Annotated in this window: 57 protein-coding genes, 1 pseudogene and 1 riboswitch (2 of these 59 only partly in view); of the genes and pseudogenes, 29 read left to right on the forward strand and 29 right to left on the reverse strand. The window is 74.0% G+C overall.

Annotated elements, in window-relative coordinates; translation table 11 throughout:
• Both D5H75_RS14275 and D5H75_RS14280 read left to right on the forward strand, forming a co-directional pair.
• A protein-coding gene (locus tag D5H75_RS14275) for a TrmH family RNA methyltransferase (RefSeq protein WP_242454231.1) crosses the window boundary here: on the forward strand, positions 1–34 show its final stretch. It extends 779 nt beyond the left edge of the window; 34 of the gene's 813 nt are visible here — the last part of the coding sequence; its start codon lies off the left edge, out of view; its stop codon occupies positions 32–34.
• A 78-nt stretch (positions 35–112) separates the two neighbouring features.
• Positions 113–1630: a class I adenylate-forming enzyme family protein gene (locus tag D5H75_RS14280; RefSeq protein WP_119926910.1), complete on the forward strand. Its 1518-nt coding sequence runs from the start codon at positions 113–115 to the stop codon at positions 1628–1630.
• 26 nt (positions 1631–1656) lie between these two features.
• Here D5H75_RS14280 and D5H75_RS14285 read toward each other — a convergent pair whose 3' ends face one another.
• From D5H75_RS14285 to D5H75_RS14300, 4 genes are all read right to left on the reverse strand, one after another.
• Positions 1657–2652, reverse strand: a complete 996-nt coding sequence (locus D5H75_RS14285) for a C40 family peptidase (RefSeq protein ID WP_119926911.1) — start codon at positions 2650–2652, stop codon at positions 1657–1659.
• A 287-nt stretch (positions 2653–2939) separates the two neighbouring features.
• Positions 2940–3908, reverse strand: a complete 969-nt coding sequence (locus D5H75_RS14290) for a radical SAM protein (RefSeq protein WP_119926912.1) — start codon at positions 3906–3908, stop codon at positions 2940–2942.
• Positions 3909–4150: 242 nt separating this feature from the next.
• Complete coding sequence (locus D5H75_RS14295; protein ID WP_119926913.1) at positions 4151–5635, reverse strand: Nramp family divalent metal transporter; 1485 nt, start codon at positions 5633–5635, stop codon at positions 4151–4153.
• Between the two features lie 110 nt (positions 5636–5745).
• A complete protein-coding gene (locus D5H75_RS14300; RefSeq protein WP_119926914.1) occupies positions 5746–6435 on the reverse strand; it encodes a DedA family protein in 690 nt (229 codons plus the stop codon).
• 236 nt (positions 6436–6671) lie between these two features.
• Between D5H75_RS14300 and D5H75_RS14305 the strand changes: the two genes are divergently transcribed.
• Positions 6672–7121, forward strand: coding sequence for a tetratricopeptide repeat protein (locus D5H75_RS14305; RefSeq protein WP_119926915.1), 450 nt, complete (start codon positions 6672–6674; stop codon positions 7119–7121).
• 113 nt (positions 7122–7234) lie between these two features.
• Here D5H75_RS14305 and D5H75_RS14310 read toward each other — a convergent pair whose 3' ends face one another.
• From D5H75_RS14310 to D5H75_RS14325, 4 genes are read right to left on the reverse strand one after another with little or no spacing between them, the layout of a single operon-like run.
• Positions 7235–8062: an energy-coupling factor ABC transporter ATP-binding protein gene (locus tag D5H75_RS14310; protein WP_202638137.1), complete on the reverse strand. Its 828-nt coding sequence runs from the start codon at positions 8060–8062 to the stop codon at positions 7235–7237.
• Positions 8059–8799, reverse strand: coding sequence for a cobalt ECF transporter T component CbiQ (gene cbiQ, locus D5H75_RS14315; protein WP_119926916.1), 741 nt, complete (start codon positions 8797–8799; stop codon positions 8059–8061). Before cbiQ ends, D5H75_RS14310 begins: the two co-directional genes overlap by 4 nt.
• Positions 8800–8802: 3 nt before the next feature.
• Complete coding sequence (locus tag D5H75_RS43010; protein ID WP_119926917.1) at positions 8803–9366, reverse strand: energy-coupling factor ABC transporter substrate-binding protein; 564 nt, start codon at positions 9364–9366, stop codon at positions 8803–8805.
• On the reverse strand, positions 9363–10046 hold the full coding sequence (locus D5H75_RS14325) for an energy-coupling factor ABC transporter permease (RefSeq protein ID WP_119926918.1): 684 nt from the start codon (positions 10044–10046) through the stop codon (positions 9363–9365). Before D5H75_RS14325 ends, D5H75_RS43010 begins: the two co-directional genes overlap by 4 nt.
• Before the next feature lie 31 nt (positions 10047–10077).
• Positions 10078–10242: riboswitch (cobalamin riboswitch) on the reverse strand.
• 66 nt (positions 10243–10308) lie between these two features.
• Between D5H75_RS14325 and D5H75_RS14330 the strand changes: the two genes are divergently transcribed.
• Complete coding sequence (locus tag D5H75_RS14330; protein WP_119926919.1) at positions 10309–10668, forward strand: ArsR/SmtB family transcription factor; 360 nt, start codon at positions 10309–10311, stop codon at positions 10666–10668.
• Positions 10669–10790: 122 nt separating this feature from the next.
• On the opposite strand, the gene D5H75_RS14335 is transcribed toward D5H75_RS14330, so the two are convergent.
• The 3 genes from D5H75_RS14335 to D5H75_RS14345 form a co-directional block, all read right to left on the reverse strand.
• Positions 10791–11003: a DUF397 domain-containing protein gene (locus D5H75_RS14335; RefSeq protein ID WP_202638138.1), complete on the reverse strand. Its 213-nt coding sequence runs from the start codon at positions 11001–11003 to the stop codon at positions 10791–10793.
• A 135-nt stretch (positions 11004–11138) separates the two neighbouring features.
• Entirely contained in the window at positions 11139–11348 is a 210-nt protein-coding gene (locus D5H75_RS14340; RefSeq protein ID WP_119927128.1) for a DUF397 domain-containing protein, read from the reverse strand.
• 59 nt (positions 11349–11407) lie between these two features.
• Positions 11408–12127: a DUF5753 domain-containing protein gene (locus D5H75_RS14345; RefSeq protein WP_147425146.1), complete on the reverse strand. Its 720-nt coding sequence runs from the start codon at positions 12125–12127 to the stop codon at positions 11408–11410.
• Here D5H75_RS14345 and D5H75_RS44605 point away from each other — a divergent pair.
• From D5H75_RS44605 to D5H75_RS14370, 6 genes and pseudogenes are all read left to right on the forward strand, one after another.
• Positions 12126–12206, forward strand: a pseudogene (locus D5H75_RS44605) (hypothetical protein); the annotation flags it as partial. The gene D5H75_RS14345 and the pseudogene D5H75_RS44605 sit on opposite strands and share 2 nt — an antisense overlap.
• A gap of 79 nt (positions 12207–12285) precedes the next feature.
• Positions 12286–12396 carry an ATP-binding protein gene (locus D5H75_RS44740; RefSeq protein WP_479688592.1) on the forward strand — a complete coding sequence of 37 codons (111 nt, stop codon included), beginning with the start codon at positions 12286–12288 and terminating at the stop codon, positions 12394–12396.
• A gap of 130 nt (positions 12397–12526) precedes the next feature.
• Positions 12527–12925 carry a phage holin family protein gene (locus tag D5H75_RS14355; RefSeq protein WP_119926922.1) on the forward strand — a complete coding sequence of 133 codons (399 nt, stop codon included), beginning with the start codon at positions 12527–12529 and terminating at the stop codon, positions 12923–12925.
• Positions 12922–13824 (forward strand): DUF3618 domain-containing protein, encoded by a 903-nt coding sequence (locus tag D5H75_RS41535; RefSeq protein WP_202638140.1) that lies wholly within the window; start codon positions 12922–12924, stop codon positions 13822–13824. The genes D5H75_RS14355 and D5H75_RS41535 overlap by 4 nt, the downstream gene beginning before the upstream one ends.
• Complete coding sequence (locus D5H75_RS14365) at positions 13821–14093, forward strand: DUF4235 domain-containing protein (protein WP_242454232.1); 273 nt, start codon at positions 13821–13823, stop codon at positions 14091–14093. Before D5H75_RS41535 ends, D5H75_RS14365 begins: the two co-directional genes overlap by 4 nt.
• A gap of 37 nt (positions 14094–14130) precedes the next feature.
• Positions 14131–15033, forward strand: a complete 903-nt coding sequence (locus tag D5H75_RS14370; protein WP_242454233.1) for a YihY/virulence factor BrkB family protein — start codon at positions 14131–14133, stop codon at positions 15031–15033.
• Between the two features lie 67 nt (positions 15034–15100).
• Here the strand turns inward: D5H75_RS14370 and D5H75_RS14375 are convergent, their stop codons facing one another.
• Positions 15101–15640: a methylated-DNA--[protein]-cysteine S-methyltransferase gene (locus tag D5H75_RS14375; protein ID WP_202638141.1), complete on the reverse strand. Its 540-nt coding sequence runs from the start codon at positions 15638–15640 to the stop codon at positions 15101–15103.
• 113 nt (positions 15641–15753) lie between these two features.
• Here D5H75_RS14375 and D5H75_RS14380 point away from each other — a divergent pair, with 113 nt between their 5' ends.
• Positions 15754–16431 carry a hypothetical protein gene (locus tag D5H75_RS14380; protein WP_119926924.1) on the forward strand — a complete coding sequence of 226 codons (678 nt, stop codon included), beginning with the start codon at positions 15754–15756 and terminating at the stop codon, positions 16429–16431.
• Positions 16432–16448: 17 nt separating this feature from the next.
• Here the strand turns inward: D5H75_RS14380 and D5H75_RS14385 are convergent, their stop codons facing one another.
• The 3 genes from D5H75_RS14385 to D5H75_RS14395 all read right to left on the reverse strand — a co-directional run bounded on the left by D5H75_RS14385 (position 16449) and on the right by D5H75_RS14395 (position 21948).
• Positions 16449–19949, reverse strand: coding sequence for an ATP-binding protein (locus D5H75_RS14385; RefSeq protein ID WP_119926925.1), 3501 nt, complete (start codon positions 19947–19949; stop codon positions 16449–16451).
• Positions 19950–20018: 69 nt separating this feature from the next.
• The gene (locus D5H75_RS14390; RefSeq protein ID WP_119926926.1) at positions 20019–21080 is read right to left on the reverse strand and encodes a lysylphosphatidylglycerol synthase transmembrane domain-containing protein; all 1062 of its coding nucleotides are present in this window, start codon (positions 21078–21080) and stop codon (positions 20019–20021) included.
• Positions 21081–21096: 16 nt separating this feature from the next.
• Entirely contained in the window at positions 21097–21948 is an 852-nt protein-coding gene (locus D5H75_RS14395) for a PIG-L family deacetylase (protein ID WP_119926927.1), read from the reverse strand.
• 139 nt (positions 21949–22087) lie between these two features.
• Between D5H75_RS14395 and D5H75_RS14400 the strand changes: the two genes are divergently transcribed.
• Positions 22088–23224, forward strand: coding sequence for a glycosyltransferase family 4 protein (locus tag D5H75_RS14400; RefSeq protein WP_119926928.1), 1137 nt, complete (start codon positions 22088–22090; stop codon positions 23222–23224).
• 87 nt (positions 23225–23311) lie between these two features.
• Positions 23312–23860 (forward strand): HdeD family acid-resistance protein, encoded by a 549-nt coding sequence (locus tag D5H75_RS14405; protein WP_119926929.1) that lies wholly within the window; start codon positions 23312–23314, stop codon positions 23858–23860.
• A gap of 8 nt (positions 23861–23868) precedes the next feature.
• Here the strand turns inward: D5H75_RS14405 and D5H75_RS14410 are convergent, their stop codons facing one another.
• The 3 genes from D5H75_RS14410 to D5H75_RS14420 form a co-directional block, all read right to left on the reverse strand.
• Complete coding sequence (locus tag D5H75_RS14410) at positions 23869–24195, reverse strand: DUF202 domain-containing protein (RefSeq protein WP_242454234.1); 327 nt, start codon at positions 24193–24195, stop codon at positions 23869–23871.
• Positions 24192–24551, reverse strand: a complete 360-nt coding sequence (locus tag D5H75_RS14415) for a YidH family protein (protein WP_119926930.1) — start codon at positions 24549–24551, stop codon at positions 24192–24194. Before D5H75_RS14415 ends, D5H75_RS14410 begins: the two co-directional genes overlap by 4 nt.
• A 227-nt stretch (positions 24552–24778) precedes the next feature.
• Positions 24779–25357: a TetR/AcrR family transcriptional regulator gene (locus D5H75_RS14420; RefSeq protein WP_119926931.1), complete on the reverse strand. Its 579-nt coding sequence runs from the start codon at positions 25355–25357 to the stop codon at positions 24779–24781.
• A gap of 90 nt (positions 25358–25447) precedes the next feature.
• Between D5H75_RS14420 and D5H75_RS14425 the strand changes: the two genes are divergently transcribed.
• Entirely contained in the window at positions 25448–26083 is a 636-nt protein-coding gene (locus D5H75_RS14425; RefSeq protein WP_119926932.1) for an NAD(P)-dependent oxidoreductase, read from the forward strand.
• Positions 26084–26186: 103 nt separating this feature from the next.
• Here the strand turns inward: D5H75_RS14425 and D5H75_RS14430 are convergent, their stop codons facing one another.
• The 5 genes from D5H75_RS14430 to D5H75_RS14450 all read right to left on the reverse strand — a co-directional run bounded on the left by D5H75_RS14430 (position 26187) and on the right by D5H75_RS14450 (position 31321).
• Positions 26187–26756, reverse strand: a complete 570-nt coding sequence (locus tag D5H75_RS14430; RefSeq protein WP_119926933.1) for a GTP-binding protein — start codon at positions 26754–26756, stop codon at positions 26187–26189.
• Complete coding sequence (locus D5H75_RS14435) at positions 26737–27105, reverse strand: DUF742 domain-containing protein (RefSeq protein WP_119926934.1); 369 nt, start codon at positions 27103–27105, stop codon at positions 26737–26739. The genes D5H75_RS14430 and D5H75_RS14435 overlap by 20 nt, the downstream gene beginning before the upstream one ends.
• Positions 27106–27108: 3 nt before the next feature.
• Positions 27109–27501 carry a roadblock/LC7 domain-containing protein gene (locus D5H75_RS14440; protein WP_119926935.1) on the reverse strand — a complete coding sequence of 131 codons (393 nt, stop codon included), beginning with the start codon at positions 27499–27501 and terminating at the stop codon, positions 27109–27111.
• Positions 27501–29987, reverse strand: a complete 2487-nt coding sequence (locus D5H75_RS14445; protein WP_119926936.1) for a sensor histidine kinase — start codon at positions 29985–29987, stop codon at positions 27501–27503. Before D5H75_RS14445 ends, D5H75_RS14440 begins: the two co-directional genes overlap by 1 nt.
• A gap of 143 nt (positions 29988–30130) precedes the next feature.
• On the reverse strand, positions 30131–31321 hold the full coding sequence (locus D5H75_RS14450) for an FAD-dependent oxidoreductase (protein ID WP_119926937.1): 1191 nt from the start codon (positions 31319–31321) through the stop codon (positions 30131–30133).
• Between the two features lie 118 nt (positions 31322–31439).
• Here D5H75_RS14450 and D5H75_RS14455 point away from each other — a divergent pair, with 118 nt between their 5' ends.
• Entirely contained in the window at positions 31440–31892 is a 453-nt protein-coding gene (locus D5H75_RS14455) for a MarR family winged helix-turn-helix transcriptional regulator (protein ID WP_242454235.1), read from the forward strand.
• Positions 31893–32007: 115 nt separating this feature from the next.
• Here D5H75_RS14455 and D5H75_RS14460 read toward each other — a convergent pair whose 3' ends face one another.
• A complete protein-coding gene (locus D5H75_RS14460; protein WP_119926939.1) occupies positions 32008–33075 on the reverse strand; it encodes a beta propeller repeat protein in 1068 nt (355 codons plus the stop codon).
• A gap of 144 nt (positions 33076–33219) precedes the next feature.
• Between D5H75_RS14460 and D5H75_RS14465 the strand changes: the two genes are divergently transcribed.
• From D5H75_RS14465 to D5H75_RS14475, 3 genes are all read left to right on the forward strand, one after another.
• A complete protein-coding gene (locus D5H75_RS14465) occupies positions 33220–33921 on the forward strand; it encodes a Mut7-C RNAse domain-containing protein (protein ID WP_119926940.1) in 702 nt (233 codons plus the stop codon).
• A 216-nt stretch (positions 33922–34137) separates the two neighbouring features.
• Positions 34138–34479, forward strand: a complete 342-nt coding sequence (locus D5H75_RS14470; protein ID WP_119926941.1) for an MmcQ/YjbR family DNA-binding protein — start codon at positions 34138–34140, stop codon at positions 34477–34479.
• Between the two features lie 115 nt (positions 34480–34594).
• On the forward strand, positions 34595–35359 hold the full coding sequence (locus D5H75_RS14475) for a sulfite exporter TauE/SafE family protein (RefSeq protein WP_242454236.1): 765 nt from the start codon (positions 34595–34597) through the stop codon (positions 35357–35359).
• Positions 35360–35439: 80 nt separating this feature from the next.
• On the opposite strand, the gene D5H75_RS44085 is transcribed toward D5H75_RS14475, so the two are convergent.
• Together D5H75_RS44085 and D5H75_RS44090 are read right to left on the reverse strand one after the other, a co-directional pair.
• Positions 35440–36888 carry an ATP-binding protein gene (locus tag D5H75_RS44085; RefSeq protein ID WP_119926943.1) on the reverse strand — a complete coding sequence of 483 codons (1449 nt, stop codon included), beginning with the start codon at positions 36886–36888 and terminating at the stop codon, positions 35440–35442.
• A complete protein-coding gene (locus tag D5H75_RS44090; protein WP_119926944.1) occupies positions 36885–38537 on the reverse strand; it encodes an NAD(P)/FAD-dependent oxidoreductase in 1653 nt (550 codons plus the stop codon). The genes D5H75_RS44085 and D5H75_RS44090 overlap by 4 nt, the downstream gene beginning before the upstream one ends.
• Positions 38538–38664: 127 nt before the next feature.
• Between D5H75_RS44090 and D5H75_RS14490 the strand changes: the two genes are divergently transcribed.
• The 6 genes from D5H75_RS14490 to D5H75_RS14515 all read left to right on the forward strand — a co-directional run bounded on the left by D5H75_RS14490 (position 38665) and on the right by D5H75_RS14515 (position 45672).
• A complete protein-coding gene (locus D5H75_RS14490; protein WP_119926945.1) occupies positions 38665–39675 on the forward strand; it encodes a LacI family DNA-binding transcriptional regulator in 1011 nt (336 codons plus the stop codon).
• Positions 39676–40146: 471 nt separating this feature from the next.
• Positions 40147–41520, forward strand: a complete 1374-nt coding sequence (locus D5H75_RS14495; RefSeq protein WP_119926946.1) for an ABC transporter substrate-binding protein — start codon at positions 40147–40149, stop codon at positions 41518–41520.
• Between the two features lie 137 nt (positions 41521–41657).
• Positions 41658–42566 (forward strand): carbohydrate ABC transporter permease, encoded by a 909-nt coding sequence (locus D5H75_RS14500; RefSeq protein WP_119926947.1) that lies wholly within the window; start codon positions 41658–41660, stop codon positions 42564–42566.
• A gap of 9 nt (positions 42567–42575) precedes the next feature.
• A complete protein-coding gene (locus tag D5H75_RS14505) occupies positions 42576–43541 on the forward strand; it encodes a carbohydrate ABC transporter permease (RefSeq protein ID WP_119926948.1) in 966 nt (321 codons plus the stop codon).
• 76 nt (positions 43542–43617) lie between these two features.
• Positions 43618–45180, forward strand: a complete 1563-nt coding sequence (locus D5H75_RS14510; RefSeq protein WP_119926949.1) for a glycoside hydrolase family 13 protein — start codon at positions 43618–43620, stop codon at positions 45178–45180.
• 186 nt (positions 45181–45366) lie between these two features.
• Entirely contained in the window at positions 45367–45672 is a 306-nt protein-coding gene (locus tag D5H75_RS14515; RefSeq protein ID WP_119926950.1) for a hypothetical protein, read from the forward strand.
• Positions 45673–45796: 124 nt separating this feature from the next.
• Here the strand turns inward: D5H75_RS14515 and D5H75_RS14520 are convergent, their stop codons facing one another.
• Positions 45797–46273: an NUDIX domain-containing protein gene (locus D5H75_RS14520; RefSeq protein WP_119926951.1), complete on the reverse strand. Its 477-nt coding sequence runs from the start codon at positions 46271–46273 to the stop codon at positions 45797–45799.
• Positions 46274–46414: 141 nt separating this feature from the next.
• Between D5H75_RS14520 and D5H75_RS14525 the strand changes: the two genes are divergently transcribed.
• Both D5H75_RS14525 and D5H75_RS14530 read left to right on the forward strand, forming a co-directional pair.
• The gene (locus D5H75_RS14525) at positions 46415–46954 is read left to right on the forward strand and encodes a hypothetical protein (protein WP_119926952.1); all 540 of its coding nucleotides are present in this window, start codon (positions 46415–46417) and stop codon (positions 46952–46954) included.
• A gap of 162 nt (positions 46955–47116) precedes the next feature.
• Positions 47117–48529, forward strand: coding sequence for a M20/M25/M40 family metallo-hydrolase (locus D5H75_RS14530; RefSeq protein WP_202638142.1), 1413 nt, complete (start codon positions 47117–47119; stop codon positions 48527–48529).
• Between the two features lie 49 nt (positions 48530–48578).
• Here the strand turns inward: D5H75_RS14530 and recQ are convergent, their stop codons facing one another.
• The gene (gene recQ / locus D5H75_RS14535) at positions 48579–50591 is read right to left on the reverse strand and encodes a DNA helicase RecQ (protein ID WP_242454237.1); all 2013 of its coding nucleotides are present in this window, start codon (positions 50589–50591) and stop codon (positions 48579–48581) included.
• 246 nt (positions 50592–50837) lie between these two features.
• Between recQ and D5H75_RS14540 the strand changes: the two genes are divergently transcribed.
• The gene (locus tag D5H75_RS14540) at positions 50838–52121 is read left to right on the forward strand and encodes a cytochrome P450 (RefSeq protein WP_202638143.1); all 1284 of its coding nucleotides are present in this window, start codon (positions 50838–50840) and stop codon (positions 52119–52121) included.
• A gap of 119 nt (positions 52122–52240) precedes the next feature.
• Here D5H75_RS14540 and D5H75_RS14545 read toward each other — a convergent pair whose 3' ends face one another.
• Positions 52241–52825, reverse strand: a complete 585-nt coding sequence (locus tag D5H75_RS14545; protein ID WP_119926953.1) for a TetR/AcrR family transcriptional regulator — start codon at positions 52823–52825, stop codon at positions 52241–52243.
• A gap of 99 nt (positions 52826–52924) precedes the next feature.
• Here D5H75_RS14545 and D5H75_RS14550 point away from each other — a divergent pair, with 99 nt between their 5' ends.
• Together D5H75_RS14550 and D5H75_RS14555 are read left to right on the forward strand one after the other, a co-directional pair.
• Positions 52925–54310 (forward strand): MFS transporter, encoded by a 1386-nt coding sequence (locus tag D5H75_RS14550; protein ID WP_119926954.1) that lies wholly within the window; start codon positions 52925–52927, stop codon positions 54308–54310.
• Positions 54311–54483: 173 nt separating this feature from the next.
• On the forward strand, positions 54484–54891 hold the 5' end (the start) of the coding sequence (locus D5H75_RS14555; protein ID WP_242454238.1) for an alpha/beta hydrolase family protein. 453 nt of this gene lie beyond the right edge of the window; the window shows 408 of its 861 coding nt (coding positions 1–408); the start codon lies at positions 54484–54486; its stop codon lies beyond the right edge, outside the window.

Here is a 54891-nt window from a genome sequence, read left to right on the forward strand (position 1 = left end):
CGCCTGCCACAGCCTTGTGGCGGGGGAGGACTAGCGTTACCGGTTGATTACAGGGCGCATGCGAGGGGCCTCTGGGTGGTATCTCCAAGGAGAGACCCCGGAGGAGCCGGAGATGGACCTCTTCCCCCACGCGCTGCTCGCCGCGCTGCGCGACGACCCCCGCCGTCCGGCCTTCGAGCACGGCGACCGCGTCGTCAGCCGGGGCGAGGTGCTGGAGCTGACCGCCCGGATCGCCCGGGGGCTGCGCGAGGCCGGGCTGGGCCCCGGCTCGGCCCTCGCCGTGCGCACCGGGGTGACGCCCGAGGCGTTCGCCGCCCACCTGGCCGCGCACACCCTGGGCTGCGCCGTCGTCGCCCTGCGGCCCGGATTCCCCGCCGCGCGGCTGCCCCACGTGTTCCGGTCGGGGATCGGCGCCCTCCTCCTCGACCCCGCGTCCGCGATGCCCGACGTGCTCGCCGCCGCCGGGCCGGTCCCGCTGCTGGCCCTCGGGCCGTACGGCGGGGCGCGCGACCTGCTGGCGGGGCCCGGCGGCGGGGAGATCACGGTGACCGCGCGGCGGGACGACGCGGCCATGGTGATGTTCACCAGCGGGAGCACCGGGCGGCCCAAGGGGTGCGCGACGACCTACGGGGCGCTCACCGCGCACTGGGCCTGGCAGCCGCGCACGTGGTCGCCGCTGGCCGCGGAGTTCGCCGCGTCCTTCGGTCGGTACCTCCTGACCGGCCCCTTCGCGAGCACCGTGATCATGGAGTTCCTCGCGCCGTGCCTGCTCGGCGGCGGCACCGCGGTGATCCCGGTCGACGATGACGGGCCGCTGCTGCCGTACGCGATCGAGCGGCACCGGATCAGCGGGGCGGTCACCACCGTGCCCGGGCTGCGGCGCATGCTCGACCGGCTCCGGGAGCGGTCGGCCGACCTCGGCAGCCTGCGCGCCCTGGTGGTCGTGGGCTCGCCGCTCAGCCCCGCCCGCCTGCGCTCCGCCGTGGACCTCCTCGGACCCGTGGTCTACCAGGGGTACGGCCTGACCGAGGCGGGCTCGATCGCCATGCTCACCCCCGGGGACATCGCCCGGGGACCGGACCGCGTGCTGTCCTCGGTGGGCCGCCCGCACCGCGGCGTCGAGGTGACCGTGCGGGACGAGGCGGACCGCGAGCTGCCGCCCGGCCGCCTCGGCGAGGTCCACGTGCGGAGCCCGTACCTCATGGCGGGCTACCGGGGGGACCCGGAGACCACCCGCGCGGTGCTGCGGGACGGGCGGCTGCGCACCGGCGACCTGGGCTTCCTGGACGAGGACGGATACCTCCACCTGGCCGGACGCGTCCGCGAGGTGATCCGGGTCAACGGGTCCGCCGTGCACGCCGGCCCCATCGAGCGCGCGCTGTCGGTCCACCCCGACGTCGCCGAGGCGTACGTCGCGGGGGCCGCCGACGCCCGGACCGGCGAGGCCGTCCACGCCTTCGTCGTCCCGGCCCCCGGCCGCGTCCCGGACCCCGAGGCCCTGACCGACCTGGTCCGCGCCGGCCTCGGCCCCGCCAGCGCCCCCGCCACGATCACCCCCGTCTCCGCCGTCCCCCTCACCCCCAGCGGCAAGCCCGACAAACGCGCCCTCCTCCACCTCCTCACCCCCTGACCCCTTCAACGGCGGGAAGGTGGGGGTCAGGCCACGCGGACGGCGCCGGCGTAGGGACGGGTGGCGATGGTGACGACCTCGACGCGGCGGCCGGAACTGGGGGCGTGCACCATCGTGCCGTCGCCGAGGTAGAGGCCGACGTGGTGCAGGTCGGAGTAGAAGAAGACGAGGTCGCCCGGCCGGAGCTGGGACCGGGCCACCTTGCGCCCCATGCGGTACTGCGCGCCGGTGTAGTGGGGCAGGGAGATCCCGGCCTGGGCGTACGCCCACATGGTGAGGCCCGAGCAGTCGAAGCCGACGCGGGGGTCGGCCTGGCCCCAGCGGTACGGCTTGCCCACCTGGCTCAGCGCGGCGCGTACGGCGGTCGCGGCCTTCCCGTCGCCACTGACGGGCGGGGGAGCGACGCGCGGCGGGGACGACGGGGAGGCGCCCCGGGCGCGCAGGTCGGCCAGGCGGGCGCGGGCCCGGGAGAGGAGCCCCTCGATGTCGCGCTTCTTGCGGCCCAGGTCGGCGGTGATGCGGGCGATCTCGGCGGCCCTGGCGTGCTGGTGGTCGCGGGCGGCGGCCCGCTCGCGCGCGGCCGACTCGTACGCCGCCAGCTCCGCGGTCTCCTCCTCGGTCACGTAACGCGCCAGCATGCCCCGGCGGAGGGCGGTGTCCGCGCCGGTCCCGGGAGAGCCGATCAGGGCGATGACCGGGTGCGGCGGCATCCCCGTGTGGCGGGCGAGCGCGATCGCGCGGAGCCGTTCGCGGGCGCCGGCGAGCAGCCGGTCCGCCTCGGCCAGCCGATCCCGCGCGGCGCGCTCGGCGCCCTCGGCGGCGCGCAGGTGCAGGCGTCGCTCGTTGTACTTCTCGGTGACGACCTCCGCCTTGTCGCTCAGCTCCCGCACCTGCGACTCCAGGTCGCGCACGGGGTCGGCGTGCGCCGCGCCGTACGGCACGGCGGCGGTGGGCGGCAGGGTGAGCGGCGCGGTGACCGCCAGGGTGACCAGCAGGCCGAGCAGCAGCGTCCAGCGCCTCATGCGCGCTCCTCCGCGGTGCCGCCGGGCCCCCGGTCCGCATGGCTGCGGCCCGGCTGAGCCGTCATGGTAGGAAGCGGTGTACGGCTTTCGCGGGCTTTCTGCCCATTGGTTGTAGACCGACCGGGTCTAGATCCGTACGCGCCGGATCGGCGCGGGCCGGATCAGCGTGCGCCGCATCAGCGTGCGCCGGGTCGGCGCGGGCCGGATCGGCAACGGCGGGACCGGCCGCGCGGAGCCCGGGTGGGAGGGATTCGCGCGGGAACGGGCGCGGCTGGAGCGCCGCGGGCTCAGATCAGCGCGAGCTGCGGGAAGGCCGGCGGGGCGGGGGGCGGCGCCGGGCGGTCCAGGCTCATGCCGTACAACCGCGCCAGGCCCGCGACCTCACCCCGGACGCGCTGCTCGTAGGCGGGGGAGGGGCGGCCCGCCCGGTCGTAGAGGTCGGCGTAGCGCGGCAGCAGGCGCGGATGCGCCTCCTCCAGCCAGGACAGGTACGCCTCGCGCGCGCCCGGCGGCAGCCGCAGCACGATCGGGCTCACCGAGCGCACCCCGGCGGCGGCCAGCCGGCCGACCGTCGCGGCGAGCTGGTCCCCCGAATCGGTCAGCAGCGGCAGGACCGGGGCCATGAGGGCGTGTACGGCGACGCCGCGCTCGGCGAGCTCGGCCAGGAGCTCCAGGCGGCGCTGGGGCGCGGGGGCGCCGGGCTCGACGGCGCGGCGGACCCGGTCGTCCACGAAGGCCACGGAGACGGAGACGGACCCGAGCGGGCACTCGGCCAGCAGCTCGGCGTCCCGCAGGACCAGCGGGTTCTTGGTGTGCACGGTGAACGGCACGGCGGCGTCGCGCAGCGCGGCGATCACGCCGGGCATGAGGAGGTAGCGCTCCTCGGCGGGCTGGTAGCAGTCGCCGGTCACGCCCACGGCCAGGGAGATCCCGGGCCGCCGCGCCAGCTCGGCCCGCAGCCGCGCTGCCACGTCGGTGCGCACCGCGATCCGGGTCTCGAAGTCGCGCCCGGAGTCCAGGCCGAGCCTGCGGTGCCCGCCGCGCGCCCCGCAGTGGCGGCACGCGTGGGCGCAGCCCCGGTAGGGGTTGACCGCGAAGGCGTGCGGCAGCCCGCTGCCGGAGGGCACGCGCTCGATCGCCGTGCGCGCCCTGACCTCGTAGAACGTGGTGTCGCCGGCCTCGCGCACCACCGCCTGCCGCTCGATCCGCGGCCGGTCGTCACGGACCTCCACCAGCGCGAGCGCGTCCCACCGCATGCTCCCAGTGGAACACGTTTTCGACTACCCGGGCAAGCGGTTCGCCCCGGCCGGGGACGTGATCCCAGCTCAGCCCGCGATCGGGCCGGATCGCGATCCCGGGTCCGCCCCGGACTCCCGGTCCCGCCCGCGATCCCCGTCCGCCCGTGATCCCGGATCGGAACGCGACCAGGATCGGAACGCGGCCAGGATCGGAACGCGGCCAGGATCGGAACACGGCCAAGGCCGGAACGAGTCCCGGGTCAGAACGTGATCAGCGGGTCCCCGAGGAAGTCGGCGATGAAGTTCACGAAGAAGAACCCGAAGAACAGGAAGTTCAGGACGAGCACGACGTAGTGCCACGGACGCGGCCGGGCCGGGCGCGGGAGCCTGCTGTTCAGGTACATCAGCAGGAACGGGTAGATCAGCGCGCCCAGGTTCGACATGTTCGCCGACCACTGCACCAGCGACACCGGCACGGCCAGGTGCAGCACCACCGCGATCACCACGAGCAGCACGAGCATGAAGGGGTAGTAGAACCGGCGCGGGTCCCCCTCGATCCGGGCGCGCAGCCGGGGGCTGGTCGCGTGCGCGGCGTCGGTCGTGACCCGGACCATCGCCTCGAAGATCCCGAGCTGCGTGGAGAAGAGGATCAGCACTCCGATGAGCAGCATCAGGTAGAACATCGCGGCGCCGTACTCCTGGTTCAGCACGGTCGCCACGAAGGTCGGCACGTCGTCCGCCGTCGGGCGGCGGCCCGAGGTCTCCACCGCGTGGGCCATGAGGATGGTCGGCAGCAGCATCCCCAGGATCGCGCCGACGAAGAACACGCCCCACATGTCCACCAGCAGCAGCCGGTACCACCGCTTCCACCGGGCCCGGTTCACCTCGTCGTCGGGGAAGGTCACGCCGCTGGCCAGGAGTTCGCGCCGCTCGCCCCGCAGCCCGGCGATGAACCCGGCGCGGTGGCCCATGCCGTACCCCTTGTCCCGGTAGTGGCCCATGACGTACCAGTTGAGGCCCGACGCGAGCGCGGTGAACCCGGCCAGCCCGCCGATCTCGGTCGCCGTGATGCCCGCGGGCGGCGCGGCCGGGGTGACGAACCCGCGGATCGCCTCCCACCACAGCGAGAACGGCACCACGAACAGGTCGATCACCAGGAGGACGAGCAGGATCGTCCCGACCATCACCCAGTTGGCCAGTTCCAGCACCCGGCTGACGCGCTTGGCGGCGGCGGTGAGCAGGAAGACGACGACCAGCAGGCCGATGGCGTACAGCCGCGGCTCCTCGGCCCCCTTCGGCGGCGCGACCCCGTGGACCAGCGCGTACACGCCCTGTCCCGCCGAGGCCGCCCACCCGCCCGCGATGAACGCGAAGATCACCACGAAGACGGAGACCGGCACCCAGAACCGGAACCCCGGCGGCACCCGCCCCCACCCGACGACCGGCGTCTCCCCGGTCGCGACGACGTACCGCGAGCACTCGACGTTGTAGAAGGTCTGCAGGATCGCCGAGACCAGGATCACCCAGCCGATCCCGATGAACCCGAACTTGCCGACCGCCTGTGGCCCGAGCAGCCACTCGCCGCTGCCGACGGAGATCCCGAGGGCGATCAGGCTGGGCCCCACGGCGTACTGGAACAGCTCCTTCGCCCCGATGCGCCGGACCTTGAAGACCTCCTCCGGCTCCGGCAGATCGGCGACGGCGAGATCGGGCCGGCTGACCCCGAGCGGATGCGACTGCGTCATGGGGGCACCTCCGGTGTGAGGTGGGTCACCCTCGACAATGATCCTCGATCACGCGCGGGGCAAGGGGCGCGTGTGACCGGTCAGGAAACGTGGTGCCGGCGTTCAGCCCTTCAACGGGCGCGCGAGGTCTCGTCCCGCGTACCGTCCGGGAGCCCGTCCGCGTCATGCCGTACGCCGTCGGCCCGCTCCCCGGCCGGTACGGCGCCCGCGTGGTCCGCGTCATGCCGTACGGCGTCCGCGTGGTCCTCGGCGGCCGGGGCGGCCGGGGCGGCCGGGGCGGCGGCGGACGCGGCGCGGGCGGCGCGGCGGCGGCGCCACAGGACGAGGCCCGTGATCAGGGCGGCGAGGAGGAGGACGGTCGCGGCGGCGGCCGCGGGGGACTCGGCCAGGAGCTTGAGCCAGCCCCAGACGACGGCGTATCCGCCGACGACCCACGGCGGAGTCCAGATGAGCGAGCCGAGGGCGCTCCCCAGGAGGTACCAGGGGTAGGACATGCGGATCACGCCCGCGCAGACCGGGATGGCGTGCCGGAACCCGGCCACCCAGTGCGCCCCGAAGACCGCGACGGCGCCGCGCTTGCGCACGATGTCCTCGACCTTGCGGATCCGCTCCTCGCCGATCCTGCGCCCGAGCCGCGAGGCGTACAGCTTCAGCCCGAGTCCGCGCCCGGCCCAGTAGTAGGCCTGCCCCCGCCCGAAGATGATCAGCACGGCGACGATGAGCCCGAGCCAGAGCGGCATGCCCCAGAAGGTGTCGTTCGCCTCGGGCGCGGCGAGCGCCGGGAGTATGTCGTTGTTCATCCCGCGCCCCCTCGGTTTGTCCGCTTACTCCAGATATTAGGTCAGCCTTACCTTATCCCGGAACACCCCTCGGGCATCGGCGCACGTGCGGATTCCCACCGGCCCCGCCGGTCCTGCCGGTGCCGCCGATGCCGCCGGTGCCGCCGATCCTGTCGGAGCCGGGCGCTACGCTCGCCGGCGTCCCGGCTTCCACGCCCGCCGGGGAACCGCATGACCACGCTCGCCCTGGAGGCCGTATGACCGCGCCCGACCCCATCATGGAACGGATCGGCGCGGCGACGGCGCTCGGCCATCGGGGCGACCGCGACGGTGCCCGCCGTCTCCTCGGCGAGCTCTGGGACGAGCTCACCGATCCCCTGCACCGCTGCGCGCTCGCGCACGCGATGGCCGACCTCCAGGACGACCCGCGCGAGGAGCTGACCTGGGACCTGCGCGCGCTGGAGGCGGCGGACTCGATCACCGACGAGCGGGCCAGGCGCGCCGGGGCGACCGGCCAGGTCGCCGCCTTCTACCCGTCGCTGCACCTCAACCTGGGCGACGTCCTCCACCGGCTCGGCGACCTCGGCCGCGCCCGCGACCACCTGCGCCGGGGCCTGGCCGCCGCGGACGCGCTCCCCGACGACGGCTACGGCCGCATGATCAGGCAGGGCCTGGCGAACCTCGCCGACCGGCTGGGCACGGCCTGACCGTCCGGCCGGGCACGGCCTGACCGTCCGGCCGGACGCGACGGGACTCCCCCGGCCGGGCACGGCGTGACCCCTCCGGCCGGGCGCTGCCCAGCCTCCCGGCCGGGCGTGGCTCAGCCTCCCGGCGACGGCACGGCGGCGCGCAGCTCCTCGGGCGTCGCCGGGAACGGCCCGTCCGGCAGCAGGCCGTGGGCGCGCAGGAGCCGTCCCGCCGTGCACGCCCAGGAGGGGCGGAGGCGGGCGCGGGTGAGCAGGTCGTCGTCGGCCAGCAGCTCGCGGGCGGGGCCGGTGCGCAGCAGCGGCCCGTCGAAGATCGCGGCGTCGTCGGCCCAGCGGTACGCCAGGTCCACGTCGTGCGTGGCCATCACGACCGTCGTGCCCGCCCCGCGCAGGCCGCCGAGGGTGACCAGCAGCGACTCCACGCCCGCCGGGTCCAGGCCCGCCGTGGGCTCGTCGAGGACCAGCACGCGCGGGCGCATCGCCACCGCGCCGGCGATCGCGACGCGCTTGCGCTGGCCGTACGACAGCTGGTGGGTGGGCCGGTCGCGCAGGCCGGCGATGTCGAGCGCCGCCAGGGCGCCGGCGACCCGGGCGCGCACCTCGGCCTCCGGCAGCCCCAGGTTGAGCGGCCCGAACGACACGTCCTGGGCGACGGAGGCGGAGAAGAGCTGGTCGTCGGGGTCCTGCAGGACGAGCTGCACCGCCGTGCGCAGCGCGGTCAGCCCGCGCCTGCCGTACGCCACGGGACGGCCGTCCAGCCGCACCTCGCCGCCGGCCGGACGCAGGCCCCCGGTGAGGACGCGCAGCAGCGTCGTCTTGCCGCAGCCGTTGCGCCCCAGCAGCGCGGTCGCGCGCCCCTCGGCGATCTCCAGGCTCACGTCGTCGAGCACGGCGGGGCCGCCGTCGTACGCGTGCCGCACGCGCACGGCGGCCAGGCTCACGCCCCCACCGCCAGGGTGACCGCGACCACCGCCGCGACCAGGGCCGCCGACAGCGAGACGAACCGCCCGTCGATCCGCGCGCCGTCCGCCAGCACCGGCAGCGACCCGGCGTACCCGCGCCCGGTGAGCCCGTGCTGCAGCCGCTGCGCCCGCGCGAACGCCTGGGTGAACAGCGCCCCCGCGATCCCCGCCAGCGAGCGCAGCGCCGCCCGCCGCGAGGCGTACCCGAGCCGTCCCGCCTGCGCCCGCCGGATCTGGCCGGCCGTGTCGAGCAGGGTGAACACCATCCGGTACGTCAGCGACGCCACCTCCACCACGGGCGCGGGCACGCCGAGCCGGGTCAGCCGGGGCAGCGCCTCGGCCAGCGGCGTCGTGAACGCGAACAGCAGCAGCGCGAGCCCGGCCGCCACGGTGCGCGCGAGCACCAGGGCCGCGTCGCGCGGGCCGCCCGGGGTGGCCGTGACGAACCCGCCGGGCCCGCCGACCGACACCAGCAGCGGGAGCACCCCGGTGATCGCGAAGCCCAGCGGGGCGCGCCCGCTGCGCCACACCTGCCGCGCCGGGACGCGGGCCGGGCCCAGCAGCAGGCCCAGCGCGACCGCGCCCACGATCACCGCGCCGGGCCACGGCGGAAGCGCCACCGCCGCCCCGAGCAGGCCGAACGCCAGGACCGCCTTATCGCCGGGATGCCGGTGCCGCCACGGCGACCGGTAGGCCGCGGCGTCGATCGCGAGCACGCGTCAGCCTTCCCGCGTCCCGCCGTCCGGGCCGCCTCCCCGGGCGCCCTCACCGGGGTACGGCGCCGCGCCCGCCCCGCGCGAGCCGTACGGCCCGGCGGGCTCGGCGGCCGCCGCGGAGCCGCTGGACCCGGCCGTGCCGCTGGACCCGGCCATGCCGCTGGACCCGGCCGTGCCGCTGGACCCGGCGGCGCCGGAGGGCACGGTCGCGCCCGTGGAGGCGGTGGCGTCGGCGGAGGCGGACGTGCCGGCGGAGGCGGACGTGCCGGCGGAGGTGAGGCGGCGGCGGGTGCGGACCACCCCGAAGTAGTAGCCGACGATCCCGGCGCCGACCGCGGCCTGGAGGGCGAACAGACCCGACTCGATCTCGCCGGACGGCGGCTCGTAGAGGGGCGAGAACCAGGGCTCGTAGCCGGGGCGGTTCTCCGCGATCGCGGTCTCGGCCTGGGCGTCGGCTCCGGCGAAGGGCTCCTCCATGCCGTCGCCCGCCCCGATGGCCAGGGGGAGCACGGCGACCACGGCCACGGCCAGCAGGATCAGCAGGTTCGTGCGGGTGCTCGCCTTCACGCCTTGGCCTCCTTCACGGCCGGCACGTCCACGCCCAGGTTCACGAGTTCGGCGCGGCTGGACTGGGCGAGCAGCCGTACGACCAGCAGGGTCAGCAGGCCCTCCGCGATCGCCAGCCAGACCTGGGTGACCGCGAAGACGGCGCCGTACTCGGCGAGCGCGCCCGCGAAGCCGGTCCTCGGGTCGGGGTGCGCGAGCGCGAGCTGCACGCTGGTCACGCAGTAGGTGGACAGGTCGGCGGCGAACGCGCCGAGGAACGCGCCCGTGCCCAGGCTCCCGCCGAGGCGGCGGGCGAGCAGGTAGACGGCGTATCCGGCCCACGGCCCGGCGACCGCCATGGAGAACGCGTTCGCGCCGAGCGTGGTCAGCCCGCCGTGCGCGAGCAGCAGCGCCTGGAAGACGAGCGTGATCGTGCCCAGCACCGCCATGACCGGCGGCCGGAACAGGATCGCCCCCAGCCCGGTCCCGGTCGGATGTGAGCTGCTCCCGGTCACCGACGGGATCTTCAGCGCGGAGAGCACGAACGAGAACGCGCCCGCGGCCCCGAGCAGCAGCAGTCCCTCGGGTTTCTCACGCACCTGCCGGGTGAGCGCCCTCGCGCCGTGGACGACGAACGGGGCGGCGGCGACGGTCCACGCCGCCGCGTGGATGGGAGGGAGGAATCCCTCGGCGATATGCATGCCGGGTCAGGCCCTTTCCAGCACCTCGTGGATGGACGAACGTGCCGTGGCCGGTCTCCTGGCTGACGGGTCGAACGCCCGGCCCCGCCTTCCCGGTTGCCCAGTGGCGTCGATGGGGCCGAACTTCCCGATCACAGTGGCGAGGGCCGCTCCGGTCTCACACCGGCTTCCCGACACCACGGCCCTGTGAGACTAGTACGGCGCGCGAGGGCCGACAAGGTTGAATATCTGAACAGACCCGCAGACGAAGGGACGGAACGCGGTGCACCGAATCCCCGCCGACCGGCTGGACTCCCGCATCATCGCGCCCGAGGAGGTCTGCGAGGCCATCGGCGCCCTGGCGGAGGACTCCCAGGTCAGAAGGGCCGCCGAGATCTTCGGCCTGCTGGCCGACCCCAACCGCCTCAGACTCCTCCTCTGCCTGCGGGCCGTCCCCGGCATGTGCGTCTCCGACCTGGCCGCCGCCACCGGCATGGCCGACAGCGCCGTGAGCCACGCCCTCCGCCTCCTGCGAGCCCAATCCGTGGTGAGAGCCGACAGAGAAGGCCGCCTGGTCAAATACGCCATCTCCGACAAAACCATCGAAGACCTCCTATCCAGAACCGTAGACCACCCCCTCTGATCCTCACCGCCGACAGGGTCACCCACCGCTACCAACGCATATGGATGGCTCTCCGCAGATACGCACCCCATCGCCCTGCCGAGCGTGGGAGAGCGGTCGCGGGGTCGGCCGTAGCGGTGGCCTCAGGCCGTCGCGTCGCCGTGCTTCACCTTGTCGAGGAACGCCCGCCACTCGCCCGGAGTGAAGCTGAGGACCCCGCCCTGAGGGTCCTTGGAATCCCGTGTGAGGTGCAGCCGCCCGAGCCCCCGGTGATCCGCGGCCGTGGCGACCTCGACGCAGTTGGCGCCTTCGCCGCTGTAGCTGCTCTTGCTCCAGATGAGACCAGAACCGTCCACTTGTTCGCCCACTTTCTCCCAGGAGGCCCGTTCGTGAACGCCATGACGGCCGCTACCCGCACATCCGTGCGAAAGCCCCGCCGTTCTGCCGCGGTCAGTAAAGCGGTCGCGGCTTTTGCCGCTGGCTGGGCGGCCTCAGGCCGTCGCGTCGCCGTGCTTCACCTTGTCGAGGAACGCCCGCCACTCGCCCGGAGTGAAGCTGAGGACCCCGCCTCGGGGATCCTTGGAGTCCCGTACGAGGTGCGATGGCGCGAGCCCGCGGCGGTCCGCGACCGCGACCTCGACGCAGTTGGCGCCACTGCCGCTGTGGCTGCTCCTTCGCCAGTTCACGTGAATCGGGTCCACGTAGTCCACTCCCTAACCGGAACCACTCTTGCCTGAGGCTTCCCTCAGGAGCCGCCGTATCAAGGTGGTGACTCCTCGGGCGACATCGCCTTGGAGCGCAGGTGATCGAATGCGAGCGCGTGCATGTAGACGTCGGGGTCACTTTCCACGAACAGGCTACTCGTCATGGCCTCCACGTAGACGACGTCGGGATCGCGAAGTTCACCGAACTCCAGAATCGTGAACATTCCGGCCGTTCCCGGATGAGCTCCGACGGAAGCTGGCAGAACCTGGACCCCGACGTTGTCTCGCTCCGTCATCTTCAGAAGCTTGGCGTACTGCGCCTCCATGATCTGAGGAGAACCGACCGGGCGCCGCAGGGCGTGCTCGTCTATCACGCTCCATAGCCGGAGAGGATCGTCATCCCTGGTCACCACGCTCTGTCGGGTGATCCGCACCTTGACCCGCCGCTCAACCTCGGCGGGTGAGCTGAGGCCCATCACCGCAGACCGGATGATCTCACGTGCGTAGTCCTCGGTCTGCATGAGCCCGTTGATGGTGACCGCGTCGAAGCTCCGGATGAACGTGGCCTCGGCCTCCAGCCCGATGTAGGTCGCGTACTCGGGCAGCAGGTCGCCGTACGCCGTCCACCAGCCCTTGCGGCGTCCGGTGCGCGCGAGTTCAAGCAGCTCCGACCGGTCGCCTGCGTCCACCTGGTAGACGTCGAGAAGCGCCGCGGTGTCCTTGGGGCTGGTCGGGGGCGGGGCTGATCGGGAGGTGGTGGGGGACATCGTGCTCATGGCGGGGGAGCTGATCGCGAACGCGATTCGGTATACGGAGTCGGGGGCGGCGGGCGGGACCGTGTCCGTACGGGTGGACGCGGAGGGGGAGCGGGTCCGGGTCGAGGTGCTCGATCTCGGGGGCGCGGTGACGGCGCCGCGGGTGGGGGGAGGGGTGCGTGGGGGAGGAGGGCGGGCGGGGGCTGCTGCTGGTGGAGGCGCTTTCCGGGCGCTGGGGGGCCGAGGAGTTCGGGGCGGGCTGGAAGACGTGGTTCGAGGTGGGCCGCTGAACGGAGACCTTGGCGCTTGCCCGCTATGGCCGCCCGGCTGACGTGGGGTGTTCTTTGGGGGTGGGGGGTGTCCGGTTAGGGGCGGTCTGGGCGGGTAGCCGGTTCGGGACAGGGAGAAGGGAGGCGAGTCATGACGCGTCAATCCGAGGAGATGACGACCGGGCAACTGATCAGCCAGTTGTCGGAGCAGGTCTCCCGACTCGTCAAGGACGAGATGCGCCTCGCCCGGCTGGAGATGCAGGAGAAGGGCAAGCGGGCGGGCCTGGGGGCCGGGATGGCCGGCGGCGCGGGGGTGCTCGCGTTGTACGGCGGGCTCGCGCTGGTGGCCGCGGTGATCCTCCTGCTGGCGCTGGTCCTGCCGGCGTGGGTGTCCGCGCTGATCGTGGGCGTGGTGCTGCTGCTGGTCGCCGGCGGGCTGGCGATGGCCGCGAAGAAGCAGGTGCAGCGGGCGGTGCCGCCGACCCCCGACGAGACCATGCGCAACGTCAAGACCGATATCGACGTGGTGAAGCAGAGGGCGCGCAGATGAACCGAGACCCAGACCAGAGGCAGACGGCCGAGCCCGAGGACACGGGCGCGGACTCCACGCCCGGCCCCGTCAGCGCGTCGGGCATCACCCACCCCGGCCTGATCGGCGAACGGCGTCAGCCCGTCGGCGAGCAGCCCAGGGACGAGCAGAGCCCCGAGGGCACCAAGGGCGCCGGCCAGCCCGGGCGCGTGCGGCCCCCGGCCGGCATGGGCTCGGTGGTCCCCCCGCCCGACGCCGGGCAGCCGCTGGAGCCGGAGCACGTCGGCCCGCGGGTCCCCCGGACGCCCGAGGGGGCGCCGCTGGCCGAGAAGGCGCACCGGGAGCTCTTCGGGGCCCCGGCGTATTCGCACCTCGACAAGGACGACCCCGGCCCCGCCCGTACCAGCGGCGGTCACGAGACGACCGGACCCGGCGCGCCGCCCCTCCAGGGCCCGGGCGAGGCGGTGGGCGGGGCACGCGGTCACGCCCCCGACCCGGTCGGGGCGCCCACCCCGGTCCAGGCCCGCCGGGACGCCGAGGCGCGGCTGGCCGGGCAGGCGCGCGAGGAGGGCCACGCCCCCGGCCGTACGGCCACGCGCGCCAAGGTGGACCGGGGGAGGAAGGAACCCGAGAGCCCGGACGAGATCCGGCGTGACATCGCCGAGACCCGCGACGAGCTGGGCGACACGGTCGAGGCGCTGGCCGGCCGCGCGGACGTGAAGGGCCGCGCGTCCCGCAAGGCGCACGAGGCCGGGGAGCAGGCCAAGGCCGCCACCCACCTCGTCCGCGAGCAGGCCGGCGAGACCGCCCAGCGCGCCGTCCGCAACCGCCCCGCCTGGGTGGGCGCGGTCGCGGCCGTCCTCGGCGCGGTCGTCGTCACCCGGTTCGTCCGCAGACGAAGGAGCAGGAGAAACGGGTGAAGAAGAAGAGCACATTGATGATGCGCCCCGTGAGCATGGTGTCCGGCATGCTCTCCGGCATGCTCGCGGGCCTCATCTTCCGTCAGGTGTGGAAGCTCGCCGCAGGCCAGGAGGACGCCCCCAGCCCCGCGCAGCAGGAGTACGGCTGGCGCCAGATCCTGCTCGCCGCGGCGATCGAGGGAGCGATCTTCGGCGTCGTCAGGGCGGCGGTCGACCGGAGCAGCATGAAGGGCTATGAGCGACTTACCGGACACTGGCCAGGCGATTGACCGACCCCTCGAACTCCCCGCGAGATCATGGCTGGGCGTGCTCCGGCGCACGGTGCGCGAGTTCCGTGAGGACAGCCTCCCGGACTGGTCGGCGGCGCTGACCTACTACGCGGTCCTGTCGGTGTTCCCGGCGCTGCTGGTCCTGGTGTCGCTGCTCGGCCTGTTCGGCGGCGACCTCATCACCCCCATGCTCGACAACCTGCGCGGCATCGCCCCCGGGCCGGTGCACGAGATGCTGCGCACCGGCCTGACCAGCGTGCAGCGGTCCAGCGCGCAGAGCGCCGGGCTCGTGGCCGTGGTCAGCCTGCTCGTCGCGCTGTGGTCGGCGTCGGGGTACGTGGCGGCGTTCATCCGCGCGTCGAACGCGATCTACGACATCGAGGAGGGGCGTCCCTTCTGGAAGCTGACCCCGCTGCGGGTCGGGCTGACGCTCCTGCTCGTGGTGCTGATGGCGGTCAGCGCGGCGGCCGTCGCGCTCACCGGGCGGCTGGCCGGGCTCGCCGGGGAGGTGGCCGGCATCGGCACGGGCGTGGTCGCGGTGTGGAACGTGGTCAAGTGGCCCGTCCTCGCCCTGCTGGCGGCGGGCATGATCATGATCCTGTACTGGGCCGCGCCGAACGTGCGCCAGCCCGGCTGGCGCTGGCTCACGCCCGGCGGGCTGCTCGCCGTGGTGCTGTGGGTGGTCGTCTCCGCCGGGTTCGCGATCTACGTGGCCAACTTCGGCTCCTACAACAAGACGTACGGCGCGCTCGCCACGGTGGTCGTGTTCCTCGTCTGGCTGTGGCTGTCGAACATGGTCATCCTGCTCGGCGCCGAACTCGACGCCGAACTGGAGCGCGGGCGCCGCATCGAGGAGGGCCTGCCGCCCGCCGCGGAGCCGTACGCCGAGCCCCGGGACACCCGGAAGATGGAGTCCACGGACGGCCTCGACGAGAGCTGAACGGCCCCCGGGCGGAACCGCGCGCGGGGTTCCGCCCGGGGAGCCGCGGGACGCCGGCGCGGGCGCGCTAGGGGTGGAGGGCGGCGGGGTCCCAGTCGAGGGTGGCCGGGATGGCGCCCTCGTAGGTGAGGAGCCACCGCTTGACCTCGACGCCCTCGCCGCCGCTGAAACCGCCCAGGCCGTTCCCCGCGACGACGCGGTGGCACGGGACGACCAGCGGGATCGGGTTCGCGCCCATGATCGACCCGATGGCGCGGGCGGGCACGCCGGACCCCTCCCGGGCCGCGAGCTCGCCGTACGTCACGGTGCGGCCGAACCCGACGGTCTCGAAGAGCGTGGTCAGCACCGACCGCTGCACGCGCGAGGCCCCGCGCCAGTCGAGCGGGAGCGTGAACCGCGTGGGCTCGGTGAAGTAGGCCGCGACCTGCGCCTCCGCCTCGGCCGTACGGACCGGGTCGCGCACCTCGGGCAGCCGCAGGCGGGCCAGGACGCGGGCGCGGTCCTCCGGGGTCGCGTCGAAGGAGGTGGCGGCCAGACCGTGCTCGGTGAGCGCGACCAGGATCGTCCCCACGGGCGAGTCGATCGTCCCGAATGCCACGGTGTCCACCGGAAAAGCCTACCGAACCGAGACCCCGCCGACGGGCGTCTGCAAGTCGCGCGTAAGAGGGCGGCAAGCGGGACCGCGTACACCGGAGGGGACACGGAACGGAGGGGATCGCGATGGGGACCGCCAGAGGACCGCTCGCGACGGCGGCCGCGCAGGCCGGCAAGCTGACGATCGCCAGCCTGGCGTTCGCCGGGGCGTACCTCGGCTTCCAGGACGTCCGCGGCGCCGAGACCACCCAGCACCTCACGCTGTCGTCCCCCGCGCCCGAGAGCGCTCCCGCCTTCAGGGCCCCCGCCTCCGGCACCGCCGCCTCCGGCACCACCGCCTCCGGGGCCGCGACGTCCGGGAGCGTGACGGCGCGGAGCGAGCGGTCCGTCCCCGCCGTCCCCGCCGCCCGCGGCTTCGCCGAGCAGGCCGCGGAGAGCGCGCCCGGCCCGTGCCCGCTGGTCAAGGGCCGCTGCGTGACCTGGGCGACCGCGCCCCGCACCGAGGCCGAGCCGGCCTGCGCGAGTTCCCGCCGGGTCCGCAGCCTCATCACCGCGCCCGCGCCGGTCACCGACGTCCGGTACGGCTGGCGCCTGCTCCGCCGCAACTCCGTCACCGGCGAGTGGGAGACCTACACGGCCTCCGGCGGGCGCGGCTTCCGCCTCCCCGAGGGCGTCCGCGCGATGCCCGTCCGCTGGGACGCCCCCACGGGCGCCAACCCCGGCTGGTACCGCGTGGACATCGAGATAGCCGCCCCCGCAGAGGCCGTCGCCCGCACCGGCCACAAGTTCCTGGTGACCTGCTAGCTCCCGGAGCGGACCGGCTAGACCGCCTGGAGGCGGGAGCGGGCGGAGTCGATCCAGCGGGGCACGCCCACCCGCTCGGCCACCGCCAGCGCCTTCCGGTAGTGCTCCCGCGCCTGCTCGGCGAGCCCGAGCTGGACGGCCAGGTCGCCCAGCGTCTCGGCCACCGGCCAGAGCGCCACCACCCCCGTCCCCGCGCCGGCGATCCGGTCGGCGAACGGAGTGAGCGTGTCGTAGGCCTCCTGCATGCGGGCGCGGTCGCCCAGCCTCATCCCGGCCAGCGCGCGCCAGGTCATCACCAGCTCGTAGAGGAAGTCCGGGCGCACCGGCGGCCGGGAGGCGGCGATCGCCCGCGCGTCCGGCAGGTGGCCCGCCGCCGCGAGGGCGAGGGCGTAGGCGTCCGTCGTCCACTTGGCGCCGCGCTGGTGGGCCTCGGCCAGCGGCTCGGCCATCTCGTCCGCGCGTCCCGCCACGAGGTGCAGGCAGAACGTGGTGATCAGCGGGAGGTCCTGGCGGCCTTCGAGCATGCCCGCCTTGGCGGTGAGCCGCGCCGCCTCCCGGTAGGCCCGCTCGGCCTCGGCGTACCGCCCCTCGATCATGAGCTTCTGCCCGGAGTACCAGGCGCCGACCGCCGCCGGGGCGGGCAGGTCGTACTGCTTGGCCAGGCGCTCCCCGGCGGCCACGTGCTCGTCGGCGGCGGCGAAGTCGCCCCGCGCGGCCGAGCACTCCATCAGCACCAGGTGCGCCAGCGCGCTCACGGCGACCTGGCCGGAGCGTTCCCCGACCTCCAGCAGCTCGCGCCCGATCGTCTCGCGCTCCTCGACCGCCGGGATGACGTAGGACTGGCGCAGCCGCCCGCTCAGCGCCAGCGCCAGGACCTGCGGGTCCCCGGTGCGGCGGGCCAGCTCCTCGGCCTCCAGCGACGCCGCGAGGCCCCGGTCGCCCGCCGACCCCTCCAGCTCCAGGGCGAGGGTGGCCAGCAGGCTGGCGCGCAGCCGTTCCTCGCCGGTGGGCAGCTCGACGAGCGCCTTCTCGGTGGCGTCCACGATGTCCCAGGCGGTCTGCCCGAGGTCGCGGCTGATCCCCTTGTGGGGTACGGCGAGCGAGGCGATGACCCGCGCGGTCAGCTCCTTGTCGCGCAGCGGCACCGCCGCCTCCATCGCCTCGCGCCGGAAGCTGCGCGCGGCGGCCATGTCCCCGGCGAGCGCGAGCGCGCGGATCAGCGACAGCATGAGCTTGAGACGCGCGCGCACGCCCTCCTCGCCGTCGGGCCTGGCCGGATCGCGGTCGAAGGCGTCGATGGCCTGCCGCCACAGCGTCGCCGCCTCCCGGTGGGCGAACCGGCGCTCGGCCAGCTCGGCGGCCAGCCGGGAGTAGTGCAGGGCCTTGGGCGCGGTGTCGGCGGTGCCCGCGGCGTCGAAGTGGTGCGCGAGCGCGGCGACGTCCCCCGGGCTGCGCCGTTCGATCGCGGCGGCGATGTGGCCATGCAGCCGCGACCGCCGCAGCCGCGAGGCGTCGCCGTACAGCGTGTCGCGGACCAGGTCGTGGTCGAACCGCAGCCGCCCGGGCCCCGGCTCGGTGATCAGCCCGGCGAGCAGGCCCGCCTCGACCGCGTCCACCACGGCGTCCTCGTCGCCGGTGACGTCCACCAGCACGTCCACGTCCACGTCGCGGCCGATCACCGCGGCCTGGAGCAGGATGTACTGGGCGCTCTGCGGCAGCCGGGCGATGCGCCGGCGCAGGACGTCGCGCACGCCGGACGGCACCCGCGAGATGACCTGGGTGGCGGCGGCCGTGGAGTGGCCGACCGCCTCGGAGTCGAGCAGGCGCGCGGTCTCCCGGACGAAGAACGGGTTCCCGCCGGTCTTCTCCATGATCGTCGCGACGGCGGCCTCGTCCACCTCGTGCGTGCAGATCGCCCGCACCAGCTCGGCGACCGCCGCCGGGGCGAGCCCGGCCAGCCCCACGCGCACCGGGGCCTGCCGGGCGAGCGCGGCCAGGGCGTCGGCCTGCCGGTCGTTGAGCTCGTTGTCGCGGTAGGTCGCCACGAGCATGACCCGGCTGGACGCGAGCACGGTGGGCAGGCTGCGGAGCTGGGCCAGCGTCTGGTCGTCGGCCCAGTGCAGGTCCTCCAGCGCGATGAGCAGCGGGGTGTCGCGGGCGACGGCGGCCAGGTATCCGCCGACCGCCCGGTGCAGCCGGTAGCCGCCGGCCACCTGGTCCTCGTCCGCGCCCGCGGCCGTGTCGTCCAGCAGCGGGGCCAGCAGGCGGGCGTACTCCCCGGGGCCGCGCTGGGACACCAGCCCGCGCAGCAGCTCCACGAAGGCCCAGCCCGGCGGCGTCGCGCTGCTGTCCGGGCAGTTGCCGAACGCCGTGAGCCAGCCGTACCGGGACAGCCGCGCCGCGAGCTGCTGGGTGAGCGTCGTCTTCCCGGCCCCGGCGTCCCCGCTGACCAGCGCGATCGTCAGCCGCCCCGACGCCGAGGCGCGCGCCGCGTCCATCAGCCGCTCGATCTCCGGCTCGCGGCCGAGGAACGGCTCGTGCGGCGCCTCCGGCGGGTCCATCTCCGCGGAGGGCTCGGAAAGTGAAGGTACGGCCGCCGCGGCGGGCTCCAGGTGCCCCGCCGGACCCGGCGCGCCAGCCATGTTCGCGCCGGCCGTACCTCCCGGCCCGGCCGCGGCAGCCGCATCCGCGGCAGGCTTACCCGTGGTCACGGCAGGTATTCCGGATCGGCCCGAATCGGGGCGCTTGGGCAGGTCCAGGCCGGGGTCCTGGGCGAGGATGTCGCTCTCCAGGCGGCGCAGCGCCGGGCCCGGGTCGATGCCGAGCTCCTCCGACAGGATCGCGCGGGCGCGGCGCAGCGCGGCCAGCGCGTCGCCCTGCCGCCCGCAGCGGTACAGCCCGAGCGCGAGCAGCCGCCAGCCCTCCTCGCGCAGCGGCTGCTCGGTGGTGTAGCCCTCCAGGTCGGTCACGGTCTCGGCGTGCAGCCCGAGCCGCAGCCCGGCGTCGGCGCGGCGCTCGCGGGCCACCAGGCGGAGTTCGGTCAGCCGGTTGACCTCGGCCTCGGCCCAGTGCAGGTCGGCGAACCCGCCGTACGGCGTGCCGTGCCAGAGGGACAGCCCGGTGTCCAGGTCGGCGATCGCCCGCGCGGGGTCGCCCGCCTCCAGGTGCTCCCCGGCCGAGCGCACCAGCGTCTCGAACCGCCAGGCGTCCACCTGCCCGGGCCCCGCGCGCAGGGCGTATCCGGAGGTCACGGTCACGAGCAGGCGGGACTGCCCGCCCCGCGGCCGGTCGGGCTCCAGCACGCGGCGCAGGCGCGACACGTAGACCTGGAGGCCGGACAGGGCGTTCGGGGACGCGTCGTCTGCCCACAGGTCGTGGATCAGCAGGTCGACGGGGACCACGTGGCCGCGCGCGACCAGCAGCCGCCCGAGCACCGCACGTTGTCTCAGCCCGCCGAGGTCGAGCTCTTCGTCACCCGAATACGCCTCGATCGGACCCAGCACCCGGAACGTCACCATGACAGCCGCAACCGTATGCGGGCGTCGTACCCCGCACAAGGAGTTTCGGGTTCCCGCGTAGCACGGGGGTCAGGGGCGGGAGGCGGGGTGCGCATGGGGGGTCTCGTCGTCCTGGGCGGGTGGCTGGGGGTTGCGGCGGCGCAGGAACGCCCACGCCCCGAGGCAGAGGGCGCCGAAGGGGATCTCGATGGTGTAGGTGAAGAAGCCGAAGATCAGCGCGGCGAACACCGCGGAGTCCTGGGCGACCCCCATCGAGACGAGGAACCCGGCGGTCCCGGCCTCCATGATGCCGGCCCCGCTGGGGGTGACCAGGGCCGTCGTGAGCACGCGGCTGAGCGCGAACGCCGCGACCGTCTGGGCGATCCCGGGGTACGACCCGGTCGCGTGCAGGCAGACGACCAGCAGCAGGGCCTGGAACCCGAGGAACGCGGTCATGCCCAGGCTGAGCTGGAGCCAGCGGGTCCGGATGATGTCGGCGGTGTTCTGGCGCAGCCGGTCCAGGGCCTCGGAGGCGGCGTGCTCGCCGGGCCGGATCCGGCGGGGGAGCAGCCGGGCCAGGCGGTCCAGGACGCGGCCGAGGAGCCGCGCCGCGCCCGGCCAGAACAGGGCCGACGCCACCACGGCGACCAGCACCAGGATCGAGACCGCGCCGGCGACGGCGGCGGAGGTCACGGTCCCGTTGGGGGTCTGCCCGGCCGCGACCAGGCAGACGATGCCCACCGCCGGCAGGATGAACCGGAACAGGGTGTTCCACACGCCCGTGACCAGCGTGTAGGCCACGATCGACCGCATCGGGTGGCCCCAGCCGCGGGCCATGGTGAAGGTCAGGGCCACGCCGACGCCGCCGCCGAACGGGAGCACGTTGCTCACCGCGCTGCCCGCGCCGTTGAGCGTGAGCGCCTGCGCGTGGGTCAGGCCGGGCAGGCCCGCGGTCATCACGAAGGTGTACGCCAGGAGGCTGGCCAGCCAGAACACCACGAGGAGGACGATGTCCACCGGGCCGAGCCGGCCGAACTGGGCGCCGATCGCGCTCCAGGTGGTGTCCACGAAGCGGGGGAGGAACAGCAGGAGGACGACGGTCAAGGCGAGTGACGCGGCCGAGAGCACCACCCGGACCCAGGTCGACTTCACGTGATGCGCCCCCGCCCTAGTGCGTCTCCGATTCCGGATCTTTCGATCCTACGCCGGGCGGCGGGGCGAACGGGTCGTCCAGCCTCGTGCCCGGGGCCGCGTCCCTGCGGACGTACCACTCAGTGCCCATGATCAGGCGGAACAGCGGCCCGGGGATGCGCAGCAGCGCGGCGAGGGTGCGCTCTCCGTCCCCGCCCGTCGTCTGGGTGACGTGCGCGGCCATCGCGGCGCGCTTGGCCTTGGCGTACCGGCCGACCTTGATCCGGTGGGTGATCCGCGAGCGCGGCGTGTAGGCCCGCTCGAACGCGCGGATGTCGAACTCGGGCGGCAGCCGGTAGACGCGCGACAGCAGGCGCAGCCCCCGCAGCAGCAGGTCGCGGTCCACGGTCGCCTCCAGCACGGTCGGCGTGCCCGCCAGCTCCGCCGCCCGCACCCCGACCCGGTGGACCTGCACGTGGTCGGGGTGGCCGTACCCCCCCGCCGGGTCGTAGATCGTCAGCAGGTCGGCCTTCTCCTCGTCGAGGATCGCGGCGAGCCTGCGCGCGGCCTCCTCGACGTTGGCGTCCATGAACGCGTCCGCGGGGCGCTCGTGCTCCTCGCCGGGGCCCGCGAGGCCGGAGTCGGAGTAGCCGAGCGGGACGACCCGGGCGACCCCGAGGGCGTCGGCGGAGGCGTGGAGCTCGGCCATCCGCGCCTCGCCCAGCGACCGGCCCCCCGTGGAGTCCTCGGCCGCCAGCCCCCGCTCTCCGGCGGTGGCCACGACGAGCACCACGCGGTTCCCCTCGGCCGCCAGCCGGGCCATCGTCCCCGCCGTGAGCAGGGCCTCGTCGTCCGGATGGGCGTGAAAGAATACACAGGTGCGCGACACTGGCCAATGATCGCATGTTCCGACTGGATCATCACTGGGGGGACTCACACGTGCGCGAACCAGACGGCCGGGACCGGACGCGGGACCGGACGCGGGAATCCAGCAGGGACTCCACGAGGGACTCCGAGCGGGACGACAAGTGAAGATCCTCCACGTCAGCGACTGCTTCCTCCCGCGCCTCGGGGGGATCGAGGTGCAGGTCGGCGATCTGGTGCGGGTGCAGTCCGAGGCCGGCCACGAGGTCGAGGTGGCCACCGCCACCCCCGGCGCGGCCCACGACCGGGTGCCGGTGCACCGGATCACCGCCCCGCTGCCGTTCGAGCTGCCCGTCCACCCGCGCGGCGGCTTCCACCTGCTGCGGCTGTTCCGCCGGCGCCGTCCCGACGTCGTCCACTGCCACGTCGGCGCGGTGTCGCCGTTCGCCTGGCAGGGGGTGCGCAGCGCGGTCGAGGCCGGGCTGCCCACGGTCGTCACCGTGCACAGCATGTGGGACCCCGCCACCCAGCGCCTCTACCGCACGCTCGACGGCCTGCTGCGCTGGACCCGCTGGGGCGTGGTCGCCACCGCCGTGAGCGAGGCCGCCGCGCGCCCCATCCGGCGTACGGCGGGGCGCGGGGTCCCGGTGCACGTCGTGTCGAACGGGCTGGACCTGTCGCAGTGGCGGCCCGAGGGGGAGCCCCCGCCGCCGCACGAGGGCGTCCACGTGGTCGCCGTCGGCCGGCTCGCGCCGCGCAAGCAGCCGATCGGGCTGGTCCGCCTGCTCGACGTGGCCCGCCGCGGGGTCCCCGCCGCGATCCCGATGCGCGCCACGATCGTCGGCGACGGCCCCGCGCGCCCCGCCGTGGAGCGCCAGGTGCGCGCCCGCGGCCTGGACGGCTGGGTGTCGCTGCCGGGGCGGCTGAGCCGGGAGGAGATCCGGGGCCTGCTCGCCGAGGCCGACGTGTTCGTGGCCCCGGCCCCGCTGGAGTCCTTCGGGCTGGCCGCGCTGGAGGCCCGCACCGCCGGCGTCCCCGTCGTGGCGCGCGAGTCCAGCGGCGTCGCCGACTTCGTCCGGCACGGGCGCGAGGGCCTGCTGGCGTCCGACCTGCGCGGGCTCGGGGAGGCCGTGGCCCGGCTGGCCCGTGACGGGGAGCTGCGCTCCCGGATCGCCGCGCACAACCGCGCCACCGAGCCGTCGCCCGCGGGCTGGCCGGCAGTGCTCGACGGCTTCGAGCGCTGCTACGCCGAGGCGGCCGAGCGCGCCCTCGCGCGGGCCCGCTCCGGCGCGGCGCTGTGACCGCCCGCCGCGCGGCGCCCGGCGGATTCATCACCACGTGTGATTAGCGATTAACAGAGGGTAAACGACCCCCGGAATGGGGGCCCTATGTTCGAGATGGACTTGCGGAACTGGACGGTGATCGCCGCGCGCGGCGCGATCGCCATCCTCTTCGGGTTGATCGCGGTGATCTGGCCGGCGCTGGCGCTGGAGACGCTGATCGTGCTCTTCGGGCTGTTCGCGCTCATCTACGGGATCGTGACGCTGATCGTGGCGCTGCGCCCGGGGCGGTCGGGCTCCCGCGGCCTGCTGCTGCTCGAAGCGGCGACCGGCGTCGTCATCGGCCTCCTCGCGATCTTCTGGACCGGCCTGACGGCGTACGCGCTGGTCGTCCTCATCGCCACCTGGATGATCATCACGGGCGTCGTCGAGCTGTTCGGCTCGGTGCGCCTGCGCAGGCAGATCCCCGGGGAGTTCTTCCTCGCCGTCACCGGCGCGATCTCCATCCTGTTCGGCCTGTCCCTGCTGATCTGGCCGAACGCCGGGGCCGTGGTCGTGGTCACCCTGGTCGGCGTCTACGCCATCCTGTTCGGCCTGTTCACCCTGGCGCTGGCCTTCCGCGTCCGCAAGGAGATCCGGGCCCACCAGTACGGCTAGCGCCCGGCTCAGCCGCGCGCCCGCTCCAGCACGACGACCAGCGCGGTCAGGCCCAGCAGCGTGGTCACGGCCGCGGTGTGGAGCACCGCCGCGGGGTCGGCGATGGGCTCGCCAGCGCGCAACCGGCGCTGCCGCCGCAGGTGACGCCGGTGGACGGTGCGCAGCAGCAGGACCGCGGCGAGCGCGGTGACGGCCGCGCACAGCGCCATCGAGACCGGGCCGCCCGACAGCCGCAGGCCGACCAGCCCGCAGACCGCCAGCGACAGCGCCGTCCGGTTCCAGGCCAGGGCCGTGCGCTCGGGCTGCGCCCCGGTGTCCCACAGCTCCTCGGTCACGAGCCGACCACCAGGACCAGCAGGACCAGCGCCGTGACCGCGACGCCGTACCCCAGCAGCGGGGCGGCCGAGGGCGGGGGCAGCGAGCGGGCGCGGCGCAGGGCCCGCTCGGTGCGCAGCCAGCGGTGGAACGCCGAGGCCGCGAGCACGGCGCCCGCGCCGGTGAGCACGATCGCGACGATGTGCCGCAGGACGCCGCCGAAGGCGTGCTCGGCCAGCGCCTCCACCGCCACGCCACCGGCGATCAGGGCCAGCGAGGTGCGGATCCAGGCCAGGAAGGTCCGCTCGTTGGCGAGCGTGAACCGGGGGTCGGGATCGGTCCCTTCGGAGAGCAGGCCGCGAGTCCAGTGGGTCATACCTCTGATTGTGCCCGTGACCTGCTATTTCCCGGCAACGGAAGAGGGATCGTGGGGAAATGCACGCAGGTCGCCCGCGAGGGGCGCGGGCCGTACGGCGGGGCGTCGGCGAGCGCGCGGACATCGGGCGAGCGGGCCGGGGTCGTTCGGGCGAACGCGCGGACGTCGGGGGAGCGGCCCCGCGTCGTACGAGCGCACGCGCGGGCACCGGCCCGGACGGGCAGGCGTCAGGTGAGCGCGCGGGCGGCGGCGTGCGCCAGGCGGGTGGCGGCGGTCTCGGGGGGTTCCTGCGCGTCGGTGAAGTAGGTCCAGAACGCGTGCTGGAGGCAGCCGCCGAGGAGGAGCCGCGCCACGGCCTCGACGTCGGCGTCCGCCGCGACCCGCCCGAGTTCGCGCTCGGCCCGCAGGTAGGCGGCCAGGCCCTCGGCCGAGTGGTGCGGCCCGGCGTTGTGGCGGGCGAGCCCCTCCCGGTGCCCGGCGAGCAGGCGCGGGTCGGAGAACAGCGACGCGGCCATCGGCACCGTCTGCAGGTAGAACTCGATCGCCCGCAGCGCCAGCTCCGCCAGGTTCCCCTCGACGGTGCCCGCCCCCGCGCTCTCGGCCAGCCTCCTCATGACCGGGGCCAGCGCGGGCAGCCGCTCCTTGAGCACGTGGAGGAACAGGTCCTCCTTGTCCCTGAAGTGCTTGTAGAGCGTCGCCTCGGAGAAACCGGCGACCCGCGCGATCTCCTTGGTCGTCGCCCTGGCGAGCCCGAGGGTGCGCATCACGTCGGCGGCGGCGTCCAGGATGCGGTCGCGAGTGCTCATTCCGGGTCTCCTTGACAGGTGAGTGAACACTTACCATCCTAGAGGTAAGTGAGCACTCACTAACCATACGCTGACCATTTGGAGACGACGATGAAGCTCATGATTCTGGGGGCCACCGGCGGGACCGGCACCGAACTGGTGCGCCAGGCGCTGGAGGCGGGACACGAGGTCGTCGCGCCCGTGCGCAACCCGGCGGGCATGGCCGTCCCCGCCCACGAGCGGCTCTCGGTCATCCGCCTGAACGTCACGGACGCCGCCGAGCTGACGCCGCACGTGGAGGGCCGGGACGCGGTCATCTCGGCGATCGGGCACCGGGGCGGCGGCCCCACCACGGTGTGCCGGGACGTCGCGCGCGCCGCCGGCGCGGCCATGGCGAAGACCGGCGTCCGCCGCCTGCTGCTCGTGAGCAACAGCGGGATGATCATCGACGAGAACGACGCGATCTACACCCGCCTGCTCGTCAAGCCCCTGCTCAAGTGGTTCCTGCGGCACGGATACGCCGACATGGCCGAGATGGAGCGGGAGACCTTCGCCACGGACCTGGACTGGACGGTCGTGCGCCCGCCACGGCTCACCGACAAGCCGCGCACCGGCCGCTACCGCACCGCGACCGGCCACAACGTCCGCAACGGCATGAACCTCTCGCGGGCGGACCTCGCCCACTGCGTCCTGAGCCTGGCCGAGGACCCCGCCTCGATCCGGAAGGTCGTCGCCGTCGCCGACTGACCTCCTCGCCGGCCCGCCGCGCTCCGCCCCCTCGCGGACCGGCCCCCGCCTCCGCGCCTCCCCCGGCGTACGGCCTCGCGGGCGGGAGCCGTACGCGGCGGGGTCAGGCGCGGGCGCCGGTGAGGAGGACGTGCTCCACGAGGGTGATGAGGACGCGCTTGGCGGAGTCGCGGTCGCGGGCGTCGCACAGGAGGACCGGGACGGCGGGGTCCAGGTCCAGGGCGATGCGGATGTCCTCCGGGTCGTGGTTCTCCGCGCCGTCGAAGCAGTTCACCGCCACCACGAACGGCGTGTCCCGGCCCTCGAAGTAGTCGATCGCCGGGAAGCAGCCGGTGAGGCGGCGCGTGTCCGCCAGCACGACCGCGCCCAGCGCGCCCATCGACAGCTCGTCCCACATGAACCAGAACCGGTCCTGCCCGGGGGTGCCGAACAGGTAGAGCACCAGGTCGTCACGGAGGGTGATGCGCCCGAAGTCCATGGCGACCGTGGTGCTCAGCTTGGCCTCGACCCCGGTCGTGTCGTCCACGCCGACGCTGCGGTCGGTGAGGACCTCCTCCGTGCGCAACGGCCGGATCTCGCTCACCGCGCCGACGAACGTCGTCTTCCCCGCCCCGAACCCGCCCGCGACCAGGATCTTGATCGCGGTGGGACCGTCATAGCGCCTTGAGGCCATTGATCACGTCCTTGAGTAGGTTCTCGTCGGGGACGGAGGCGGCCGAGGCGGGACGGCGCACGCTGACGAGGCGCTGGTCGAGGAGGTCGCCGAGCAGCACCCGCACGACTCCGAGCGGCAGGTCCACGCTCGACGCGAGGTCGGCGACCGTGGCGGCCCGCCGGCACAGGTCGAGCAGGCGCAGGTGCTCGGGGCCGAGCCCGGAGTTCCCGGCCGGCGCGTCGCCCGTCGCGCACACGAGCGCGATCAGGTCGAACGCCTCAGCGGAGGGGCGCGTGCGCCCCCGGGTCATGGCGTAGGGCCGCACCACCGGTCCGGCCTCCTCGTCGAGCCAGCGCTCTGTGCTCATGCATCACTCCGCGTCCGCCAGTCTCGGGTTGGTGGAAAGGTGCTGGCCCACGCGCTTGACCAGCATCGCCATCTCGTACGCGATCAGGCCGACGTCGGCGTCGGCCGTACTGAGCACGGCCAGGTTGGTGCCCTGGCCCGCGGCGGTCACGAACAGGAACGCGTCCTCCATCTCGATGATGGTCTGGCGCACCGCCCCGCCGCCGAAGTGGTTCCCCGCCCCGCGCGCCAGGCTCTGGAACCCGGCGGCCAGCGCCGCCAGGTGCTCGGAGTCCTCACGCCGCAGATCCTTCGACGCGCCGATGGCGAGCCCGTCGCTGGAGAGGAGCACCACATGCCGCACGGGAGCCACCCGGCTGATCAAGTCGTCGAGCAACCAGCCCAGAGACTCCGCCATCACTCGTCACCTTTCTTGCCGTCCAACTCTTGGGCGTCGCGGCGGCCCCGCCGCACGCCGTCCTGGAACGAAGCGAAGATCGCCCGGGTCTCCTCGGGGGACCTCGCCGTCCCGGTGTCCTCGGGGTCGCCGTCCGCGCCGTTCACCGGCGCCGCCGTCCGCGGCCTGGCCTGCCGGAGCTGCGGGGCGAGGCTGGCCTGCCGCACACGCCGGGGCAGGCCCTTGTGCGTGTCGGCCGCGCGGCCGTCGGAGGCGCGGCCGTCGGTCGCGCGGGCGTCGGTCGCGCGGGCGTCCGGGGCGCCGGAGCCGCGCGCGTCCGGGGCGGGGCGGGTCCCGGCGACGCGGCGGGGGAGGGCATCGCGCACGACGCCCTCCATGGGCAGCACCGGGCCGGGCGCGGACTCCCCGTCGGTCCCCCTGACGGGGAGTACGGCGGGGCGGGGCGGCTCGGGCGCCTCGGGGGCGGCGCGCAGCGGGGTGACGAGCTCGGCCACGTCCTCGGCGGGACGCGTCCTGACGGCCTCCAGCGCGGGGCGGGACTCGGGGGCGGCGGAGGTCTGCGGGCCCACCGCGACCAGCTCGCGCTCGCGCGGCGCCTCCACCACCAGCGCCGCGGGCAGCAGCACGATCGCCGTGGTGCCGCCGTACGGCGAGGGCCGCAGGACGACCCGGATGTCGTGGCGGTGGGCGAGCCGGCCGACCACGAACAGGCCGAGCCGGTCGCTGTCGGCCAGGTCGAACTCCGGCGGCGTGGCGAGCTTCTCGTTGATGGCGTCGAATTCCTCGGCGCTCAGCCCCAGGCCGCGGTCCTCGACCTCGATGGCGTACCCGGAGCCCACGATCTCGCCGCGTACCCGGACCTCGGTGTGCGGCGGCGAGAAGATCGTGGCGTTCTCGACCAGCTCGGCGATCAGGTGGATCACGTCGGCGACCGCGGCGCCCAGCAGCGCCGGGCCCGGCGGCACGTGCACGGTGACGCGCTGGTAGTCCTCGACCTCGGCGACCGCGCCGCGCACGACGTCGAGGATGGGCACCGGGTTGCGCCAGCCCCGGCCGGGCAGCGCGCCCGACAGGATGATCAGGCCCTCGGCGTGGCGGCGCATGCGGGTGGTGAGGTGGTCGAGCCGGAAGAGGTCCTCCAGCGTCTGCGCGTCCACGTCGCGCCGCTCCATGGTGTCCAGCAGCGCGAGCTGGCGGTGCAGCAGCGACTGGTTGCGCCGGGCCAGGTTGAGGAAGACCTGCGCGACCCCGCGCCGCAGCGCGGCCTGCCCGACGGCGGCGGTGATCGCGGTCCGCTGGACCGTGGTGAAGGCGGCGCCCACGTCGGAGATCTCGGAGGTGCCGCGCAGGTGCAGCTCGGGCGCCTCGGCGTCCACGTCCACGTCGTCGCCGCGGCTGAGCCGGTCGATGACGGTCGGCAGCCGGTCCGCGGCCAGCACGAGCGCGGCGCGGCGCAGGTTGACCAGCTCACGGGCCAGGCGGCGGCCGAACCGCAGCGAGAGCAGCACGGAGACGACGACCGCGACCAGGCCGAGCCCGGCCAGCAGCCCGACACGCACGAGGATGCCGACGGCGACGCCCTCGATGCGGTCCACCAGCCGGTACGCCTGGGTGGCCTGGAGCTTGTCGGCGGTCCGCTTCAGCCGCTCGGCCATCTTCTGCCAGTCGGCCGCGTCGGCGGGCAGCGGGACGGTCGCCCGGGAGGACCCGATGATGGCGTCCTCGACGTTCTCGAACTGGCCGAACAGCGGCGACTCGGCGAAGTCCACGTAGGGGCCGCGCAGGTCCTCGTCGAGCTGGCGCAGCGCCTTGCCCTGCAGGAAGCGGCGGGCGGTGACCCATTCGGAGAAGGCCTTGCGCTCGCCGGGGGTCAGGTTGTCGCCGCCGATGATGGCCGAGATCAGCGCGCTCTCGCGCGTGATCATCTCGCGGGCCTCGCCCATCGCCGTGATGGCCGTGGCCTGCTGGTGGATCTCGACGTCGGGGACCAGGATCAGCTTGTCGTAGAGGCGGAACTGGGCGTCCACGACGGCGTTGTAGGCGCGGATCGCCTCCAGCCGGGTGACCCGGTGGGCGTCGATCCGGTTGCGCATCTCCGGCAGGCGGTCCAGCCGGTCCAGCATGTCCGCGACCGGCTGCCGCATGTCCTCGCTGGTGGCGGCCACGCCCTCGGGCGACAGCGCCAGCCTGCGGAACGTCTGGTGCATCTTGTCGGTCTTGGCGCGCTGGGCCCGCAGCTCGGCGTATCCCTCGGGGGTGTAGCGGCTCATGTGCGCCACCGACAGGCGCCGCTCGGCCTGGAGCTCGACCACGACGTCCTCGGCGGGGCTGGCCACGAGGTCCACCGCGCCCTGGATCCGCTTGAGGCGCAGCCCGTCGGGGACCGTGAAGCCCGCGGTGAACCCCCAGAGCAGGATCAGCGAGGCCACCGGCATCACGAGCAAGGTGAAGATCTTGAATCGGATCGACCGGCTACGGGAAGCCATGGCACCTCGTCCCGGGGAATGTGGCCGAAAGGCGCGGAAACCACCATCTTTGCGAAGATCGGTGGAGAGACTAGCACGCGACCCGCCGCTTATCCCCTGTCACGAGAGCCGAACATCGTCCCGTACGGCTCTCGCGCACCACCTCAGGCGGCCCCGGCGTACCAGTCGATGTGGTGGCGGTACTGCCAGTCCAGCCGGCTCGGGTCGGCGGCCTTCTTCAGGAAGAGCGGCAGCATCAGGTCGCGCATCACCCGGGCGACGGGCCCGGCGGCCTTGCTGTTGCTGATCCGGCGGGAGGTCGCCACGACCCGCTCCACCCGCTCGCGGCGGCGGCGCTCGAACGCGGCGAAGGCCCGCTCGTGGTCCGGCAGGTCCCGCAGGCACATCGCGAGCACCAGCGCGTCCTCGATCGCCATCGCCGCGCCCTGGCCGGAACTGGGGGAGGTGGCGTGCCCGGCGTCGCCGGTGAGCACGCCGCGGCCGCGGTGCCAGACCGGCACGGGGGGCATGTCGTAGACCGGCACCACCGGCCCCACCGAGCTCCCGGCGACGATCTCGGCGAACGGCCCCTCGTCCCCGGAGAACGCCTCCACGAGGATGGCCCGCCACCGGTCCTCGCTCGTCGCCGCGAGCTCGCGCCGCATCGCCTCCTCGTCGCCCCGGGGCAGGTTGGCGAACCACCAGGTGTCGCCCGAGGGCGCCCCGGCGTACCCGAAGAAGGCGCGCTTGCCGAAGACCATGTTGTAGACGCCGGGCTCGCCGCGGAAGCCGGGGACGCGCACGATCCCGCCGAAGCTGAGCAGGCCGCAGTACCGGGCCGGGGGAGCGCCGGGGTCGAGGATCGCGCGGGTGCGCGAGTGCACGCCGTCCGCGCCGATCAGCAGGTCGCCGGTGGCCTCCGTGCCGTCCTCGAACCTGGCGACCGCGCGGCGCCCGGTCACGTCGGCGTCGGCCAGGCGCTTGCCGTACACGATCTCGACGCCGGCGGCCAGGGCGCGCTCGCGGACGATGCGGTACAGGTCGGCGCGCGTGATCGTGTGGCTGACGGTGCCGTCGTCGAGTGCCAGGCCGTTGGGGACCTGGCCGAGGCGCTTGCCGGTGCCGCTCCACATCACCATCTCGGGGGTGGGGATGCCGGCGGCCATGACCTCCTCGTGCAGGCCGAGCACGCGCAGGGCGTCGAGGGCGTTGGAGGCGACGTTGAGGAACGCGCCCCGGCCGTCGGCCCCGGCCTGGTGCGCCTCGTAGATGACGGAGTCGATGCCGGCCTTGCGGAGCGCCAGCGCGAGCACCGGGCCGCCGATCCCGCACCCGATGATCATCGCCTTGGTCATGGTCGCCACGTCCTTCCGTGTTACCCTCGGAGAGAGGTTATTTAGTTCGGCCGAACGAAATATATGCGGGAGGGTGGGGGACGTGTCAAGGGACATCTCCGAACGAAGGAAGCGCTTGTTGGCCGAACTGGTCGAAGCCGGGCGGGAGCAGAGCACCGCCACGGTGATGTTCCACACCGCGGTCTCCGCCCTGATGGGCCTGAGCCCGACCGACTACAAGGCGATGGACCTGCTCGAACGCTTCGGCCCGCTGACCGCGGGGGAGCTGGCCGAGCACGCCGCGCTCGCACCGGCCTCCGTGAGCGGCCTCATCGACCGCCTGGAGCGCCGCGGCATGGTACGGCGGACGCGCGACGCGGCCGACCGCCGCCGGGTGATCGTCGAGCTGACGCTGGCCGTGGGGGAGGCCTCGCGGTACACGATCTACGGAGACCTGATCAACGGCCTGAACGAGATCTACGCGACGTACACCGACGAGCAACTGGAGACGGTGCTGGACTTCCTGCGCCGCTCGGCCGCCGTGCAGCGCGAGGCCACCGCCCGCCTCCCCGCCGAACTCCCCGAGCCCTGACCTCCCGGGGCCGGGCGCGGGAGCCGGGAGCCCGGGCGGACATGGGAACGCGCCGCCGGGGAGGACCCCGGCGGCGCGCCCGCCGAAACGCGTGTCCCGCCCCCGCCGGGTCCGGTCAGCCGTTGGTGGCGATGTACGGCCCCTGGGCCACGAGGCCGAGGCCCTGTCCCACGGCGTACACCTGGGAGGTCCCGGGGACCACGGTGACCTCGCGCAGGATCACGTCGCGCGTGGTGCCCGAGAGCGGGGCGGCGAACTCGGTCCACGCGCCGCCCTGATAACGGTGGATCTTGTTCCCGCCGACCGTCCAGACCGCGCCGTTCGCGTCGGCGGCCAGCGCGCGGCCCCCGCCGAACCCGGCCGGGTCGGCCACGTCCTGCCAGGCGGACCCGTCGAAGCGCTTGAGGAAGCCCGCCGTGCCGTTCCGGCCGGAGAGCCACACCTCGCTCCCGCCGCTCACCGCGAGCCCGGTGAGGCGCGAGGCGGACGTCAGGCCCGGCACGCTCACCTGCTGCCAGGTGCGGCCGTCGGTGCTGCGCAGCAGCGTGTTGACGTCACCGCTGTACGCCGGGTCCCAGCGGGTCGCGGCCAGCGCCCACACGTCCGTCGCCGAGCGCGACACGATCTGGTGCACCGTGAGGCCGGGCAGGCGGGTGACCAGCCACTGGCCGCCGGCGCGGCGGTAGATCAGGCCCTCGTCGCGGGTGTTCGCGGCGACCCACACGGCGTCGGGGCGCGCCTCGACCGTCGTCCAGACGCCGGTCGGCTCCAGCGGGAGCGGCGGGCTCGACCACGCCGTCCCGTCCCAGTGCGCGATGAGCGGGGAGTTCCGCCCGCCCGCGATCCACACGTCGGCCGGGGAGAGCGCCTTGATCGCGCGGATGTGCGCGGGCAGCAGCCCGGCCGGGCGGTGGTCGATCCACTTCGCGCCGTTCCACTGCCGCAGGAACGGCTTGCCCGTCTCGCCGACCTCGTCGCAGACCGGGTCGCACTTGATGGTCTCCAGCCCCGACGTCCACAGGTTGTCGGGGGCGGAGGCCGCGGCGTGCTGGACGGCGCTGGGCGGCAGGAGGGTCGGGCCCTTCAGGCTCCGCCAGGTGTCGGCGGCCGCCGGGCCCGCCGTTCCGGCGACGAGCCCGCAGGCCAGCAGAATGCCCGTGATCAGGGCGGCTATTCGTTTCATGGCCGCAACTATGACGAAGATCACAAGCTAATGCTTGGTCCTAAATCTCCACATCTTCCGGGCGCTTTGATCGCCCGGGGACAATCTCCGCCCCGATCCCCGCCCGCCGGACTGACGCGCCGCGAACCCGGGCAGGAAGCCGCCATGCTCCTGCGTTTCTCCGGCGGCCTCGCGGACCTCGTGTCCCCGCGCAGGCGCGGTCCCGTGGCGTACGACGGCACGTCCTCGCTCGGGCACGTGGTCGAGTCGGCCGGGGTCCCGCTCACCGAGGTCGGGGAGCTGCGCGAGGACGGCGAGCCCGTCCCGCCCGCGCGCCGCCCCCGCCCCGGCGCGGTGATCGACGTGCTCCCGGTGCGCCGGCCGCAGCCCGCCCCCGCGAGGTACCTGCTGGACGTGCACCTGGGCACGCTCGCGCGCCGCATGCGCCTGCTCGGCCTGGACACCGCCTACGGCAACGACCTGGACGACGACGAGCTCGCCTGCCGCGCGAACGCCGAGGACCGGGTGCTGCTCACCAAGGACCGCGGCCTGCTCCGCCGCCGGGCCCTGCGGCACGCCGCCTACGTCCGCGGGGACCGCCCCGACGACCAGCTCCGCGACGTCCTCGACCGCTTCGCCCCCGGCCTGGCCCCGTGGACGCGCTGCACCGCCTGCAACACGCCCCTGGCCCCCGTCGGGAAGGCCGAGGTGGCGGACGAGCTGCCGCCCGGCACCCGCCGCACCTACGACACGTTCGCCCGCTGCCCGGCCTGCCGCCGCGTCTACTGGCCCGGCGCCCACCACGCCCGCCTCCAGGCCGTCGTCGCCGCGGCCGAGTCCGCCGTCTCGGCCTCCCGCGCCCGCTGACCCCTGGCGCCCCGCCGTACGGCCGGCCCTGGCGTACGGCTCGCGCCGCCGTACGGCCCGGGGCGGCGGGATCGTGGGGGGCGGCCACGGGCGGCGGGGCGGCCGCCAGCGGGGCGGTCGCGCAGCGGGGCGGTCGCAGGGCGGGGAAGTGTCGGTGGCGGGAGGTAGCGTGCGCGTGGGCGGTCCCGCGAGGGGGCCGGGGGAGGGGCGGACGGCGTGGTGACGGCCGAGGACGTGCGGGCGGTGGCGCTGACCCTGCCCAGGACCAGCGAGCACCTGATCCGCGACCACGTGAAGTTCCGCGTCGGACGCATCGTCTACCTGTCGATCTCGCCCGACGAGAGCACGCTCGGGTTCGCGTTCCCGAGGGAGGAGCGGGCGGCCCTGGTGGCCGCCGAGCCCGCCAGGTTCCTGCTGCCCAGGGAGTCCGACCTGCGTTACAACTGGGTGTGCGCGCGGATGGCCGCCCTCGGCGCGGACGAGCTGCGCGAGCTGGTGGTCGAGGCGTGGACGATGGTCGTGCCCAAGCGCGTGGCCGCCGCCCACCTGGGCCGCTGAGCGGACCTTCCAGACCTTCCACACCTTCCAGACGTTCCACCGAATGCGACAATCGTCGTGGACGCGGAGGAATCTTCTCCCCGTCCGGGACGGCCGCCGGCGAGGGAATGAGGGCTTGGACGCTTCTTCGACGCTCGCGCTCGCCGTGGCGGGCGTCGCCGCCGGGCTGTCCGGGTCCGTGGCCGGGCTGGCCTCCCTCTTCAGCTATCCGGCGCTGCTGGCCGCCGGGCTCCCGCCGGTCGTGGCCAACGTCACCAACACCGTGTCCCTGTTCGGCAGCACCGTGGGTTCGGTCGTGGGATCGCGGCTGGAACTGCGCGGCCAGCTCGGGCGGACGCTGCGGCTCGGCGCGCTCGCCACGGCGGGCGGGGCGTGCGGCGCGGCGCTGCTGCTGAGCACGCCGCCGGAGGCGTTCGAGGCCGTCGTGCCGTACCTGATCGCGCTGGGCTCGGTGGTGCTGCTCGCGCGCGAGCCGATCCGGCGGCTGGCGGGCCGCCGCGCCTCCCGGGCCGGCGCCGGCCGCACGCCCGTGCCGCTGATGGGCGCGATCCTGCTGATCGGGGTCTACGCGGGCTACTTCGGGGCCGCCGCCGGGGTGCTCCTGCTCGCCGCGCTCGCCGCCTCGTCCGCCGAACCGCTGGCCGTCAGCAACGCGGTCAAGAACGCGGTCCTCGGCGCGGCCAACCTGGTCGCCGCGCTCGCGTACGCGTTCCTGGCCCCCGTGGACTGGGCCGCCGCCGCGGCGCTCGCGGTGGGCGGCCTGGCCGGGAGCCGCCTCGGCCCCGTCCTGTTCCGCCGCCTCCCCGAGCGTCCCCTGCGCGTCGGGATCGCGCTGGCCGGCCTGGCCCTCGCCGTGCACCTCTGGCTCGCCGCGTCCTGACCGCGCCCCGCCGCACGCCGGCGCGTTCCGCCGTACGGCGGGCTCGCCTCGCGTACGGCCCGCGCGGCCGGCCGTAGGGCTCAGGGGGCGGGGGCGGTGACCGGGAGGAGGACGCGGAAGACGGTGCCGTCGTCGCCGCTCTCGACGCGGATGTCGCCGTGGTGCTTGTTGACCACGATCCGGTAGGAGATGTCCAGGCCGAGGCCCGTGCCCTCGCCGACCGGCTTGGTGGTGAAGAACGGCTCGAAGATGCGGGGCCGCACGTCCGGGGGGATGCCCGGGCCGGTGTCGCTCACCTCGACGACCAGGTGGTCCCCGTCGCGGCGGGTGCGCACGCCGAGGGTGCCCGTCCCGGCCATCGCGTCCAGGGCGTTGTCGATCAGGTTGGTCCACACCTGGTTCAGCTCGGCCGCGTACGCCGGGATCCGCGGCAGCTCCCTGTCGTAGTCCCGCACCGTGCGCACCCCGGGCGGGATCTTGGCCTGGAGCATGGTCAGCGTCGCGTCGAGCAGGTCGTGCACGTCCACCACCTGATGCGGCGCGCGGTCGAGCTGGGAGTACTGCTTGGCGGCGGAGACCAGCCCGGACACGCGGCCCACGGCGTCGTCGATCTCGCCCATGAGCAGCTCGGTGTCGATGGTGTAGGTCAGCCACCGCACCGCCGCCCCGAGGAACTCCTCGCCGACCGCCGCGCGCACGCAGTCCAGCCACGCCGTGTCGATGCCCCCGGCCACGAGCGTGCTCGCCAGGTCCCAGCCGTCGGCCACGCCGTGCTCGTCCAGCCAGTCCCCGAGCGCGTCCTCGGCGTCGGAGGCGGCCAGGGCGGACAGCGCGGGCGCGGCGGCGGCCCGCCGTACCGCCTCCTCCTGGAGTTCCACCAGCTCGCGCAGGCGGCTGCCGTCCAGCCGCCCGTCGGCGATCAGGGCGAGCTTGTGCCGCATGCCCGCCACCCGCTCGCGCAGCGCCGAGGTCGCGCGCACGGCCGCGGCGGCCGGGTTGTTCAGCTCGTGGGTCAGGCCCGCCGACAGCGAGCCCAGCGCCAGCAGCCGCTCCCGCTCGCCGACGATCCTGTGCTGCGTGCGCATGCCGAAGAACATGCCCTCCAGCAGGTGCATCGCCATCGGGAACCACTCGCGCACGGTGCGGCCGACGAGATCGGCGGGCAGCGAGAAGAGGGTGACGTCGCTGACCGCGCGCAGCGAGGAGTTGTAGGACTCGGCGACCTGGCCCCCGAGGTACGCCTGGGTGGCCCCCGAGTAGACGCCGACCTGCTCGGTGCGGATGACCTCGATCTCGTCGCCGTGGATGCGCCGGCTGAGCGCGATCGTGCCGTGCAGCAGCACGTAGAAGCAGGTGGCGGGCTCGCCCTCGGCGTACACCCCGGCGCCCGCCGGGTACTCCTCGACCCAGCCGTTCTCGACGTAGACCGCGAGCTGCTCGTCCGAGAGCGCCTCGAACAGGAACAGCTCGCGCAGGTCCTTCGCGGTCAGCCGGTCGCCGGCCCGCACCGCGCCGCGGGACTCGCTCATCGCCCCTCCAGGTAACGGTGGATCAGGGACACGGCCATCGCGCCCTCGCCCACGGCGGAGGCGACCCGTTTGACGGAGTCGGCCCGCACGTCACCGGCCGCGAACACGCCGGGCATGCTGGTCTCCAGGTGGTAGGGGTCGCGCGGCAGCGGCCACCCCTTCGGCCGCCGCCCGTCCGAGATCAGGTCGGGCCCGGTCAGCACGAAGCCGCGCTCGTCGCGGGCGATGGCCCGCGGCATCCACGAGGTGCGCGGCTCGGCCCCGATGAACACGAACATCCAGGACGTCTCGACCGTGCGCTCCTCGCCGGTGCGGGTGTCGCGCAGCGTGAGCCGTTCCAGGTGGTCCGAGCCCTCCCCGCGGGCGACCTCGGTGCGCGGGTGGACCTCGATCGTGCCGATGCCCTCGATCTGCTCGATGAGGTACTGGGACATCGAGCGGGTCAGGTCGTCGCCGCGGATCAGCAGGTGGACCCGCTTGGCGTACCTCGCGAAGTGGACGGCGGCCTGCCCGGCGGAGTTCGCGCCGCCGACGATGTAGACCTCCTGCTCGGCGCAGCTCGGGGCCTCGGTGGTCGCCGAGCCGTAGAACACCCCGCGCCCGGTCAGCTCGGCCAGGCCCGGGGCGTCCAGCACGCGGTAGGAGACGCCGGTGGCCAGCACGACGGTGTGCGCGGCGACCGCCGTGCCGTCGCCGAAGCGCAGCAGGTGGGAGCTCTCGTCGCCGCTCAGCTCCACGACCTCGCGGGTGGTCAGCAGCTCGGCCCCGAACCGCTGCGCCTGCCGCCGCGCCCGGTCGGTGAGCTGCGCCCCGGACACGCCGTCGGGGAAGCCGAGGTAGTTCTCGATGCGGCTGCTCTGGCCGGCCTGCCCGCCGGTCGCGCGCTGCTCCACGAGCACCGTCCGCAGCCCCTCGGAGGCGGCGTAGACGGCCGCGCCGAGCCCGGCGGGCCCGGCCCCGACGATCACCACGTCGTAGAAGTCGGCCTCCGGAGTGGTGTTCAGCCCGACGTGCGCGGCCAGCTCCGACTCCGTCGGCCGGACCAGGGCCTTGCCGTCGGCGGTGACCACGACCGGCAGCGAGTCCGGGCCGAGCCCCGCGGCGGCCAGCAGCCGCCCGCCCTCGGGCTCGTCGGCGACCACCCAGCGGAAGGGGACGAGGTTGCGGGCCAGGAAGTCGCGCACCGCGAACGAGGGCGCGGACCAGCGGTGGCCCACCACGCGCGTCTCCGGCGGCGCCGGGGTCGCCAGCCACGCGTCCAGCAGCGTGTCCACGACCGGGTACAGCTTCTCCTCCGGCGGGTTCCACGGCTTGAGCAGGTAGTGGTCCAGGTCCACGAGGTTGATCGCGTCGATCGCCGCGTCGGTGTCGGCGTACGCCGTGAGCAGCACCCGGCGGGCCAGCGGGAACAGGTCCATCGCGGCCTCCAGGAACTGGATGCCGTTCATCCTCGGCATGCGGAAGTCGGCGAGCATCAGCGCCACCTGCTCGCCGCGCAGCTTCAGCTCCCGCAGCGCCTCCAGGGCGGCCTCACCGGAGTCGGCGCGCACGATGCGGTACGCGTCGCCGTACCGTCGCCGCACGTCCCGGGCCACTGCCCGGGAAACGGCGGGATCGTCATCAACGGTGAGGATCGCCGGATTTGCCATGAATCCAATGAAATCACGGGTGTCACACGCGTCTCTCCAAGGTCATTTGCGTGCTCAGCGTCGAGAACTTGCGTCCCAATGATGGAGATTGCAAGTGGCTTGCGTTGATCCGCAGTATGCTTGCGCCGTGACACGTCGACTTGCGGAAGTGGCCAAGAAGGTCGGGGTCAGCGAGGCCACGGTCAGCCGGGTGCTCAACGGCAAGCCGGGGGTCTCCGACGCCACGCGGGCGGCCGTGCTGACGGCCCTCGACGTGCTCGGATACGAGCGCCCCACCCAGCTCCGCGGCGAGCGCGCCCGGCTGGTCGGCCTGGTCCTGCCCGAACTGGGCAACCCCATCTTCCCGGCGCTCGCCGAGGTCGTCGGCGGCGCGCTCGCCCAGCGCGGCTTCACCCCGGTGCTGTGCACGCGCACGGCGGGCGGGCTCTCCGAGGCGGACTACGTCGAGATGCTCCTGGAGCAGCAGGTCTCCGGCGTGGTGTTCGCCGGCGGCCACTACGCCGAGGCCGAGGCCCCGCACGAGCACTACTTCCGGCTGCGCTCGCTCAAGCTCCCGGTCGTGCTGGTCAACGCCGCCAGCGAGCACCTGGGCTTCCCCTGCGTGTCCACCGACGACGCGGTGGCGGTCGAGCAGGCGTTCGGCCACCTGACCTCGCTCGGCCACGAGCGCGTCGGCCTGATCCTGGGCCCGGAGGACCACATGCCCTCCCGGCGCAAGCTCGCCGCGTTCCGCGAGGCCGCAGGGAAGGCCGGGGTCGAGGTGCGGCCTGAGGCCGTCGAGCGCGCGATGTTCTCCCTCGAAGGCGGCCAGGCGGTGGCGACGCGCCTGGTCAAGGCCGGATACACCGGGATCGTCTGCGCCAGCGACCCCCTCGCCCTGGGCGCGATCCGCGCGGTCCGCCGCCTCGGCCTGTCCGTCCCCGAGGACGTCTCGGTCGTCGGCTTCGACGACAGCGCGTTCATGAACTGCACCAACCCGCCCCTCACCACGGTCCGCCAGCCCATAGAGGCCCTGGGCCGGGCGGCGGTCACCTTCCTGGTCAACCAGATCGACGGCGCGGCCGTCACCGCCGAGGAGCTCCTCTTCGAGCCCGAGCTGGTGGTCCGCGGCTCCACCGCCCCCGCCCCCGCCCGCTGACCCCCGCCCCGCCCGCCCCGGCTCCCGTACGGCCCACGCCCGCCCTCGTTGTACGGCCCACGCCCGCCCGGCTCAGGCCGTACGCCCGCCCGGCTCAGGCCGTACGGCCAGCGACGGGGGACGACCGCCGCCGGGGCGGCCGGGGCGGCCGGGACGCGGGCGGGGGGCTCCGCCGCGTCCTCTCGTGCGGGGCCTCGCCGGGCCACGCCGTCCTCGTCCCGCCCGGCCCGCCGCCGGGAACGGCCCCTCCTCGTCCCGCGTCGATCCGGGCTGTCCGCCCGCGCCGCCGACAGCCCGCGCCGCCGACAGCCCGCGCTGCGGCGCCACGCCTCGGCCCGTGGCCCTCGGAAGGCTCTGTCAGATTTTTGCGTACACAGATTCGACTATTGCTTGATTCTGTTCCTCTCTGTATGTTTCTCGCAACCGGCGGCCCGGCCGTACATGGTGACTCGTTCCGGGAGGAAACCCCTTATGAGGACGCGCACGCGTAATCTCGCATGCCTGCTCGCGGCGGGCCTGGTTCTCGGCGCCGCCGGATGCGGCGGCGACGCCGGCGGCGGCGGAGGCGGGAAGGACGCCGCCTCCGGCAAGAACGCCAAGGTGACGATCACGGTCGGCTGCCAGCCGCCCAAGAGCAACAAGATCGAGCGTCAGGAGTGGGACGAGGACGTCGCCGCGTTCGAGAAGCTGCACCCGGACATCGACATCGAGAGCAAGGACGCCTTCCCCTGCATCAACCCGGAGACGTTCCAGGCCAAGCTGGCCGGCGGCACGATGGAGGACGTCTTCTACGTCTACTACACCGACGTCAAGAAGATCATCCAGAACCGGCAGGCCGCCGACATCTCGCCGTACGTCGGCACGCTCAAGAACTACGCGCACATCCGCCCGGACGTCATGAGCGTCTTCAAGGACGGCGACAAGGTGTACGGCGTCCCGCGCAACACCTACTCCATGGGCCTGGTCTACAACCGCAAGCTGTTCAGCCAGGCCGGCCTCAACCCCGACGCCCCGCCCAAGACGTGGGCCGAGGTGCGCGAGGCGGCCAAGAAGATCGCCGGGCTGGGCGGCGGCGTCGTCGGCTTCGGCGAGTACAGCGCGGGGAACACCGGCGGCTGGCACTTCACCGCCTCCCTGTACGCCCGCGGCGGCGACGTGGTCACCCCCGACGGGACGAAGGCCGCCTTCAACTCCGCCGAGGGCAAGGCCGTGCTGGAGAACCTCAAGCAGATGCGCTGGACCGACAACAGCATGGGCACCAAGCAGTTGCACCAGTGGGAAGACCTCATGCGCCTGATGGGCAGCGGCAAGCTCGGCATGATGATCGGCGCGCCCGACGTGGTCCAGGCGGTCAACAACGACTTCCGCGGCAAGTACGAGGACTACGGCGTCGCGGCGGTGCCCGAGGCCAAGGCGTCCCTGGCCGGCGGCGACGGCTACATGTTCCACCCCAAGGCCACGCCCGAGAAGATCAGGGCCGGCCTGCTCTGGCTGGAGTACCTCAAGCTCACCCCCGGCAAGGGCCAGTTCGACTACGAGCGGGGCAAGCGCCTCAACCGTCCCGTCGGCCTGCCGTACCCGGACTTCTACGCCCCCGGCACCCCGCCCGGCGACCAGATCCTCGCCGACCGCGAGAAGTTCGCGACCGTGCCCGTCGAGCACTTCACGTCGTACGTCGAGGCGTCGCCGAACATCCCCAACAAGCTCGAACCGCCGAAGGCGCAGGAGTTGTACGCCCTGCTGGACAAGCCGATGTCGGCCGTGCTGACCAACCGCGACGCGAACATCGACCAGCTCCTGGCCGAGGCGGCGAGCAAGGCCGACCAGGTGCTGTCCAAGGGCTGACGGGCCTCAGGAGCCCGACCCCACGAGCCCGACCCCACGAGCCTGACCCACGAGCCTGACCCCAGGCCGCCTCCCCGGGCCGTTCACGCGGACGGCCCGGGGAGGCGCGCCGGAGCGAGAACTCGGGAGACCCGACCATGACCACGACCACGGCGCCGCGCCCGGCGCGCGGGCCGTTCCGGAACGCGCTGCGCCGCAACCTGACGGCGTACGGGTTCCTCAGCGGGGCGCTGATCGTCTTCGCCTTCTTCTCCTGGTACCCCATGGTCCGGGAGATCCTGCTCAGCTTCCAGAAGACGAACTTCGTGGACCCGCCCGAATGGGTCGGCCTGGCCAACCTGCGCACCGTGTTCGCCGACGCGGCGTTCGCCGACGCGTGGCTGAACACGCTGGCGTTCACCGGGCTGGCCCTGGTCTTCGGGTACGGCGTGCCGTTCCTCGCCGCGATCGTGCTCAACGAGCTGCGGCACGCCCGCGCCTACCTGCGGTTCATCGTCTACGTGCCGGTCATGCTGCCGCCCGCGGTCGCCGTCCTGCTGTTCAAGTGGTTCTACGACCCCGGCCCCGGACTGTTCAACCAGATCCTCGACGTGTTCTCGATCCCGGGCCTGAGCTGGCTGGACTCCTCCAGCACCGCGCTGGTCTCGCTGGTGATCGTGTCCACCTGGATGAACATGGGGACCGGCACGCTGATCTACCTGGCCGCGCTCCAGAGCATCCCCGGCGAGCTGTACGAGGCGGCGGAGCTGGACGGGGCCGGGCTGTTCAAGCGGGTCTGGCACGTCACGATCCCGCAGACCCGGCTGATCCTGCTGGTGATGCTGCTGCTCCAGATCGTGGCCACCATGCAGGTGTTCATCGAGCCCTACCTGCTGACCGGCGGCGGGCCCGAGAACGCGACCGTGACCGTGGCCTACCTGATGTACCAGTACGCCTTCAACTACGGAGACTTCGGCGGGGGCGGCGCGCTCGGGCTGATGCTCATGGTCGTCCTGATGATCTTCTCCGCCGTCTACCTGCGCGTTTCGCGCGACGACCAGGGCTAGGGGGCCGCCATGACCGACACCGCCGTACGGCCGGCGCGCCCGGCCCCGGCCCCCGCGCCGCGGACGCCCCGCCGCTCCCGGCGGGCCCGCGAGGCCGCCCCGCGCGTGCGCGGGCTGGTCTCGCCGCACACGCTGACCACCCGGCGCGGGAAGATCGTCTACTGGACGGTGCTCACCCTGGTCGTGACGCTGTTCACCGCGGTCTTCGTCTTCCCGCTCTACTGGATGGTGACCGGGGCCATGAAGTCGCCGGACGAGCTGGTGCGCATGCCGCCCTCGCTCTTCCCCGAGAACATCGACCTCACCCCGTACGCCGAGGCCTGGGAACAGCTCGAACTGGGCACGTTCCTGCTGAACACCCTCATGTACGCCGGAGGCGCGTGGATCATCACGCTCGTCGTGGACGTGTCGGCCGCCTACGCCCTGTCCAAGCTGCGGCCGGCGCTGGGCAGGGCCGTGCTCGCGATGATGCTCTCCACCCTCATGATCCCGCCGATGGTGATCATCCTCCCGGCGTACCTGACGGTGAAGGACCTGCCGATCCTCGGCTGGGACCTGCTGAACACGCCGTGGGCGATCTGGCTGCCCGCCGCCGCGAACGGGTTCTTCGTCTTCCTGCTCAAGCGCTTCTTCGACTCGATCCCGCGCGAGCTGCTGGAGGCCGCGGCGATCGACGGGGCCTCGCCCGCGCGGATCCTGTGGTCGATCGTGCTCCCGGTGTCCCGGCCGATCATCGGCGTCGTGTCCATCCTGTCGGTGGTCGCCGCCTGGAAGGACTTCGTCTGGCCGCTGCTCGTGCTGCCGGACCAGGACAAGATGCCGCTCAGCGTGGGCATCGCCCAGCTTTCCGCGCAGATGCCGCAGAACGTGCTGATCGCCGCCCTGGTGATCGCGAGCATCCCGGCGATCCTCGTGTTCTTCGTCTTCCAGCGCAACATCATGGCCGGTCTCACGGCGGGCGGCCTCAAGGGCTGACGGTACGGCTCGCGCGAGCCGTACGACCCCAACCGCAGGCCGGCGTCGGCCGTACACGAAAGAGAGAGAGTCCAGCATGCCCGGAACGTGGTGGCGGGGGGCCGCGATCTACCAGGTCTACCTGCGTAGTTTCGCCGACGGCAACGGGGACGGGATCGGCGACATCGCCGGGCTGCGCGCCCGCCTCCCGTACCTGGCGGACCTCGGGATCGAGGCCATCTGGCTGAACCCCTGGTATCCGTCGCCGATGGCCGACGGTGGGTACGACGTGGCCGACTACCGGGGCATCGAGCCGGCGTTCGGCACCCTCGCCGAGGCGGAGGAGCTGATCGCCGAGGCGCACGGGCTCGGTATGCGCGTCATCATCGACGTGGTGCCCAACCACGGCTCCGACCAGCAGGAATGGTTCAAGGAGGCGCTGGCGGCGGGGCCCGGATCGGCCGCGCGGGAGCGGTTCTGGTTCCGCCCGGGGAAGGGGCCCGGCGGGTCGGAGCCGCCGAACGACTGGCGGTCGATCTTCGGCGGACCGGCGTGGACGCGCGTGCCGGACGGGGAGTGGTACCTCCATCTGTTCGCGCCCGAGCAGCCCGACTTCAACTGGGGCAGCCCCGAGGTCGTCGAGGAGTTCCACGACGTCCTGCGGTTCTGGTTCGACCGGGGCGTGGACGGGTTCCGGGTGGACTCGGCCGCACTGCTGATCAAGGACCCGGACGCCGAGCCCGACGGCGAGGACCCGTTCACCGACCGGGACGGCGTGCACGAGATCTACCGGGGCTGGCGGCGCATCGCCGACGAGTACGGCGGGCGCGTGCTGGTCGGCGAGGTGTGGCTGCCCGACCAGGAGCGGTTCTCGCGGTACCTGCGCCCGGACGAGATGCACACGGCCTTCAACTTCGACTTCCTGGGCTGCCCGTGGGACCCGGCGGCGCTGCGCCGCTGCGTCGAGACCACCCTGGCCACGCACGCGCCGCTGGGCGCGCCGCCCACCTGGGTGCTGTCCAACCACGACGTCACCCGCCCGGTCACCCGGTACGGCCGCGCCGACACCTCCTTCGACCACGCGGACCGCAAGCACGGCATGCCGTCGGACCCGGACCTGGGGTACCGCAGGGCCCGGGCGGCGGCGCTGCTGGCGATGGCCCTGCCGGGGAGCGTCTACGTGTACCAGGGGGAGGAGCTGGGCCTGCCCGAGGTCGAGGACATCCCGGCCGGGCTCCGCCAGGACCCGATCTTCACCCGCTCCGGCGGGACCGACCTCGGCCGGGACGGCTGCCGCGTCCCGCTGCCGTGGTCGGGCGACGCGCCCCCGTTCGGCTACTCCATCGGGGAGCCCTGGCTGCCCCAGCCCCCGGAGTGGAAGGCGCTGACCGCCGAGGCGCAGCGGGACGACCCCGGCTCGATGCTCACGCTCTACCGGGAGGCGCTGCGCCTGCGCCGGATCCACCTCGGCGACGGCACCCTCACCTGGCTCCCGCACGCCGACCCGGTCCTGGCCTTCCGCCGCGACTCGGGCCTCGTCTGCGTGGCCAACCTGGGGGACGGCCCGGTCCCGCTCCCGGACCACACGGAGGTCCTGCTGTCCAGCGGCCCGCTCGCGGACGGCGCCCTCCCGCCGGACACCACGGTCTGGCTCCGCTGACGGCCGTACGGCGGGGCGGCCCGGCCCGTTTCCCGGGGCGGTTCCGGAATCGCGGAATACGACTCGGATATCGCGAGAAATGTGCTCATCCCGGGAAACGCTGATTACACCTGCGAGGTATTTCCACCCCGATCGATTGACCGGCGCATCGCGCCGCCGTTACTCCTGGGGAAAAGGTCCTTCTCCGTGGAGGTGGTGCTCATGCGCAGGTCGTACGCCATGTGGGTGGTGGCCGGGTTCTCGTCGGCGGTGCTGGCGGCGGGCGTTCAGGCGCCCGCCGCCGCGAATTCCCCGGCGGCCCCCGTCCGGGATCCGACCGTGTGCCGGCCGATGGACTACTGCGGGCCGTTCGGGGAGGAGGCCGCCTGCGAGCATTTCCGGCACAGCGTGATCCGGCTCGGATACCACGCGCCCAACCGCTGCTTCTACAACGGGCAGCCGGGGCCGTCGCCGCGCGGCTGGTACTTCTTCATCTTCCGCAAACACGGCTGAGCCGAGCCGGGCGCGGTGGCCGGGCCGGTGAGCCGGGCGCGGTGAGCCGGGCAGGGCGCGGCGGGCCGGGCGCGGTGAGCCGGGCAGGGCGCGGCGGGCCGGGCGGGCGGGGGTCAGGCGCGGGTCAGGCGCGGTGCCGGCGCCACCAGGCGAAGGCGTCGGGCAGCACCAGCGGGGTCCACGACGGGAGGCGGTAGCCGCTCAGCTCCTCCTCCGTGACGAAGCGGGCGTCCGTCACCTCCTCGCCGTCCGGCACCGGCACCCCGTCGCCGACGACGCGGCAGCCGTACGCGATCAGGACGTACGCCGTCAGGTCGCCGTTCGGGTAGAGCACCCGGAACTCGGGGCCGCCGTAGGCGCCGATCAGGCCGTCGACCGCGATCTCCAGGTCCAGTTCCTCGCGCAGTTCGCGCACGGCCGCGTCGGCGGGGCTCTCGTCGGGGTCCACCGCGCCCCCCGGCGGGGCCCAGACGCCGGTCTCGTGCAGGGCGATCAGCAGCCGCCCGTCGTCGTCGAACACGCACGCGGTCGCGGACGGCATGAGCAGCAGGGAATGACCCACCTGAGAGCGCAGTGACGCGAGGAACGGCGAGATCGGCATACCCCCACCCTAGCCGCGCCCGCCCCGCCGCCTTCGCGAAGGCGCCGCCGTCCCGGCGCCCGCCGTACGGCTCGCGCATGATCGCCGCAGGTGGCGGCGGGTCCCGTGCAACCGTACGCGGCCTGGGCGCGTCGAAGGGGTATGGGCGGCTATGTGAGACGGGCGGCGCTGGCCGGGGCGCTGGCGGTGCTGACGGCGGCCGGATGCGGCGGCGGGGCGGGCACGGGACGGCCGTGCACCGCGGCGGGCAGCCTGACGGGCGTCGGCGTGCACCTGGAGGAGGCGCTCGCGAAGAGGGCCGACTCCGCCACGGTCCGCGTCTGCTGGGACGGCGCGTGCCACGACCGCGCGGTCGAGCTCACGGACGACACGACGGCCGCGCCCGCGTCCGAGTGCGACGGGCGCGCGCCGGCCGACGCCGCCTGCGCCGCCACCGCCGTGCCCACCGGGGCCAAGCGCGGCTTCGCCGAGGTGGGCGGCCTGCCCAAGAGGCCGGTCGAGGTGACCGTGGTCGCCCGGGACCGTGGCGGGAAGGTCGTGCTCGACGAGCGGATCCAGGTCACCCCGCGGGCGGTGTACGCCAACGGCGAGGAGTGCGGCGAGACGGGCGTGCAGGCGCAGCTCTCCGCCGCGCCCGGCCGGCTCACCGAACGCCCCGCGGCCACCCCCGGCCCCTCCTGACCCGCCCGCCCGGGCGTCCCGGCCGTCTCCGCGCCGGCCGGGCTCCGGCGCTCCTGGCCGCTCCCGGTCAACGCCTTCCGTACGGCTCGCGCCGGGCTTAGCGTCAGCCGTACCGAACGCCCGCATAAGGCGGGACATGGGCGGTCCGAGGGAGTGATCCCGGTGAAACGTCTCGGTTCCCTGTCCGTCGCGGTCGCCACGCTGGCCGCGCTCACCGTCACGAGCCAGGGGGCGAGCCCGGGCGAGCCCGCCGTACGGCAGGCGCCCGCGGCCCGGGAGGCGCACGTGCCCGGTGACCTGCGCGCGATGCTGCGCGAGATCGACGCCCGCCGCGTCGAGAAGTCGATCAGGACCCTGGTCGGGTTCGGCACCCGCAACACGCTGTCCAGCCAGGACGACCCCCGGCGCGGCATCGGGGCGGCCCGCGACTGGATCAGGCGCGAGTTCGAGTCCCACGCCGCCGCGTCGGGCGGCCGGATGAAGGTCGAGCTGCAGGGGTACGTGCAGCAGCCGGGCCCCGAGCACCCCCGCATCCCGCGCCCGGTACAGATCACGAACGTCGTCGCCACGCTCACCGGGACGCAGCCCGCCTCGTCCGGCCGCGTGTACGTCGTGAGCGGCCACTACGACTCCATGTGCACCAGCCCGACGAACGACACCTGCGACGCGCCGGGCGCGGACGACGACGCGTCCGGGGTCGCGGCCGTGCTGGAGATGGCGCGGGTGATGGCGAAGCGCGCGTTCGACGCCACGATCGTGTTCATGGCGGTGGCGGGGGAGGAGCAGGGCCTGTACGGCTCGACGCACTTCGCCGAGCAGGCGCGGCAGCGGGGCGTGAACATCGCGGGGATGATCACCAACGACATCGTCGGCAGCTCCACCGCCCAGGACGGCACCCGCGACCCGCGCACGGTCCGCCTCTTCGCCGAGGGCGTGCCGACCGACGAGACCCCGGAGGAGGCGAACGTCCGCCGCTCGGTGGGCGGCGAGAACGACTCGGAGTCGCGCCAGCTCGCCCGGCACATCAAGGAGAGCGCCGAGCGCGCGGTGCCCGGCATGACCGTGCGGATCGTCTACCGGCGGGACCGCTACCTGCGCGGCGGCGACCACATCCCGTTCCTCCAGCGCGGCTACCCCGCCGTGCGGTTCACCGAACCCCACGAGGACTACCGGCACCAGCACCAGGACGTCCGGGTCGAGGACGGCGTGCGGTACGGCGACCTGCCGGAGTTCGTGGACTTCGCCTACACCGCCCGCGTCGCCCAGGTGAACGCCGCCGCCCTGGCCACCCTCGCCCGCGCCCCCGCCGTCCCGCGCGACGCCCGGATCCTGACCCGGCGGCTGACCAACGACACCGAGCTGACCTGGGCCCCGAACCCCGAGCCCGACCTGGCCGGATACGAAATCGTCTGGCGCGACACGACGGAGCCCTACTGGACCCACGTCATCCCGGTCGGCGACGTGACGTCGTACACGGTCCGCGGCATGTCCAAGGACAACTTCTTCTTCGGCGTCCGGGCCGTGGACCGAGAGGGCCACCGCGGCCCCGTCGCCTTCCCCCTGCCCCAGCGCTGACCGGGAGGGGCCGGGAGGGCCGGGAGGGGCTGGAAGGGGGACGGGCGGGTCAGGACGTGAGGACCTCCAGGAGCTGGGGGCCGTATTTGGTGAGCTTGTTCTGGCCGATGCCGCTGATCTTGGAGAGTGCCTCCAGGGTGGTGGGGGACTCGGCGGCGATGGCGCGCAGGGTGGCGTCGTGGAAGATGACGTAGGCCGGGACGCCCTGTTCCTTGGCGGTGGCGGCGCGCCAGGCGCGCAGGCGCTCGAAGAGGGGGGCGGCGCCGGCGGGGAGGTCCACGGCGGCGCGGGTCTTCGAGGCGGTCCTGGCGGACCTGGTGCGGGCCGCGCGCTCGGGGTCGCGGCGCAGGGGGACCTTGCGCTCCCCGCGGAGGACCTCGGCGCTGGCCGGGGTGAGGCCCAGGGTGTTGTAGGCGGGCTCCACGTCCAGGAGGCCCTGGGCCACGAGCTGGCGGATGACCGCGCTCCAGTCGCGGTCGCGCAGGTCGGCGCCGACGCCGAAGACCTTGAGCGAGTCGTGGCCGTTCTCGTCGATCTTGGGAGTGTGCTTGCCCAGGAGGATGTCGATGATGTGGCCGGCGCCGAAGCGCTGCCGCCGCTCGTGCTGGAGGCGGTAGACCGCCGAGAGCACCTTCTGGGCGGCGACGGTGCCGTCCCAGGACTCGGGGGGCGTCAGGCAGGTGTCGCAGTTGCCGCACTCGCCGGCCTCCTGGCCGAAGTACGCCAGCAGCCCGGCGCGGCGGCACTCGACGGTCTCGCACAGCGCCAGCATCGCGTCCAGGTGCTGGTTGAGCCTGCGGCGGTGGGCCTCGTCGCCCGGTGAGGTCTGGATGAGCTTGCGCTGCTGCACGACGTCGGCCAGGCCGTACGCCATCCAGGCGGTGGAGGGCAGCCCGTCGCGGCCCGCCCGGCCGGTCTCCTGGTAGTAGCCCTCGACGGACTTGGGCAGGTCGAGGTGGGCGACGAAGCGGACGTCCGGCTTGTCGATGCCCATGCCGAACGCGATCGTGGCGACGACCACCAGGCCGTCCTCGCGCAGGAACCGCGACTGGTTCTCGGCTCGCACGCGGTTGTCCAGGCCCGCGTGGTACGGCACCGCGGGGACGCCGTTGGCGCTCAGGAACTCGGCGGTCTTCTCGACGCTCGCGCGGCTCAGGCAGTAGACGATCCCGGCGTCGCCCGCGTGCTCGGCGCGGATGAAGTCGAGGAGCTGCCGCTGCGGGCCGTCCTTGGGGACGATGCGGTACTGGATGTTGGGCCGGTCGAAGCTGGCGACGAAGTGGCGGGCGTCCTCCAGCTTGAGCCGCTGCGCGATCTCGGCGTGGGTGGCCGGGGTCGCGGTGGCGGTCAGCGCGATCCGGGGCACGTCCGGCCAGCGCTCGTGGAGCGTGGACAGCTCCAGGTAGTCGGGCCGGAAGTCGTGCCCCCACTGGGCGACGCAGTGCGCCTCGTCGATCGCGAACAGCGAGATCCGCCCCCGGTCGAGGAGCCGCCGCGTGGCCTCCAGCTTCAGCCGCTCCGGCGCGAGGTAGAGCAGGTCGATCTCGCCGGCGAGGAAGGCGTCCTCCACGATGTGGCGCTCGTCGGGCCCCTGCGTCGAGTTGAGGAACCCGGCGCGCAGCCCCAGCGCCCGCAGCGCGTCCACCTGGTCCTGCATGAGCGCGATCAGCGGCGACACCACCACGCCCACGCCGGGCCGTACCAGCGCGGGGATCTGGTAGCACAGCGACTTCCCGCCTCCGGTGGGCATGAGCACGAGCGCGTCGCCCCCGCCGATCACGTGCTCGATGATCTCCCGCTGCTCGCCCCGGAACGTGTCGTAGCCGAACACGCTCCGCAGCACCCGGGCCGCCTCCGCCGGGTCCGGCGGCGGGCCGCCGGCCGCGGGGGGGGACGGACGGGCGGGCTCGCCGTCGGGTTCGTCCCACATGTCGGGATAGGGCTCGTCGTCCATCCCCTCCCACATGTCCGGGTGAGGCTCGGCGGGCACGCTCACGGCGCCCGCGTCCGCGAAGGGGTCGCGCTCGGAGGGCTCTGCGGAGCCGGTCTCGGGGTAGGCCACCCGGCTACTCTAGGCCGCCCCGCGCCCTTCCCCGCGCGGTTGTCCACAGCCCGCCGACGGCTCCCGTGGCACGGAGGGAACACGTCCTCAGCGGGACGGGACGCGCCGGCGCCGGGATCGCCGTGAGCGGGGTGGCGCAAGCCGTCAAGAGGGGCGAACAGGGTTAAGAAGGGCTCAATCGGAAAACGGTCGGCTATGAACACTGTCGCATCGACGCGTGCCCGTGAACGTGAGGGAACCCCCGGGGTGGCGGCGGCCTCCCGGGAGCCGGCGAGCCGGCCGCCGGCGGGACTCGCGCTGCTGAACCGGATGGACAACACGCTCGCGCTGCTGCTGGACGCCTACGGGTTCATCTCCGGGCGGGCGCGGGCGCTGGGCGCGGACGTGTTCGACACGCGGCTGCTGATGCGGAAGACGACGTGCGTGACCGGGGCGGAGGCCGCGCGCGTCTTCTACGACCCGGACCGGTTCGTCCGGCGCAAGGCGGCGCCGCACCGGCTCACGGTGACGTTGTTCGGCAAGGGCGGGGTGCAGTCCACGGACGGGGCCACGCACGCCGCGCGCAAGGCGATGTTCATGTCGTTCATGACGCCCGCGTCGCGGGAGCGGCTGTCGGAGCTGGCCCGGGACCGGTGGCGGGAGTACATCCGCAGGTGGGAGGGCATGCCGCGGGTCAACCTGTTCGACGAGAGCAGCAGGCTGATCTGCGAGGCCGTGTTCGACTGGGCGGGCGTGCCGCTGCCCGCGCGGCTGGTGGACCCCATGACCGAGCGGCTCAAGTCGATGATCGAGGCCCCGGCGGCGGTCGGGCCGAGGTACGTCCGGGGACGGCTCGGGCGGATCCGGGCCGAGCAGTCGCTGGGCGAGCTGATCCGGCTGGTGCGCCGGAGGCCGCCCGAGGCCACGATCCTGAGCACGATCGCGCACTACCGGGACCCGGACGGGAGCCTCCTCGACCCCCGCGTCGCGGCGGTGGAGCTGCTCAACGTGCTGCGGCCCACGGTGGCGGTCGGCCGGTACGTCGTGTTCACCGCCCTGGCCCTGCACGCCCACCCTGAGCACCGGGAGCGGATCCGCGGCGGCGACGAGGAGTTCACCGAGCACTTCGTCCAGGAGGTGCGCCGGTTCTACCCCTTCTTCCCGCTGGTCGCGGCGCGGGTGGCGCGGCCGTTCGAGTGGCGCGGCCACCGGTTCCCCGCCGGGCGGCGGGTGCTGCTGGACCTGCAGGGCGTCAACCACGACCCGCGCCTGTGGGACCGGCCCGGCGAGTTCCGCCCGGAGCGGTTCGCCGAGGGCGACTGGGACGGGAGCGCGTACACGTTCGTGCCCCAGGGCGGCGGCGACCACTACCGCGACCACCGCTGCCCCGGCGAGTGGATCACGATCGACCTGATGAAGACGGCCGCCCGCGCCCTCACCCGCGAGATGACCTATCACGTGCCGCCCCAGGACCTGCGCATGAGCTCGTCGTACGCGCCCGCGATCCCCAGGAGCCGCTTCGTGATCGACCACGTGCGTGCCGCCGGCTGACCGCGCCCTGACGGGCCCGGTCACTCCCGCCGCCGCGCGAGGAACGCGCGGGTAGTGGGCGTAGAAGTCCGGCCGGGTCCCGTCCACGTCGGTGAAGCCGTGCTCCCGCGCGGCCCGGCTCAGGCGCGGTACGGCGCCAGGACGTGGTCCACGTCGTCGCGGAGGTGCTCCAGCAGCTCTCCTTCGCCCGACAGCGCCCAGAGGATGTGCGCGCCGTTGTAGGCGACGTGGACGGCGCGCGCCAGGCGGGCCGGGTCGGTGCCCGGGACCAGGTCCCCGGCGGCGACGGCGTCGGCGAGGAGCCCCGCGATCTCCTCCTGCGTCGCGCGGGTGTGGATGAGGGCCAGCTCGCGGTGCTCCGGGTCGGTCAGGTCGAGCTGGAGGACGCTCATGCTGTTGGCCAGCTCCTCGGGGGTGCGGACGCCGGACGCGAGCGCGGCCAGGGCGGCCTGGAGCGCGTCGAGCGGGGCCGGGTGCCCGGCCCTGGCCTCGATGAACGGCGTGCGCGCCTCGCCCGTGGCGTACCGCTCGAAGGCCAGCAGGAGACCGCGCTTGGAGCCGAAGCGCTGCACGAGCGTCGCCGGGGCCAGTCCCGCCTCCCTGGCCACGACGGCCAGGGTGAGCCTCCCGACGCCGACCTGGTTGAGCGCCCGCCCGGTGGCCTCCAGGATCTCCTCGTCGCTGGTGGTCCGTGGTCTCGGCATGCCGCCCCTCCCCGTTAGTGAATGCCTGTTTGCTAACTCTACCCCACGTGTGTAAGTTTCCAAACGAACATTCATTTAGTAACTCTTCAAGGGGATCGGATGCGGAAGACACGGGGCCCTGGCCTGCTCCTCGCCGTGCTGTGCATGGCGCAGGCAATGCTGGTGCTGGACCTGGTCGTGGTGACGGTCGCGCTGCCGTCGATGCGTGACGACCTGGGCGTCTCCGAGGGCGCCCTGCAATGGATGATCACCGCGTACGGCCTGGCGTACGGCGGCTTCATGATCACCGCCGGGCGGGCGGGGGACCTCTTCGGGCACCGGCGCGTCCTGGTCGCCGGGCTCGCGGTGTTCACGGCCGCCTCGCTGCTGGCCGGGCTGGCGACCGGCCCCGTGACCGCGTTCGCCGCCCGCGCGCTCCAGGGCGTCGGCGCGGCGCTCGTCTCGCCGACCGCGCTCGCGCTGGTCACCACCGCCTTCGCCGAGGGGCCCGCGCGGAACCGGGCCCTCGGCGTCTGGGGGGCGGTGTCCTCGGCCGGGGCGACCGCCGCGAGCCTGGTGGGCGGCCTGCTCACCGACCTCGTGGACTGGCGGGCGATCTTCCTGGTGAACCTGCCGGTCGGCGTCGTCGTGCTCGCCGCCGTGCTGCGCCTGGTGCCGGCCGCGCGGCCGGAGCGCTCCGGGCGGCTCGACGTGGCGGGGGCCGCGCTGCTGACCGGCGGGGCGGTGCTGCTCGTCGCCGCCGTCACCCAGTCGGCCGAGGGGCTCGGCGCGCCCGTCGCGCTCATGGGGCTCGGGGCGGTCGCGCTCCTCGCGGCGTTCGTCGCGGTGGAGCGCCGGGTCGCCGCGCCGATCGTCCGGTTCTCCCTGTTCCGCAGCCCGCACGTGCGCTACGGCAACCTGATCTGCCTGGTCGTCTCCTCCTCCGGCCTGGCGGCGCAGTTCTTCACCGCGCTCTCCCTTCAGCACGTCGGCGGGCTGTCCCCGCTGGTCACGGGGCTGGTGTTCGCGCCGGTCTCGGCGGCGATCGTGCTGGTCTCCACCCGCGTCGGCCCGCTCGCCGGCCGCTTCGGGGTGCGCCGCATGATCGTCGCCGGGGCCCTCGTCACCGGCCTGGGCCTGCTGGCCCTCGGCCTCGCCCCCATGGGCCACGTGTGGACGGCCCTGCCCGGCCTGCTCCTCTGCGGTCTGGGCGCCGGCCTCGCGTACGCCCCGTCGATCGTCGTCTCCACCACCGGGGTCGCCGGCGCGGACCAGGGGCTGGCCTCCGGCCTGATCAACACGTCCTTCCAGCTCGGCGGCCCGCTCGGCCTCGCGGTCGTCAACGCCGTCTCCGCGGCCGTCATCGCGGACGGGACCGGCGCGGCGGCCCTGGCCGGCGGCTACGGCGCGGCCTTCCTGACCGCCGCCGCGCTCTGCCTCCTCATCCCCCTGCTCGTCCGGGCCGTCCCCCGCGCCGCCGCCCCCGCCGAGGTCCCGGTGTCCTGACCCGCCACGCACGGCTCGCGCCCGGCTGCGGCGTACGGCTCGGGCCCGGCTGCGGCGTGCGGCTCGCGCCGGGATGCGGCGTGCGGCTCGCGCCCGGGCCCGGCGCGAGCCGTACGGGAGGCCCCTCGCGATCGGCGGGACGGGCGGTTCTACGCTTGCCCTTTCATCCGGCGTTGATCGCGGAGGCGAACGTGTTCGACCCCTTTGCTGACGACCCCCCGGCCGGGCTGCTGCCGCCGGCCGAGACCCCGGCCGTGACGTTCGAGAGCGGCGGCGTCACCCTGCCCGGGGTGCTGCACGTCCCGGCCGGGCCGGGTCCGCATCCGATCGTGGTGCTCCTGCACGGCTTCCCCGGGAACGAGCGGAACTTCGACCTGGCGCAGGTGCTGCGCCGGGCCGGGTACGCGACCGTGGTCTTCCACTACCGGGGCTCGTGGGGCGCGGGCGGGACGTACTCCTGGGGCTCGGTGCTCGAGGACGCGGCCCGGGTCGTCCGGGCGGTCCGGGAGGAGGGTTTCGCGGCGGCCCACCGGCTGGACCCGGAGCGCCTGGCCGTGGCCGGTCACAGCCTGGGCGGTTTC

The organism is Bailinhaonella thermotolerans (assembly GCF_003594875.1).
Lineage (GTDB): Bacteria > Actinomycetota > Actinomycetes > Streptosporangiales > Streptosporangiaceae > Bailinhaonella > Bailinhaonella thermotolerans.

What these genes read in the sequence shown, in the direction of transcription:
- D5H75_RS14280 (WP_119926910.1), top strand. Translation starts at nt 113, where the DNA reads ATGGACCTCTTCCCCCACGCGCTGCTCGCCGCGCTGCGCGACGACCCC.
- D5H75_RS14285 (WP_119926911.1), bottom strand. Translation starts at nt 2,652, where the DNA reads ATGAGGCGCTGGACGCTGCTGCTCGGCCTGCTGGTCACCCTGGCGGTC.
- D5H75_RS14290 (WP_119926912.1), bottom strand. Translation starts at nt 3,908, where the DNA reads ATGCGGTGGGACGCGCTCGCGCTGGTGGAGGTCCGTGACGACCGGCCG.
- D5H75_RS14295 (WP_119926913.1), bottom strand. Translation starts at nt 5,635, where the DNA reads ATGACGCAGTCGCATCCGCTCGGGGTCAGCCGGCCCGATCTCGCCGTC.
- D5H75_RS14300 (WP_119926914.1), bottom strand. Translation starts at nt 6,435, where the DNA reads ATGAACAACGACATACTCCCGGCGCTCGCCGCGCCCGAGGCGAACGAC.
- D5H75_RS14305 (WP_119926915.1), top strand. Translation starts at nt 6,672, where the DNA reads ATGACCGCGCCCGACCCCATCATGGAACGGATCGGCGCGGCGACGGCG.
- D5H75_RS14325 (WP_119926918.1), bottom strand. Translation starts at nt 10,046, where the DNA reads ATGCATATCGCCGAGGGATTCCTCCCTCCCATCCACGCGGCGGCGTGG.
- D5H75_RS14345 (WP_147425146.1), bottom strand. Translation starts at nt 12,127, where the DNA reads ATGAGCACGATGTCCCCCACCACCTCCCGATCAGCCCCGCCCCCGACC.
- D5H75_RS14355 (WP_119926922.1), top strand. Translation starts at nt 12,527, where the DNA reads ATGACGCGTCAATCCGAGGAGATGACGACCGGGCAACTGATCAGCCAG.
- D5H75_RS41535 (WP_202638140.1), top strand. Translation starts at nt 12,922, where the DNA reads ATGAACCGAGACCCAGACCAGAGGCAGACGGCCGAGCCCGAGGACACG.
- D5H75_RS14380 (WP_119926924.1), top strand. Translation starts at nt 15,754, where the DNA reads ATGGGGACCGCCAGAGGACCGCTCGCGACGGCGGCCGCGCAGGCCGGC.
- D5H75_RS14385 (WP_119926925.1), bottom strand. Translation starts at nt 19,949, where the DNA reads ATGGTGACGTTCCGGGTGCTGGGTCCGATCGAGGCGTATTCGGGTGAC.
- D5H75_RS14405 (WP_119926929.1), top strand. Translation starts at nt 23,312, where the DNA reads ATGTTCGAGATGGACTTGCGGAACTGGACGGTGATCGCCGCGCGCGGC.
- D5H75_RS14415 (WP_119926930.1), bottom strand. Translation starts at nt 24,551, where the DNA reads ATGACCCACTGGACTCGCGGCCTGCTCTCCGAAGGGACCGATCCCGAC.
- D5H75_RS14420 (WP_119926931.1), bottom strand. Translation starts at nt 25,357, where the DNA reads ATGAGCACTCGCGACCGCATCCTGGACGCCGCCGCCGACGTGATGCGC.
- D5H75_RS14425 (WP_119926932.1), top strand. Translation starts at nt 25,448, where the DNA reads ATGAAGCTCATGATTCTGGGGGCCACCGGCGGGACCGGCACCGAACTG.
- D5H75_RS14430 (WP_119926933.1), bottom strand. Translation starts at nt 26,756, where the DNA reads ATGGCCTCAAGGCGCTATGACGGTCCCACCGCGATCAAGATCCTGGTC.
- D5H75_RS14435 (WP_119926934.1), bottom strand. Translation starts at nt 27,105, where the DNA reads ATGAGCACAGAGCGCTGGCTCGACGAGGAGGCCGGACCGGTGGTGCGG.
- D5H75_RS14440 (WP_119926935.1), bottom strand. Translation starts at nt 27,501, where the DNA reads ATGGCGGAGTCTCTGGGCTGGTTGCTCGACGACTTGATCAGCCGGGTG.
- D5H75_RS14445 (WP_119926936.1), bottom strand. Translation starts at nt 29,987, where the DNA reads ATGGCTTCCCGTAGCCGGTCGATCCGATTCAAGATCTTCACCTTGCTC.
- D5H75_RS14450 (WP_119926937.1), bottom strand. Translation starts at nt 31,321, where the DNA reads ATGACCAAGGCGATGATCATCGGGTGCGGGATCGGCGGCCCGGTGCTC.
- D5H75_RS14460 (WP_119926939.1), bottom strand. Translation starts at nt 33,075, where the DNA reads ATGAAACGAATAGCCGCCCTGATCACGGGCATTCTGCTGGCCTGCGGG.
- D5H75_RS14465 (WP_119926940.1), top strand. Translation starts at nt 33,220, where the DNA reads ATGCTCCTGCGTTTCTCCGGCGGCCTCGCGGACCTCGTGTCCCCGCGC.
- D5H75_RS44085 (WP_119926943.1), bottom strand. Translation starts at nt 36,888, where the DNA reads ATGAGCGAGTCCCGCGGCGCGGTGCGGGCCGGCGACCGGCTGACCGCG.
- D5H75_RS44090 (WP_119926944.1), bottom strand. Translation starts at nt 38,537, where the DNA reads ATGGCAAATCCGGCGATCCTCACCGTTGATGACGATCCCGCCGTTTCC.
- D5H75_RS14495 (WP_119926946.1), top strand. Translation starts at nt 40,147, where the DNA reads ATGAGGACGCGCACGCGTAATCTCGCATGCCTGCTCGCGGCGGGCCTG.
- D5H75_RS14500 (WP_119926947.1), top strand. Translation starts at nt 41,658, where the DNA reads ATGACCACGACCACGGCGCCGCGCCCGGCGCGCGGGCCGTTCCGGAAC.
- D5H75_RS14505 (WP_119926948.1), top strand. Translation starts at nt 42,576, where the DNA reads ATGACCGACACCGCCGTACGGCCGGCGCGCCCGGCCCCGGCCCCCGCG.
- D5H75_RS14510 (WP_119926949.1), top strand. Translation starts at nt 43,618, where the DNA reads ATGCCCGGAACGTGGTGGCGGGGGGCCGCGATCTACCAGGTCTACCTG.
- D5H75_RS14520 (WP_119926951.1), bottom strand. Translation starts at nt 46,273, where the DNA reads ATGCCGATCTCGCCGTTCCTCGCGTCACTGCGCTCTCAGGTGGGTCAT.
- D5H75_RS14525 (WP_119926952.1), top strand. Translation starts at nt 46,415, where the DNA reads ATGGGCGGCTATGTGAGACGGGCGGCGCTGGCCGGGGCGCTGGCGGTG.
- D5H75_RS14545 (WP_119926953.1), bottom strand. Translation starts at nt 52,825, where the DNA reads ATGCCGAGACCACGGACCACCAGCGACGAGGAGATCCTGGAGGCCACC.
- D5H75_RS14550 (WP_119926954.1), top strand. Translation starts at nt 52,925, where the DNA reads ATGCGGAAGACACGGGGCCCTGGCCTGCTCCTCGCCGTGCTGTGCATG.